The 53754-nt window shown below is 72.3% G+C and carries 72 protein-coding genes (1 of these 72 only partly in view); 68 read left to right on the top strand and 4 right to left on the bottom strand.

All coding sequences use genetic code 11. The features are described from left to right. From SZN_RS09445 to SZN_RS41305, 18 genes are all read left to right on the top strand, one after another. On the top strand, positions 1-130 hold the 3' portion of the coding sequence (locus tag SZN_RS09445; RefSeq protein ID WP_007493674.1) for a hypothetical protein. It extends 173 nt beyond the left edge of the window; 130 of the gene's 303 nt are visible here — the last part of the coding sequence; its start codon lies beyond the left edge, outside the window; the stop codon is at positions 128-130. Further along, positions 127-570: a hypothetical protein gene (locus SZN_RS40880; protein ID WP_007493672.1), complete on the top strand. Its 444-nt coding sequence runs from the start codon at positions 127-129 to the stop codon at positions 568-570. The genes SZN_RS09445 and SZN_RS40880 overlap by 4 nt, the downstream gene beginning before the upstream one ends. Then, the gene (locus SZN_RS40875) at positions 567-1409 is read left to right on the top strand and encodes a hypothetical protein (RefSeq protein WP_007493670.1); all 843 of its coding nucleotides are present in this window, start codon (positions 567-569) and stop codon (positions 1407-1409) included. Before SZN_RS40880 ends, SZN_RS40875 begins: the two co-directional genes overlap by 4 nt. Next, complete coding sequence (locus SZN_RS09430) at positions 1406-1639, top strand: hypothetical protein (protein WP_043729504.1); 234 nt, start codon at positions 1406-1408, stop codon at positions 1637-1639. Before SZN_RS40875 ends, SZN_RS09430 begins: the two co-directional genes overlap by 4 nt. After that, on the top strand, positions 1636-2133 hold the full coding sequence (locus SZN_RS09425) for a hypothetical protein (protein WP_007493668.1): 498 nt from the start codon (positions 1636-1638) through the stop codon (positions 2131-2133). Before SZN_RS09430 ends, SZN_RS09425 begins: the two co-directional genes overlap by 4 nt. A gap of 91 nt (positions 2134-2224) precedes the next feature. Further along, positions 2225-4054: a zinc finger domain-containing protein gene (locus tag SZN_RS09420; protein ID WP_007493666.1), complete on the top strand. Its 1830-nt coding sequence runs from the start codon at positions 2225-2227 to the stop codon at positions 4052-4054. A 3-nt stretch (positions 4055-4057) separates the two neighbouring features. After that, the gene (locus SZN_RS09415) at positions 4058-4411 is read left to right on the top strand and encodes a hypothetical protein (protein WP_007493664.1); all 354 of its coding nucleotides are present in this window, start codon (positions 4058-4060) and stop codon (positions 4409-4411) included. Then, positions 4408-4611 carry a hypothetical protein gene (locus SZN_RS09410; RefSeq protein ID WP_043729502.1) on the top strand — a complete coding sequence of 68 codons (204 nt, stop codon included), beginning with the start codon at positions 4408-4410 and terminating at the stop codon, positions 4609-4611. The genes SZN_RS09415 and SZN_RS09410 overlap by 4 nt, the downstream gene beginning before the upstream one ends. Beyond that, a complete protein-coding gene (locus SZN_RS43145; protein WP_007493660.1) occupies positions 4608-6122 on the top strand; it encodes a WhiB family transcriptional regulator in 1515 nt (504 codons plus the stop codon). The genes SZN_RS09410 and SZN_RS43145 overlap by 4 nt, the downstream gene beginning before the upstream one ends. A gap of 52 nt (positions 6123-6174) precedes the next feature. Further along, positions 6175-6381 (top strand): hypothetical protein, encoded by a 207-nt coding sequence (locus SZN_RS09395; RefSeq protein WP_208865776.1) that lies wholly within the window; start codon positions 6175-6177, stop codon positions 6379-6381. A 30-nt stretch (positions 6382-6411) separates the two neighbouring features. Further along, positions 6412-7389, top strand: a complete 978-nt coding sequence (locus tag SZN_RS09390) for a DNA-methyltransferase (protein WP_007493656.1) — start codon at positions 6412-6414, stop codon at positions 7387-7389. A gap of 87 nt (positions 7390-7476) precedes the next feature. Beyond that, positions 7477-8856, top strand: coding sequence for a hypothetical protein (locus SZN_RS09385; RefSeq protein WP_007493653.1), 1380 nt, complete (start codon positions 7477-7479; stop codon positions 8854-8856). Positions 8857-8947: 91 nt separating this feature from the next. After that, positions 8948-9148 (top strand): hypothetical protein, encoded by a 201-nt coding sequence (locus SZN_RS09380; RefSeq protein WP_007493650.1) that lies wholly within the window; start codon positions 8948-8950, stop codon positions 9146-9148. Continuing rightward, positions 9145-9498, top strand: coding sequence for a hypothetical protein (locus SZN_RS09375; protein WP_007493649.1), 354 nt, complete (start codon positions 9145-9147; stop codon positions 9496-9498). Before SZN_RS09380 ends, SZN_RS09375 begins: the two co-directional genes overlap by 4 nt. A 110-nt stretch (positions 9499-9608) precedes the next feature. Continuing rightward, positions 9609-10307, top strand: coding sequence for a hypothetical protein (locus tag SZN_RS09370; protein WP_007493648.1), 699 nt, complete (start codon positions 9609-9611; stop codon positions 10305-10307). A 105-nt stretch (positions 10308-10412) separates the two neighbouring features. After that, entirely contained in the window at positions 10413-10754 is a 342-nt protein-coding gene (locus tag SZN_RS09365) for a hypothetical protein (RefSeq protein ID WP_007493647.1), read from the top strand. 41 nt (positions 10755-10795) lie between these two features. Continuing rightward, positions 10796-11071: a hypothetical protein gene (locus tag SZN_RS09360; protein WP_007493646.1), complete on the top strand. Its 276-nt coding sequence runs from the start codon at positions 10796-10798 to the stop codon at positions 11069-11071. Positions 11072-11193: 122 nt separating this feature from the next. After that, positions 11194-11706, top strand: a complete 513-nt coding sequence (locus SZN_RS41305; RefSeq protein WP_167546297.1) for a hypothetical protein — start codon at positions 11194-11196, stop codon at positions 11704-11706. Positions 11707-11724: 18 nt separating this feature from the next. On the opposite strand, the gene SZN_RS09350 is transcribed toward SZN_RS41305, so the two are convergent. Further along, positions 11725-11940 carry a hypothetical protein gene (locus SZN_RS09350; RefSeq protein WP_007493644.1) on the bottom strand — a complete coding sequence of 72 codons (216 nt, stop codon included), beginning with the start codon at positions 11938-11940 and terminating at the stop codon, positions 11725-11727. Positions 11941-12156: 216 nt separating this feature from the next. Here SZN_RS09350 and SZN_RS09345 point away from each other — a divergent pair, with 216 nt between their 5' ends. The 4 genes from SZN_RS09345 to SZN_RS09330 are packed head-to-tail and all read left to right on the top strand — an operon-like array spanning position 12157 to position 14009. Next, a complete protein-coding gene (locus SZN_RS09345) occupies positions 12157-12714 on the top strand; it encodes a hypothetical protein (RefSeq protein WP_007493642.1) in 558 nt (185 codons plus the stop codon). Between the two features lie 17 nt (positions 12715-12731). Next, positions 12732-12914, top strand: coding sequence for a hypothetical protein (locus tag SZN_RS09340; protein WP_007493640.1), 183 nt, complete (start codon positions 12732-12734; stop codon positions 12912-12914). Continuing rightward, entirely contained in the window at positions 12914-13801 is an 888-nt protein-coding gene (locus SZN_RS09335; protein WP_007493638.1) for a hypothetical protein, read from the top strand. The genes SZN_RS09340 and SZN_RS09335 overlap by 1 nt, the downstream gene beginning before the upstream one ends. Next, on the top strand, positions 13794-14009 hold the full coding sequence (locus tag SZN_RS09330) for a hypothetical protein (RefSeq protein WP_043729492.1): 216 nt from the start codon (positions 13794-13796) through the stop codon (positions 14007-14009). The genes SZN_RS09335 and SZN_RS09330 overlap by 8 nt, the downstream gene beginning before the upstream one ends. A gap of 167 nt (positions 14010-14176) precedes the next feature. Here SZN_RS09330 and SZN_RS09325 read toward each other — a convergent pair whose 3' ends face one another. Then, complete coding sequence (locus tag SZN_RS09325) at positions 14177-14476, bottom strand: helix-turn-helix domain-containing protein (protein WP_007493633.1); 300 nt, start codon at positions 14474-14476, stop codon at positions 14177-14179. 175 nt (positions 14477-14651) lie between these two features. Between SZN_RS09325 and SZN_RS09320 the strand changes: the two genes are divergently transcribed. The 42 genes from SZN_RS09320 to SZN_RS09110 all read left to right on the top strand — a co-directional run bounded on the left by SZN_RS09320 (position 14652) and on the right by SZN_RS09110 (position 46422). Next, complete coding sequence (locus SZN_RS09320) at positions 14652-14960, top strand: hypothetical protein (protein WP_007493632.1); 309 nt, start codon at positions 14652-14654, stop codon at positions 14958-14960. Further along, positions 14957-15358 carry a hypothetical protein gene (locus SZN_RS09315; RefSeq protein WP_007493629.1) on the top strand — a complete coding sequence of 134 codons (402 nt, stop codon included), beginning with the start codon at positions 14957-14959 and terminating at the stop codon, positions 15356-15358. The genes SZN_RS09320 and SZN_RS09315 overlap by 4 nt, the downstream gene beginning before the upstream one ends. 188 nt (positions 15359-15546) lie before the next feature. Then, positions 15547-16413 (top strand): hypothetical protein, encoded by an 867-nt coding sequence (locus tag SZN_RS09310; RefSeq protein ID WP_007493627.1) that lies wholly within the window; start codon positions 15547-15549, stop codon positions 16411-16413. 40 nt (positions 16414-16453) lie between these two features. Further along, positions 16454-16744 carry a hypothetical protein gene (locus SZN_RS09305; protein WP_007493625.1) on the top strand — a complete coding sequence of 97 codons (291 nt, stop codon included), beginning with the start codon at positions 16454-16456 and terminating at the stop codon, positions 16742-16744. A gap of 161 nt (positions 16745-16905) precedes the next feature. Further along, positions 16906-17322 carry a hypothetical protein gene (locus SZN_RS09300; RefSeq protein WP_007493623.1) on the top strand — a complete coding sequence of 139 codons (417 nt, stop codon included), beginning with the start codon at positions 16906-16908 and terminating at the stop codon, positions 17320-17322. Continuing rightward, positions 17319-17900, top strand: coding sequence for a hypothetical protein (locus SZN_RS09295; RefSeq protein WP_007493620.1), 582 nt, complete (start codon positions 17319-17321; stop codon positions 17898-17900). Before SZN_RS09300 ends, SZN_RS09295 begins: the two co-directional genes overlap by 4 nt. Then, positions 17897-18688, top strand: coding sequence for a hypothetical protein (locus SZN_RS09290; protein WP_007493618.1), 792 nt, complete (start codon positions 17897-17899; stop codon positions 18686-18688). The genes SZN_RS09295 and SZN_RS09290 overlap by 4 nt, the downstream gene beginning before the upstream one ends. A gap of 309 nt (positions 18689-18997) precedes the next feature. Next, positions 18998-19414: a hypothetical protein gene (locus SZN_RS09285; protein ID WP_007493613.1), complete on the top strand. Its 417-nt coding sequence runs from the start codon at positions 18998-19000 to the stop codon at positions 19412-19414. 83 nt (positions 19415-19497) lie between these two features. Further along, positions 19498-19725 carry a MerR family transcriptional regulator gene (locus SZN_RS09280; protein WP_007493611.1) on the top strand — a complete coding sequence of 76 codons (228 nt, stop codon included), beginning with the start codon at positions 19498-19500 and terminating at the stop codon, positions 19723-19725. A 216-nt stretch (positions 19726-19941) separates the two neighbouring features. After that, a complete protein-coding gene (locus tag SZN_RS09275; RefSeq protein ID WP_007493609.1) occupies positions 19942-20319 on the top strand; it encodes a hypothetical protein in 378 nt (125 codons plus the stop codon). Continuing rightward, positions 20316-20612 carry an HNH endonuclease gene (locus SZN_RS09270; protein WP_007493607.1) on the top strand — a complete coding sequence of 99 codons (297 nt, stop codon included), beginning with the start codon at positions 20316-20318 and terminating at the stop codon, positions 20610-20612. The genes SZN_RS09275 and SZN_RS09270 overlap by 4 nt, the downstream gene beginning before the upstream one ends. Beyond that, positions 20612-21424 carry a DUF6221 family protein gene (locus tag SZN_RS09265; protein ID WP_007493605.1) on the top strand — a complete coding sequence of 271 codons (813 nt, stop codon included), beginning with the start codon at positions 20612-20614 and terminating at the stop codon, positions 21422-21424. The genes SZN_RS09270 and SZN_RS09265 overlap by 1 nt, the downstream gene beginning before the upstream one ends. A gap of 66 nt (positions 21425-21490) precedes the next feature. Continuing rightward, complete coding sequence (locus SZN_RS09260) at positions 21491-21706, top strand: hypothetical protein (protein ID WP_043729485.1); 216 nt, start codon at positions 21491-21493, stop codon at positions 21704-21706. Between the two features lie 6 nt (positions 21707-21712). After that, entirely contained in the window at positions 21713-22153 is a 441-nt protein-coding gene (locus SZN_RS09255) for an AAA family ATPase (protein WP_007493600.1), read from the top strand. 301 nt (positions 22154-22454) lie between these two features. Beyond that, positions 22455-22736, top strand: a complete 282-nt coding sequence (locus SZN_RS09250) for a hypothetical protein (RefSeq protein WP_007493599.1) — start codon at positions 22455-22457, stop codon at positions 22734-22736. Further along, positions 22699-24300, top strand: coding sequence for a hypothetical protein (locus SZN_RS09245; protein WP_007493596.1), 1602 nt, complete (start codon positions 22699-22701; stop codon positions 24298-24300). Before SZN_RS09250 ends, SZN_RS09245 begins: the two co-directional genes overlap by 38 nt. A 220-nt stretch (positions 24301-24520) precedes the next feature. Then, entirely contained in the window at positions 24521-25849 is a 1329-nt protein-coding gene (locus SZN_RS09235; RefSeq protein WP_007493594.1) for a phage portal protein, read from the top strand. Continuing rightward, a complete protein-coding gene (locus SZN_RS40870) occupies positions 25849-27117 on the top strand; it encodes an HK97 family phage prohead protease (RefSeq protein WP_007493593.1) in 1269 nt (422 codons plus the stop codon). The genes SZN_RS09235 and SZN_RS40870 overlap by 1 nt, the downstream gene beginning before the upstream one ends. Positions 27118-27186: 69 nt before the next feature. After that, positions 27187-28434: a phage major capsid protein gene (locus SZN_RS09225; protein WP_007493592.1), complete on the top strand. Its 1248-nt coding sequence runs from the start codon at positions 27187-27189 to the stop codon at positions 28432-28434. 67 nt (positions 28435-28501) lie between these two features. Further along, entirely contained in the window at positions 28502-28906 is a 405-nt protein-coding gene (locus SZN_RS09220) for a hypothetical protein (protein WP_007493591.1), read from the top strand. Continuing rightward, positions 28906-29544 (top strand): hypothetical protein, encoded by a 639-nt coding sequence (locus tag SZN_RS09215; RefSeq protein ID WP_007493590.1) that lies wholly within the window; start codon positions 28906-28908, stop codon positions 29542-29544. Before SZN_RS09220 ends, SZN_RS09215 begins: the two co-directional genes overlap by 1 nt. Positions 29545-29554: 10 nt before the next feature. Further along, positions 29555-30370, top strand: a complete 816-nt coding sequence (locus SZN_RS41300) for a hypothetical protein (RefSeq protein WP_007493589.1) — start codon at positions 29555-29557, stop codon at positions 30368-30370. After that, entirely contained in the window at positions 30370-30834 is a 465-nt protein-coding gene (locus SZN_RS09205) for a hypothetical protein (protein WP_007493587.1), read from the top strand. Before SZN_RS41300 ends, SZN_RS09205 begins: the two co-directional genes overlap by 1 nt. Before the next feature lie 13 nt (positions 30835-30847). Continuing rightward, entirely contained in the window at positions 30848-31072 is a 225-nt protein-coding gene (locus SZN_RS09200) for a hypothetical protein (RefSeq protein ID WP_007493585.1), read from the top strand. 3 nt (positions 31073-31075) lie between these two features. Beyond that, positions 31076-32062: a phage tail tube protein gene (locus SZN_RS09195; protein ID WP_007493583.1), complete on the top strand. Its 987-nt coding sequence runs from the start codon at positions 31076-31078 to the stop codon at positions 32060-32062. A gap of 9 nt (positions 32063-32071) precedes the next feature. Next, positions 32072-32584 (top strand): hypothetical protein, encoded by a 513-nt coding sequence (locus SZN_RS09190; protein ID WP_007493581.1) that lies wholly within the window; start codon positions 32072-32074, stop codon positions 32582-32584. Positions 32585-32592: 8 nt separating this feature from the next. Further along, a complete protein-coding gene (locus tag SZN_RS09185) occupies positions 32593-33150 on the top strand; it encodes a hypothetical protein (protein ID WP_007493580.1) in 558 nt (185 codons plus the stop codon). A gap of 76 nt (positions 33151-33226) precedes the next feature. Further along, a complete protein-coding gene (locus SZN_RS09180) occupies positions 33227-37276 on the top strand; it encodes a hypothetical protein (RefSeq protein ID WP_007493578.1) in 4050 nt (1349 codons plus the stop codon). A gap of 2 nt (positions 37277-37278) precedes the next feature. Continuing rightward, on the top strand, positions 37279-39726 hold the full coding sequence (locus tag SZN_RS09175) for a LamG domain-containing protein (RefSeq protein WP_007493576.1): 2448 nt from the start codon (positions 37279-37281) through the stop codon (positions 39724-39726). Between the two features lie 19 nt (positions 39727-39745). Beyond that, positions 39746-40183 (top strand): hypothetical protein, encoded by a 438-nt coding sequence (locus SZN_RS09170; RefSeq protein WP_007493574.1) that lies wholly within the window; start codon positions 39746-39748, stop codon positions 40181-40183. After that, positions 40180-40677, top strand: coding sequence for a hypothetical protein (locus SZN_RS09165; RefSeq protein WP_007493571.1), 498 nt, complete (start codon positions 40180-40182; stop codon positions 40675-40677). The genes SZN_RS09170 and SZN_RS09165 overlap by 4 nt, the downstream gene beginning before the upstream one ends. Positions 40678-40743: 66 nt before the next feature. Continuing rightward, positions 40744-41007, top strand: coding sequence for a hypothetical protein (locus tag SZN_RS09160; RefSeq protein WP_007493570.1), 264 nt, complete (start codon positions 40744-40746; stop codon positions 41005-41007). Between the two features lie 74 nt (positions 41008-41081). Further along, the gene (locus SZN_RS09155) at positions 41082-41339 is read left to right on the top strand and encodes a hypothetical protein (protein WP_007493569.1); all 258 of its coding nucleotides are present in this window, start codon (positions 41082-41084) and stop codon (positions 41337-41339) included. Continuing rightward, positions 41339-42262, top strand: coding sequence for an N-acetylmuramoyl-L-alanine amidase (locus SZN_RS09150; protein WP_007493568.1), 924 nt, complete (start codon positions 41339-41341; stop codon positions 42260-42262). The genes SZN_RS09155 and SZN_RS09150 overlap by 1 nt, the downstream gene beginning before the upstream one ends. A 16-nt stretch (positions 42263-42278) precedes the next feature. Continuing rightward, positions 42279-42647 (top strand): hypothetical protein, encoded by a 369-nt coding sequence (locus SZN_RS09145; RefSeq protein ID WP_007493567.1) that lies wholly within the window; start codon positions 42279-42281, stop codon positions 42645-42647. A 148-nt stretch (positions 42648-42795) separates the two neighbouring features. Then, positions 42796-42948: a hypothetical protein gene (locus tag SZN_RS42390; protein WP_244313324.1), complete on the top strand. Its 153-nt coding sequence runs from the start codon at positions 42796-42798 to the stop codon at positions 42946-42948. Further along, a complete protein-coding gene (locus SZN_RS43140; RefSeq protein ID WP_007493565.1) occupies positions 42945-43643 on the top strand; it encodes a collagen-like domain-containing protein in 699 nt (232 codons plus the stop codon). Before SZN_RS42390 ends, SZN_RS43140 begins: the two co-directional genes overlap by 4 nt. Positions 43644-43811: 168 nt before the next feature. Beyond that, a complete protein-coding gene (locus SZN_RS09130) occupies positions 43812-44552 on the top strand; it encodes a DUF6879 family protein (RefSeq protein WP_007493564.1) in 741 nt (246 codons plus the stop codon). Next, positions 44549-45394 (top strand): helix-turn-helix domain-containing protein, encoded by an 846-nt coding sequence (locus SZN_RS09125; protein WP_007493562.1) that lies wholly within the window; start codon positions 44549-44551, stop codon positions 45392-45394. The genes SZN_RS09130 and SZN_RS09125 overlap by 4 nt, the downstream gene beginning before the upstream one ends. An 88-nt stretch (positions 45395-45482) precedes the next feature. After that, entirely contained in the window at positions 45483-45935 is a 453-nt protein-coding gene (locus SZN_RS09120; RefSeq protein ID WP_007493561.1) for a hypothetical protein, read from the top strand. Further along, positions 45935-46120, top strand: a complete 186-nt coding sequence (locus SZN_RS09115; RefSeq protein ID WP_007493559.1) for a hypothetical protein — start codon at positions 45935-45937, stop codon at positions 46118-46120. Before SZN_RS09120 ends, SZN_RS09115 begins: the two co-directional genes overlap by 1 nt. A 14-nt stretch (positions 46121-46134) precedes the next feature. After that, positions 46135-46422, top strand: a complete 288-nt coding sequence (locus SZN_RS09110) for a hypothetical protein (RefSeq protein WP_139063541.1) — start codon at positions 46135-46137, stop codon at positions 46420-46422. A 183-nt stretch (positions 46423-46605) separates the two neighbouring features. On the opposite strand, the gene SZN_RS09105 is transcribed toward SZN_RS09110, so the two are convergent. Further along, complete coding sequence (locus SZN_RS09105; RefSeq protein ID WP_007493555.1) at positions 46606-46839, bottom strand: helix-turn-helix domain-containing protein; 234 nt, start codon at positions 46837-46839, stop codon at positions 46606-46608. Positions 46840-47419: 580 nt separating this feature from the next. Next, positions 47420-48475, bottom strand: coding sequence for a LacI family DNA-binding transcriptional regulator (locus SZN_RS09100; RefSeq protein WP_007493554.1), 1056 nt, complete (start codon positions 48473-48475; stop codon positions 47420-47422). Positions 48476-48852: 377 nt separating this feature from the next. Between SZN_RS09100 and SZN_RS09095 the strand changes: the two genes are divergently transcribed. The 4 genes from SZN_RS09095 to SZN_RS09080 all read left to right on the top strand — a co-directional run bounded on the left by SZN_RS09095 (position 48853) and on the right by SZN_RS09080 (position 53678). Continuing rightward, the gene (locus tag SZN_RS09095; protein WP_007493551.1) at positions 48853-50178 is read left to right on the top strand and encodes an ABC transporter substrate-binding protein; all 1326 of its coding nucleotides are present in this window, start codon (positions 48853-48855) and stop codon (positions 50176-50178) included. Beyond that, positions 50175-51197, top strand: coding sequence for a carbohydrate ABC transporter permease (locus SZN_RS09090; RefSeq protein ID WP_007493549.1), 1023 nt, complete (start codon positions 50175-50177; stop codon positions 51195-51197). The genes SZN_RS09095 and SZN_RS09090 overlap by 4 nt, the downstream gene beginning before the upstream one ends. Continuing rightward, complete coding sequence (locus SZN_RS09085; protein WP_007493546.1) at positions 51194-52102, top strand: carbohydrate ABC transporter permease; 909 nt, start codon at positions 51194-51196, stop codon at positions 52100-52102. Before SZN_RS09090 ends, SZN_RS09085 begins: the two co-directional genes overlap by 4 nt. Positions 52103-52247: 145 nt before the next feature. Further along, positions 52248-53678, top strand: a complete 1431-nt coding sequence (locus SZN_RS09080) for a GH1 family beta-glucosidase (RefSeq protein WP_043729471.1) — start codon at positions 52248-52250, stop codon at positions 53676-53678. Positions 53679-53754 lie beyond the last annotated feature (76 nt).

The raw sequence follows: 53754 nt of genomic DNA, 5'->3' as shown, positions 1-53754 counted from the left end.
ACTGGTCCAGGTCGCCGGGTCCGCCGACGGCGCGGCCGCGCACTGGTACTGCAACGGCCGCTGCGCGGCGATCGCCCGCGCCCGCGCCGAACTCCGCACCATCCCCACCCGCCCCGGCGGTGACCGGTGACCTCCCGCATCGACATCCTCACGGCCGCCCTGCGCCAGCCCGTGCTGCTGCGCCCGCTCCTCGGGCAGGAGCTGCGCGAGGCCCTGGTACAGGGGCTCGGCCCCGGCAGCAGCGAACCGCGCTGGACGGCCACCCTGCCGCAGCTGGCCGAGTCCCTCGACACCTCCCTGACCCGGGCCGAGGAGAAGGACACCCCCACCGGCAGCACCACCGCCGGGCCGGGGGCGACGTCCACTGCTCACGCCCTGGTCCTCGAGACCGACGCCTACGACTACCTGGCGGCCTGCTCCTGCGGCCACCCCATCGGCCGCACCCCGAAGGCCCGGTCGGTCGACGTCCTGGTCTGCCGGTGGGAGCAGCACGCCGCCCGCGCCGCGAACGACAGCGCCTGGTCGTACGCCGTCGCGTCCCTGCCCACCCCTTCGATCGGAGCATCATGACCGACACCACCACCGGCACGGCCCTGCCCGGGCCGACCCCGCAGGAGATCGAGGCCGCAGCCCGCATCCTCATGCGCGCATGGGCGCCCGGCCACCTGCTGCCCGGCGACCACCCGAAGGACATCGCGGCCGGCAGCCCGGACGACTACGACGACCAGGACCCGGACGAGTACTGCGGCTGCGCGGGCACTGACGACGACGGAGAGTCCCTCGGCTGCAACTGCGGCGGCGGCTGCGTGTGCGACGAGTGCAGCTACCAGGCGCACGCGCAGTACAAGCGGTGCTGGGTCAAGGGCTGCGGCAAGGCGCCCGCGTTCCGCGTGACCCGCTTCAGCCTGGTCGACCAGTACGTCCAGGAGCCGACGCGGCGGGGAGCCGTCTGCCCCCACCCGCAGGGCACCACGCACTGGTGCACGCCCAGCACCGTCTACGTCGAAGCCGGGCCGAGCGTGCAGGAGTTCGCCCACCAGCCCGCGTGCAGCATCGCCCATGCCGTCCAGCTCCGCGACGCCTGCCGGCAGTCCGGCCGCGACGGCCGCGACCTGTACCGCATCGAGACGTGGACGTACGCGCCGCACGACCGCGAGCTCCCCGCCCCGCTGCCCGCCCTGCGCGAGCGGACCAGCAGTGCCCGCGAGGCCACCGCCTCGGCGATCCGCCAGCACGCCGCCGGCCGGCGCGACGAGTACTGGCTGCCGTCGGCACGACGGCACCTCGCGGTCGCCGTGTGGAGCGCCCGGCTCGACCTCGCGCGGCCCGGAGAGGACCACGACGTCTGGGACGACCAGCCCAGCACGCCCGTGCAGGAGGAGCCCAGCGAGCCGGACCCCACCGGGTGACCGCGCGGCCTCCGGTGTGCACGTGGCTGACGCCGCCGCACGCCCTGACCCGCAGCCGCCTGTACGCCAGCGGCTGGTGGTGCGAGCTGCACTCGCCCCGCCGGCAGCGCGGCCTGCCCGACCTGCCTCCGTCACCGGGCTGGCCCAGCCGCCGCCAGCCCCCACCCGACACCACGGCGCCGGCCGCCCACGCGAGCGGCGCCCCGGACGAGGAGAGCCACACACCATGACCGCACCGGCCGGCCCCCGCACCCCCACCCCCGGCGACCTCTCCCGCCGCACCCCGCCCCCGCCCGCCCCGCCGCGGCCGGCGCGTGCTCCGCAGGCGCCGGCCGCCGACGCGGCCCTCGCCCCGGGCAAGCTGACCCGCGACGAGCACTTCCGCCGGTACTTCATGCTCGGGCTGCGCGCCAGCCGCATGCACGCCCACGCCCGGCTGGTCGGGCACGACCTGATGTGGCGGGCCAGCCACACCACCGGCCGTCTCAGCCCCGGCCAGCGGCCCACCACCGGCGACCTCGCGGCGGCCACCGGGCTCGCGCCCCGCCAGATCCAGGTCGCCCTGCAGAACCTCTACTCCCGCGGCTGGATCCGCACCGAACGACCCGCCACCGCCGGCGAGGCCGCCAGCTGTCCGGTCGTGGCCGCCCTCACCATCCCCGCCGCCGTCCTCCAGCAGATCCGCGCCACCACGGGCAAACCCCGCCGGCGGGCACCCCGCTGACCCGCACACCTCAGACCTGCCGGGCGGGCGATGACCACGCCTCGCCCGCCCGGCACACCACCAACCGGCCCGCCAACCCGAGGGAACCGTCATGTCCGCCGTCGCGCTCGCAGCCACCCCGGCTGCACCGCACACCCCGCCGCCCCGCGCGGCCGAGGGTGCGCGCCCGCGCGCCGGCGGCCTGACCGTCCTCGTCCCCCTGCGCCTGGTCGTGGGCGCTCAGTACCCCGATGCGGCCCTGAGCGTCTACGTCAAGATCGCAGCACTCGCCCTGCGGCCCGAGGGATGCCGCGCCCGCGTCGCCACCCTCGCCGCCTACCTCGGCATGTCCAAGTCCGCCGTCGAACGCGCCCTCAAGACCCTCACCCGGCCCGACCCCGTCGACGGCCTGGTCGAAGTCCCCACCACGCGGCGTACCGCCGCGGGCGGGACGGGCGAGTCCGCCCACCGCACCACCCGCCCCCTCACCGCAGGCGAACTGTGGGTGCGTATCCCCGTCCGCGCGGCCGAAGCACTCAGCCCGCGCGAGCTGCGCCTGTACGCCCTCCTCGCCTACGCCGACGCCCGCCGCATCCCGATGACCGCCGGCGAGCTCGGCGAGATGCTGCACCACCACACCGGCCGGCGCGCCGGCGAACACCTCGGCGAGCGCCAGGTGCGCCGCCTGACCGACAGCCTCGGCGAGACGGGCTGGGTCACGGTCCACCGCCGCGGCGGCGCCCAGGGCCGCCACGCCTACGAAACCCACCGCCACCCCCTGCACACCGTGCCCGCCACCACACCCGCGCCGCAGGCCGCGGCCCTCGAGGGCCAGGCGGCCGGGCAACTCCCGCTGTGGGAGACCGGGTCACCGGTCGTCTGTGACGGATCCGGTCCGGATCTTGGTGACGGTTCCCTCGCGTCTAGGGAAGACCACGTAACTGACCGACCCGACCAGACGAAGCCAGCGGGGGCTTCCCGCCGCAGGCGAGGTGACCGTAAGCGGGTCCCCGCCCCGGCGGCCGGCACGGTGCCGGGCACGTTCCGGCCGGGCACCTCTCGCGCTGCGCGCGGGAACCGCTCCGCCCCCGCCCCGACGCCCCCGTACGGCGGGCCGGAGCTGCGCTGGACGGCACGCATCCACACCAGCCTCGCCCCCGTCCGCCACCTGATCACCGGGCAGACCAGCCGGTTCATGCTGCGGCGGGTGGCCCGCGAGATCGGCCGCCAGCTCGACCAGGCCGCCGTCTCGCTGGTGACGCCCGAGCGGATGGCGGCCCGCATCGCAGCCCGCTACCGCGACGCCCGCGCCATCGAGGACCTCGGCGCGTGGCTCCTGGCGGTGGCGGTCGTCCCCCGCGGGTGCGGACTGCCGCTGTGCGAGGACGGCCGGACCTGGCCCACCGGCGCGCCGTGCGAGGCGTGCGCCCTCAACCGGCAGGTCAGCCGCGAGGAATGGCGCCGCGCGCGGAAGTGGGACGAGGACCTCGCCGTGCTCCGCGCGCAGGGCGCCCCGGCGAAGGCCACGTACCGGCAGCGGTCTGCGGCGTCCGACGAGGACGTCCTGGCACTGGCCGCCCGGCACGGGCCCGCTGCCGCGCTGCATCGGTACGGGGTGCTGCGCGCCGGCGAGCTGCTGCGCGCCGCGTACGGCGAACTCCCGCCCGCACCGCCCGTACGGCCGGAGCCGGTCGCTGTGCCTGCCGGGCCGTTCGCATCACCCGTCACCGAGGAGGCGCCCGTGCGCGACGACTACATGCCCGACGAGTTCCGCAGCGCGGTCGGCCGGGCCCCGGTGACCGGGGCGCTGGGCATCGCCTGCCCGGAGCAGGGCTGTGTCGCCGAGGAGGGCCAGCCCTGCACCACACCGCGCGGCCGCCGACGCCGCGAACCCCACACCGCCCGGGCCGCGGCCGCCGCCGCGCGCACAGAGGGGACCTGACCCATGCCGACGATCCCGCACCCCACGCTCGGCGTCACCAAGTGCGCCCGCTGCGGCGCACCGGTCCGCTGGGCGTCCGGCCCGGACCGCGGACAGCGCACGCCCCTGAACGCCCAGCCCAGCCCGGCCGGGAACCTGGCCGCGCGCGCCACCGGCCTCGGCGGCACCGTCGTGCGCCGGCTCGACGCGGAGGAGCCGGAGCCGGTGGACGCGCTGCTGGAGTGGAAGGCCATCGCGCACTGGAACTCCTGCACCGGCCAGCAGTCCCCGCCCCCGAGCTCGCGGCCCGCCCGCCGCAGACCCACCGTGCAGCCGCCGCTCTTCGGCCAGCAGCCTCAGGGCCGGTGGGCCCGGTGACCGCCTCCGCCGACGAGCAGCTGGTGCCGGCAGAGGACCACCCCACCGGCACCGCCTGGCGCAGCCCGGGCCCGCGCCCGGCTGCCGAACTCCCCCCGGGCTACAAGCCGTGCACCCGCGACGAGCAGGCCGCCCACATGGCGGCCCTGCTCGAGGGCATCGCCGGCGTCGTCATCGGACGCCCGGGCAGGTGTGCGTGAGCCCCGCCGACAGCGTGCGCTGGCACGAGCTCACCGCCTGCTCGACAGCCGTGAACCGCCCCCTGTTCCTGGTGAAGTCTCCCGGGGCCGAGGCGCGGGCGGTCTGCCAGAGCTGCCCGGTGCGCGCCGAGTGCCTGCACGACGCCCTCGTCCAGGACACCCCGAACGGCCTGTGGGGCGGGCTGACCCACGCGGAGCGCCGCGCTCTGCCCCCGCTCCCCGACGGCCGGGCAGCCGCACTCGCCGTCCTGCGGGAGCGCCTGGCGCCGGCGGCCGCCGTGCCCGCCCCCGAACCCGACGCTCCCCGGGCCAGGCCGGCCCGGGCCGCGACCCGACGAAGGACACCGACCGTGAAGGCGAAACCCAAGCCCAAGCCCGGCTCCCGGAACGCGGCGAAGGACACCGCGGCATCACAGCGTGAGGGCGTCGCCGCGATGCTGCGGGCCGGCGCCACGCACCGGCAGATCATGGACGAGCTCCACGTGACCAGCAGGACGATCACGGAGACCCGCACGGCGTACGCCATCCCCTACCGGCAGGGGCCCGGCTTCCGGTACTCGCCGCAGCAGCGCGCGCAGAACGAACAGCGCACCCTCGAGCTGCTGCGGGCGGGAGCCTCGTACAGCGAGATCACCGAGCAGGTCGGTATCAGCGCGCCGGCGATCCTCAAGATCCGCCGGGCGGCCGGTCTGAAGGCGCCCGCCCGCCGGCCGCCGCCGCCCCAGACCAGAGCGCAGGCGCTCGCCGCGCGCCTCGAGCCGTACGGCGACGGTCACGCGCGCTGGACCGGCACGTGGTCCGGCCGCATGCCGCAGCTGTACGCCGAGAAGGGCCGTTTCAACGCCCGCCACACCGCGTTCGAGCAGCACCACGGCCGGCCTCCTGCCGGCTACGTCCGCAGCGGCTGTACCGAAGGCGCCTGCATGGCCGGCGCGCACCTCACCGACGACCTGGTCCGCGCCATCCCGGTGGAGGAAGCCGTGACCGTTCACGCCCTGCGCGCCCTGCTCAGCGAGATCGACCAACAGGGCGGCCCGCAGGCCGCCCGCGACAACCTTCTCGACCTCACCCCCGCCTCGACACCCCGGGAGCCCGTCATGCCCACCGCCGACACCACGTCACACCCCTCGCACACTGCGCAGGCCCCCGCCGGCGCGCTGCCGCTGCCCGCCCTCCTGGCGTGGGGCGACAGCCACCCCGACAGCAGCGTCCAGGACCAGGCCGCCCGGGCGCGCGCCGCCGTCGAGGGACTGCGCGCCCGGCATGCCGCCGACCAGGAACTCACCGCGATCACCGACGAGGCCGCGCAGCTGGAGAAGCGGCTCGCCGAACTGCGTGCGCGGGAGGCGGAGCTCGCGCCGAAGAAGCCGCGGCGCAGCCCGCCGCCGCGTGACTACGACGCCCGCACCGTCCGGGCCTGGGCCGTCGGGCACGGCGTCGACTGCCCGGGCGTCGGCCAGATCCCCAAGCGCGTCCTCGACGCCTGGCGAGCCGCGGGCACCAGCGCATAAGCAGTCCCGGCGCCGCTGTCTCCGCTGCTGAAGAGACGGGCGAGTGAACCCCGTGACCGCGTATCCCCTCGGTGTGGAGGTGGCCTGCGACGGCCCCGACCACGAGACCGACTGCCCCGGCTCGGCCGCTGTCCGCGCCCGGTCCGCCTCGGTGACGGCCCGGCAGGTCCGCGCCGACGGCCGCGCCGACGGCTGGACCCGCCAGCGCCGCCCCGGCGGGCTGGCCGACCTCTGCCCCGCCTGCACCACCCGACCCTGACCAGCCCACCGACCATGGAAGGCACAGCGCATGAAGTCGCCCGCCGAGTACTACCGCGATGAACAGGTGACGCTCCTCCTCGGCGACGCCCTCACCACCCTGCGCACGCTGCCCGATGCATCCCTCGACTGCATCGTCACCTCACCCCCTTACTTTGGACTCCGCGACTACGGCACCCCCGGCCAGTACGGGCTGGAGCCGACGCCCGGGGCCTACGTCGAGCAGTTGCGCGCGGTGTTCGCCGAGGCGCGACGGGTCCTCGCCGACGACGGGACCCTGTGGCTCAACCTCGGCGACAGCTACGCCTACCCGCCCGGCTCTGCCGGCCGACAGGGCAAGGGGCAGCGCGGCGGCCGCGCGTTCACCGCGGAGTCCCGCCCTGGTACCCGTGCTGTCCCGCCGAAAAATCTGCTGATGATCCCGGCCCGCGTGGCCATCGCGCTGCAAGACGATGGATGGACGCTCCGCTCGGAGATCGTGTGGGCGAAGCGCAACCTGATGCCGGAGTCTGTCCGCGACCGGCCGACGCAGGCGCACGAGATGGTGTACCTGCTCACCAAAGGGCCGCGGTACTGGTATGACGCGGACGCGATCCGCGAGGCGTCTGCGAGTGCCGCGCAGGAGCCCCACAACCAGCGCTACGCCCGCCAGTACGAGGCGCACACCGCGCGCGCTGCTACGACAGGCCAGCCCGGCAACGTCAACAACATCGGCATTCACTCGCGGCCGGGCAAGAGCGGCCGGAACGCCCGCACGGTGTGGACGATCAGCCAAACCCCGAACCCGCAGGCGCATTTCGCGACTTTCCCGATCGAGCTCCCGATGCGCTGCATCAAGGCCGGCTGTCGCCCAGGCGGAACGGTGCTTGACCCGTTCTCCGGGTCCGGCACGACCGGCGCCGCAGCACGCCAGCTCGGCCGCCGTTACGTCGGGATCGACCTCAACCCCGCCTACCACGACCTCGCCCGGGAGCGTTTCGCGCAGGGCGTCATCAACCTCCCTGCGTGATCAGCGAGACCGGTCGGCCCTGGACCAAGCAGGGCCGACCGAACGCCCAGCCCCTGACCAGCCCCGACCCAGCCCCTTGGAGACGACATGACCCAGCCCGACCCGACCATCGACTTCGACGGCTGTAACCGCAGGTGCCGCCGCGCGGGGGCCCACACGCTCGTGTACGGCGAGTGCGAGCACGCGCCGGAGCCCGAGCCCACCGTGAGCCTGTTGCGCGTCTACAAGGCCGCTGACGGTTTCCCGGCGATCGGCTTCGACACGTACACCGTGCCGGAGTTGGGCGAGCTGATCACTGCTGCGCTGCGCGCCTCGGATCTACCGACGTCCGGCGGCGACCTTGTGGACATCGGCCTCGTGGCCGCACACGCGATCGTGCACCGCACCGACGAACCCGCCGTGCTGCCTGCCGACCAGGCCGCCTACGCGCGAGGCATCCGCGACGCCATCGAGACCGGCACCCGCCCGTGCGGCCACGACGACTACCACGACGGCCACCCCTGGCACGCCACGCCGGGCGTCTGGTGCCCCGGCATCAGCGACGCCGACGGGGAGCAGCCGCCCGCCGGGCAGGCGCCGCCCGCCACGACTTCCGCGCGGGCCGCGATCCTGCGGGAGGCCGCCGAGTTGGCTGGCGAGACACCGGCCGCATGCCCGGGATACGAGACCGCCCCGAACCGATGCGCCTGCCCATGCGAGGGCTGCACGCACAACTGCGGTGCGCACCAGGAGGGCGAGACACCGGCCACCACACCCGAGACGGCCGTCGCGCTCACCGACGGCCCGGTCCGCTGCCCTCTCTGCCCGACCCCCGTCACCCTCCACACCCCGAACGGAGCGCGCGCCCACTTCACCCACGTCCACCCGGAGCAGCGCATCACCGGCCGTGGCCTCGGCCCGTGGCCGCTGATCGTGACCGACGCCGACGAGGCGCAGCAGCAGGACGAGCTGCTCGCGCAGCCGCAGAGCTGCCGGTCAGACACCGGCATCGCGGTGGGTCTGGTGGACGCCCTGATCACCATCCTGCGCGTCCTCGCACCCCGGGACCTGAGCCCCGGGCCCGTCCAGGAGGCGCTGACGGACCTGACGCAGGACCCCGACCTGGACACAGTCCTACGGGCCCTGAGCCGGAGGCAGGACGCCGAGACGCAGCAGCAGGACGAGGCCCCGCCCGCCGCCGAGGCGGAGTCGGCAGATGTCTGGGTCGGCGCCACAGAAATCGTCCCCGACCGTGAGGTACAGCGCCTCGCTGCCACCGGCCTGGTCGGCTACCGGCAGGACGGCGGACGGCTCCTGCACTGCCTCGGCCACAAGCCCGCCCCCGCCGTCGGGCACGTCGACTTCCACGAGGTGACGGCTGGCGACCTGCCCGACGGCGGATTCTGTGTCCATCCGTCGTGCGGCGCCGACCTGCTGGCCGTGCAGCCCGCCGCCGGGGCGCGGCAGGACGGGGCGCAGACATCGTGAGCTGCATCCTCGCTGCCTCGTGGTTCACGGCCCTCACCGTCGTGACCAGCGGTATCCCCCTCGGCCATACCTACTGCCCGTGGAGGCGCACGTGACGAAGCTGAAGTGCCCTGCCTGCCCGCGGACCCGCGGGATCGGCCACTACCTCTGCCAGACCTGCTGGGCCCAGCTCGCGGGCGATACCCGAAGGCGCCTCAGCCTGCGCGACGGCAGGGCCCTGCGCCGTCTCCGCGAGCTCCACTCCGGCCTCGAACACGGCCGCCCGCTGCGGGAGATCAGGGTCAGCCGATGACCGGACCCGCCCGCCGGTACCAGCACGCCGCGATCGCCGGCGCGATCGTCCTCGCCGCGGCCGCCGCAGGCTCGGCCGCCCAGCACGCGCTCGTACCCGCCTGCCTGTTCGGGCTCGGCGTCCTGGTCCTCACCGAAGCCGCGCTGCGCGAGCACCGACGGCTCAAACGCCGCCGCCTCGAGGCCGACTGGACCCGAGCCCGCGCCCTCGGCCACACCCCGGCACCCCTCACCCCGTGCTGCCTCCTCAACGGCCACGCCGAGGACATCCACGACCAGAACTGCACCTCCGGCCACACCCTCGCAGCGTTCCTCGACCGCATCGAGCAGCAGCACCGGAGAGACGAATGAACGGCCGGGCTCTTCCCGGCACCTGCGGATCCCGCGCCCGCCGGCCAGCCCGGCCGCATCCCGCACACCTCCCCACCCCCGCCCGCACCACCAGCAGGAAGGCGGACCCCGTGATCTGCACCCTGTGCTCCACGCACCAGCTCGACCACGGCCGGCTGTGCCCCGACTGTGCCCGCACCACCCTCGGCCGCCTGGCCCAGCTCCCACGCCTGTGGGCGACTCTCGAGGCGTGGCTCTCGCCCGGAACCGCCGGGCCCGCAGGCCCGGCCCAGTACGGCGGACGCACCCGCATGGCCGAAGCGCCGATGCCGCTCAACCAGGAGGTCCTCGACCTGCGCGGCCCGGGCGGCATCATCGGCGTCCTCGAAGACTGGCGGGAGGCCATCCACAGCGAACGCCACCTGCCCGTCCCGGCCCGCACCGGCTCGCTCTGGTACCGGCTGACCCGCGCGTCCGCCGGCCTGCAGGACCAGGTCCACTTCATCGTCCTGTGGGAGCAGGGCGGACAACTCGCCCTCGAGGTGCGCCACCTGGTCGACCGTGTCCGCGCCGTCGTCCAGCCGGGCAGGGCCCTGGACGAACCGCCCGAGCCCACGTTCCTCGGCTACTGCATCGCCGTCGACGAGGGCGGCATCATCTGCGGCCGCCGGCTGTGGGCCGACCTGCGCCGCACGGTGCAGTGCGGCTGGTGCCTGTGCCAGTACCCGCCCGACACCTGGCTGGCCCTGCGCCGCTTCCAGCCCGGAAACCACCCCCCGCCCGGCGAGCAACCCGCCGACGGCCGCGCACCGGGCACCGCGGCGGCCTAGCAGCCCGGCTGGTCACCCGTGGGCATCAATCCAGGCGAACCGCCTGACAACACCCGTCACCGGCTGCACACTTCCTTCACACTGCAGCACACCTTGGGGGAATTCATGGCCACCAACCCGTACTTCAACGCCCCGCTCGCGCCCGCCCGGCCGAGAATGTTCGCCTCCACCTTCGCCAAGGTGGTCTGGACGATCGTGCCCGTCGTCACGCTCGGCATGTGCGCGGCGGTGCCGTTCGTCGTCGCCGCGGTGAAGGGCGTCGTCAAGCCCTGGCTCGCGATCACCTACGTCGTCGGCGAGATCGCCATCATCGGCGTGGCGATGGCCATGTCCCCGGACCCCAGCGACAGCAACCCCCTCGCCGGCTTCCTGCTGGTCATCCTGATCATCACGGCGGCCACCCACACCGCGCTCCTCGACAACGAGAAGATCAACATCGGCAAATAGCGCCGGCCCGCCCACCCGCACGACGACCACCGAGGAAGAGCATGAGCCTGAACTGGCGTACCGCCGAAGTCGAACTCGCCGAACAGCTGGTCCCCAACCCGAACGCCGAGCACCAGCTCCTCCAGCGGCTGCACAATGTCCGCGTCGCGATCGAGGCCGGCTTCCTTCACATCGACCCCCGCACGAAGGACTACGTGCCCCCGCCCGGCCAGGACACGTACACCGTGACCGTCGTACCGGCGCACCTCGTGCGCAGGGTCACCTACCAGGCCGAGACGCCGAAGAAGGCAGAGACCGTCGAGGTACGGGTGGGCTGACCTCGCACGCCGCTCCTGGACGACGAGGCCCTCCTCCGCCCCGGCGGGGAGGGCCTCGTCACAGATTGATGACCTCACGCAGAGGCGGTCCCTCCTGATGCCAAGGTGCTGGCATGAGATGTGTGAGAGCTGTGCTCGTCGCCGGACTGATCGTCATGACCGCTTCCGCCTGCGGGTCGGGTTCCGGGGGTGATCCGGCCGAGTCGGCGCCGGCGACACAGCCGGAGAGCACGCCGGCGCCGGCGAGCAGCGAGGCGTCCTCCCCGCCACCGTCCGACCCTTCGCCGTCCGACCCGCCAGCGAGCGAACCGGCCGCCAGCGAGCCGGCCTCACAGAGCCTGTTCCCGGGGCGGACGGTGCGCCAGAGCGAGGACAGCGTCATCGCCAGCCGGGCGTCGTACGGCAAGGGCTGGCCGTGGAAGACGTCCGATGTCGTGCTCGCCTGCAGCGACGCCGTCGGCGGCGGGGCGTACCTGAACGCGGCGAACGGCGAGAACTACCTGCTCACAGGCACGATCACCCGGCCCGGCTTCGTGAAGGGCAACGCGGGCACCGAGTTGTGGAACGGCAAGGACGGCGACGCGTACGCGCAGTGGCTGGACGCCGGGGAGACGCTGTGCCCGGACGCTGGCTGAGGCGGCCGCCGCCCCCGTTCACGGCGACCAGACATGGGGCCCGCCGCCGCGCCAGTCGATGAGGGTGCTGCGGACGACGTCCATCTCGTCGAAGGACGGGAGGCCGGCCGTCTGGATGAATGCGGCGACGTCCTGGACGCTGTAGGCCCGGCCGAGGATGGTGCCGTCGATGCGGACGCGGCGGCCGCCGTCCTCGTCGGGCGGGTAGATCACCACGGGCTGGTCGTCGGCCATGCCTCCAGCCTCACCCGCGGCCCGACCGGGCGCACGGTGGGCTACTCCGCCCGCCGGTTGGGCCCGGCCGCCCGATCACCCCGCCGTCGCTGGTCGGCGGCGTTCTGCCCCAGCCGAGGGTCGCTACGCAACCCGGTTCACATGGATGCAGCGCCTCCCGCTTCCATAACGCCTCACGGTGAGGTATTATGGAGTCATCGAACCGAGGGGGCCACGATGAACAGCACCGCCGCAGCCGTCCAGGCCGACGTCACCGTCGCCACCATCCGCACCTGGTGCCGCGCCGGCGCCGTCGCCGCCGTCAAGCAGGCCGGCCGCTGGATCATCGACGCCGCCTCCCTCGCCCGCCGCATCGCCATCGGCGCCATGAAGCGCCGCCCTGCCCGCACGGAGACGCCCATGATCGACCTGGCCGCCGGATACACCGTCACCCACTGGACCCCCGGCGAGCGCACCGAGACCATCACCCCGGTCGTGAAGCGCTCCCGCCGCCCCCGCCCCGTCTGCGGCCACACCATCACGGTCAGCGGCCTCGCCCCCCTCTTCGCCGACCGCTTCGACGCCATCCCCGAGAGCGACCGCGCGCACTTCCTCACCGTTTTCCGCTCCGCCCTCATCGTCATCACCGAACTCCCTGACGCCGACTGGGCCGGCGACCCGCAGGGCCGCGACGACGGCCTGCTCCGTACCACCTACCGGGGCGACGTCCCCGGCATCAGCATCGCCGACGTCCTCGACCTCGCCGCCCGGCTCCGCACCCAGCTCGCCGCCTGACCGAAAGGACCGCCCTCATGGCAGAGACCGCCACCCCGGACCAGATCCGGACCATCCTGGACCTCCTGCGCCGACAGGCCCGGGACGGGGAGGCCGGCACCGTCGGCTTCTTCAAGGGCCCCACCGACCGGGACGGCATCGCCACCCTCACCCGGACCGAGGCCGACCTCTACATCGACTCCCTGCGGGGCGAGTACTGATGACGACCGTCACGCTCCGGATCCGCGCGGGCAGCGCCCCGGAAACGGTCGACCTCGACACCCTCACCCCCAAGGCGCGTGCCCTCGCCGAGGCCATCCACATGTCCGTCGGCCACCAGCCCCTCGGCGTCCTGTGCGACACCGGCCTGACCAAGGGAGACAACCCCAACCACACCCTGCTGCACGGCAGCGGCCCCCGCGCCGACGAGATCGCCGGACAGCCCGACCACCGGTTCATGACGAACCTCGAACCGCTGCCCCGCCACGCCGTCACCGGCCCGCAGGAGTGGCTGGAGTACAACGCCCGGCAGATGCCCGTGTACGCGTGGCCGATCGCGGGTGCCCGCAGCCGGATCGAGGCGCTCACCGAACGGGTCCCGTCCGCGGACGCGGCCCGCGACGACCGCTGCATGACCCGCGACCAGGCGCTGCGGCACCTCGCCGACGGCGGCACCGCCCTCACCGGCGGCGCGTGGATCGCACTGCAGAAGGCCGGGAACGCCCCGCACCCCCGGCACTACGCGCTCGGCGGCCGGATGCCGCTGTGGCACGTCGATGACCTGGACGCCTACCGGGCACGCGACTACGAGCGCTGGACCATCAGCACGGTCGCCGCGTACCTCGGGTACACCGGGCCGTCCGCGAACGGCAGTGCACGCCGGCAGCTGTCCCGCTGGGGGCTGGGGCAGGTGGACCGCGCTCCCGGCCGGGGCGGCGAGGGGCGATTCGCCGCGGATCAGGTGACAGCCCTGCATACTGCGCGCCCGGGGCGCGGCCGGCACGGGGCGCAGCGCAGTGACGGCGGCAGGTTCACGGCCGAGGAGAGCGACCACGCCCCGAACGTGCAGCAGCCCTTCCCCTTGCCGAAAGGATCTGCTCATGAGTGAGCGAGTGAACGTCATCATCCTGCTGCTGTTCGGCGACCAGGCCGAGGTCGTCGCGGACGTACCCCCCGGTGAGCGCGCCGAGCCCGAGCGCTACCCGGCGTCCGAGATCGCCGGCGCCGTCGGCCTGCCCGTCGACCGGCTGGCCGGGAAGCGGCTGACGGCCGACGTCGGCGACGGCGACCGGCTGTCCGGCTGGCGACTGCGGTAGTCGCCTGCGCCGGTTCAGGTCCTCGCACCCGCCTGACCTCGCACCACCAGAACGCCCCGCCGACGCTGGTCGGCGGGGCGCCGTCATGCCCCGCGGGGCCTGCGCTGCGCCTCCCACGCCCGCAGCGTCGCCGGCGGCCCGGCAGAGCCCCCGACGGCTGCATGAACTCATCCCTCCGGCGCCCCCGTTGCGCGCGGCCGGTTCTTGCCGGATCCGGAGTAGCCGGCCTCGATGTCCTGCACGGTCCGCAGGGAGACGCCCAGCAGTGCCGCGATCTTCCGGTACGGCACGGGCGGCTGCTGCGCGCGCAGGTCCAGCACAACCTTCCGCCTGTCCTCACGCCACCGCTTCACCCGCTCGGCCTGATCGGCGAGAACCTCGCTGATCGCTCGTGCGCGCACCGCTGGATCCCCGACGGCCTCCACGGCATCCATGGCTTCGATCACCCGCTGGGCCTCCTCGGTCACACCCGGCCTCATCTCATCGGGCGGGCCGCTTGCCTAGAGTGTATGGGGTCCCATACATTCGAGGGAAGCAGCCCGCGCTGCTGCATAACGGCGAAACCCCTCGACCCATACGGAGCGGCTACTCCGGGCCGAGGGGTGGACCCGTCCCAGAAGCGATCAAAAGGAGAGGTCCGCCATGGAGCGTACCGAGCCCGACCCCGTGGACGTAGCCCTGCGTGTGCTCCTCACCGAGCCCAGCTACGCCGCCCAGATGCTGATCGTCACCGCCCGCATGCTCGAGATGGACCACACCAGCCCGATCACGGCACAGGCCCGCGAGCACGCCATGACCACCGCCGCCGACATCATCCTCACCGGACTCCCCGAGGCCGTCACCCACGAGAGCCTGCAGCGCGCCCACCGCGCCCTGCCGCCCCTCGCGCCCGCCGGCACCCGCGGCCAGCACGCCCTCCTCCTGCGCCAGGCCGCCCGGAGCCTGGGATGAACACCCCCAACAGCCGCGGACAGGCCCACATCAACGCCCAGGTCCGCGACATGCTCCAGCAGCTCGCCGACCGCCTGCAGACACGCCGCCCCGACGAGACACTCACCGCGACCGCCAGGATCGCCGCCATCCAGGCGACCACCATGGACCCGCCGCTCGCCCGCACCCTGCGCGAGCACTGCCCCGAGGTCACCGGCCCGATCACACGCTCCGCGTACGCGGCCCTCCTGCGCCAGGCCGCCGACCGGCTCAGCACCAGCCGGCCCGCCTCGCAGGCCGAACGGGTCGCCGCACTGCACGAGCAGTGCGACCGCGACTACGCCGACGGCCGCGCGCACCGCGACCTCAACGGCAACCGCGACGACGCCCACCTCATCGCCGACGCCACGCACGGCTGACCACCAGACCGCCCGGCCCGCGCGTACAGCCCCCAGCGCGCGGGCCGGGCCCCACCCGAAGGCAGTGGCTGCTCGGCCGGCGCCCTGCTGACCGCTCAGCCCGGCCCGTTCCTCGCCGCATCCGTCCTCGCCCTCTACGCCTGGCGCTGCGCCCCGCACCGCCGCTGACCGTTCCGGAGAAACCCGCCATGAAGACCCGCACGATCGAGCGGACCCGCCTCGTCCCCCACACCGTGGACGGCGAAACCGAGATGGTCCTGCACCGCGAGATGATCGAGGTCCCCGCGCCGCCCCGCGACTGGGACCAGCTGGTGCGCACCGCCGTCACCGCCGGCGCCGTCATCCTCGTCACCGCTTCCCTCGCCTGGACCACCGCCAGCATCGGCGACCTCCTGGCCACCGTCACCCTCCCCGCCGTCGCCTACGCCGCGGCCGTCGCCTTCGACGCCTCCTGGATCATGTGCATGGGAGTCGAGTGGCTCCTGCGCTACGACCCCGCCCGCGCCAAGGCGGCGCGCACCGCCGGATGGTGGGCGCTCGCCGTGTCCATGGCCGCCGTCGGCGCCCACGGCTACGTCGCCGGGCAGTGGGTCGTCGGCGCCGTCGGCGCCCTCGTCTCCGGCCTCGCCAAGGGCGGCTGGTCCATGGCCATGCGCGTCCACGCCCGGCCCCTCGACGACCGCACCCAGCAGTGGGTCAACGCCCGCCGCGCCCGGCTCGACGGCCGCCTCGCCATGATCCCGATCCACCGCGAGCTCCAGCGCGGCCAGGCCCTCGTCGACGCCGAACAGCGCGCCCTCGGAGTCCCGGAGGAAAACGGATCCGCGGATCCGGGATCCTCCGCCACCCCCGACGCTCTTCCGCAGTCTCCGGATTCCACGGTCAGCCCGATCCGCACGGGCCGCGTGACCACGCAGGAAGCCGTCCGCGCCGCCTGGGACTCCGGGATCCGCGACCCGGAGACCGTCCTGCGCACCGTCCGCACCGCGACCGGCAAGGACGTCCCGCAGTCCAGCGTCGACCGGTACCTGCGCGCCCTGCGCGTCGGCGCCTGACCACCCCGGCCGACAGCCCGCCCCTCACGAAAGGCCCCCTGTGATCCTCGCCCTCCTCCTGGCGGCCGCGCTGGTGCCCGGCGCCGCCACCGTGTGGCTGCTGCGCCACCACGGCTGGGCGCTGGCCTGCACGGCCGGGGCGGCCGTCACCCTCAGCCTGCCCGGTCTCGCCCTCCTCCTGGCGGTGCTCTTCCCGCCCCTCGGCATCGCCGCGGCGCTCGCCTCGACGACGGCCGCCCTGCGCGCCTACGACGACGGCCGCATCTGGGCCGGAACCGCCTGGGCAGGCACGGCCGGGCTCGCCCTCACCTGCGCGGCGGTGGCCCTGTGAGCGAGCGCCGCCCCATCATCCCGACCCGGGTCATCCCCGCCGCTGCCGTGCCCCGGCCAGCCCCGGCCTCTCCCCCGCCCCCACCGCCCCCGCCGCCTCCACCCGCTCTTCCGGATGTTCCGGATCCGCAGTGGTGGCGCGGAGCACCCTCCACCCCGCCAGTGCCCGTACCCGTCGACATCCGCATCACCGTGCACCTCGACCAGGGCGGAACTCCCGCCCTCCCGGATCCGCACCCCGTTCCCCGCTGGTGGTCGCGGATCCGGATCGGCTACAACCTCGCCCTCGCCGCGCTCTCCCTCACCCTCGCCGGACCGTGGGCCGCCCTCCTCACAGCCGTCCGCGACGAGGCATCCCTCGCCGGCGCCTGGGTCATGGCCCTGATCCCGCTGACCGTCCTCGCCGTCCTGGACAACGCCCGCCGCGCCGAACTGGCCGGCGCCCACCCCGACCTGTGGGCCCCCAAGTGGCTCGCCGCGCTCACCCGCCTCCTGCTGTGGGCCGCCGTCCTCGGCACGGTGCTCACCCTCCCGATCACCACGCTCGTCTACGCCCTGACCGGAGTGAAGCCCGCATGAACACCACCCTGGCCGCGGGCCAGTACACGACCACCACCATCTCGACCGCCGGCTTCGCCCTCGGTCTGGCCCTGCTCGGCACCGAGCTGTGGCGCTGGCACAAGGGCGGGGCCGGAGCGGGCAGGGGCGCCGGTCCCGCCGCCGGCGGGACCGCCCGCGACCCGAAAGCGCTGGTCCCGCTCGGCTTCGGCATCGTCTGCGGCATCCTCATGATCGCCTGCCCCGCCGGCCTCCTCGGCACCCTCGCCCAGTTCCTGCGCTGGGGCGGCAACAGCGTCGGCGACGTCACCATGAAATGGCTCACCGGCGCCCCGAGCCAGACCCTCGGCAGCGCCGCCACCCCCCGCATCGACGGCTACGGCGCCATCGTCGTCGCCGCCCTCGCCGTGTCCCTCTGGCTGCTGCGCAAATCGATCGCCAAGGCCGTGAAAGGCAAATGGTGGAAGGGCGTCCTCATCGGCGTTCTGCTGTGCGTGTCCACCGGCACCGCCGCCCTCATCGCCCAGCAGATCGTCGAGGGAGCGAACGGGCTCGGCGCCTGGGCCATCAACGGCATCGCCAAGGGCCGGATCGCATGAACGCACCCACCACCCAGCAGTGGCTGCGCACCGCCCTCCACCGCATCAGGACCGGCTCCGCACGCCGCACCCTGTACCTCGCCACATGGACGGTCCACCGCGGCCGCCGCGCCTGGCACCGCACCGCCGACTGGCTCGCGCAGGGCAGCGGCACCGGCTGGCTGCTGCGCCTGGCCGTCCTCCTGGCCGCGGCCGCCGTGCTGCGCAAGGCCGGCACCGCCCTCGCCTGCAGCCTGTACACGCGCATCGAGGGCGGGGGAGCACCGTGGATCCCGGCCGGCGCCGCCGCATGGTGGATCGTCTCCGCGTACCGCGCGGGCAGAGACGGATGGACACCGAAACGGCCCGCCATCCCCACACCCGCGGAAGCCGGCCCGCACCAGGAGCAGGAGCAGGACGCCGCCGCGCAGGAGCAGCCGGCCCCCGCCGCCGAGCAGCCGGCAGCCCCCGCCCTCCGGCCCGTCGCCCTGGTCGCCGCAGTCCGCGACATCGGCACCCCGCACGCCCAGCTGAAGCCCCTCGCCGAGCACCTCGGCGTGAGCACCGACGCGGTGCGCGACACGGCTGCCGCACTCGGCTGGCCCGTGAAGGACGTACGCCAGACCGGCCGCTCCGCGTCCGCCGGCCTGCGCTGGGACGAGTGCCCCTCCCCCGCCCTCGCCGATCCCTCACCGAGTGTCGTCGCCGCAGGTCAGCCCACCGACGACAACGACGACGACAGTGCATGGACCGCCGTCCCCGACGACCACAACCCCGTCCGCACCCACGTGCGATGGCACACCCCGTAACCCCCCGCCCCACGTCCCATCCCGACCACGCAAGACAGGAACCCACATGATCACCCGACTGCGCGCCACCGTCACCCGCTACACCCAGCCACCCCTGGACTACTGCACCCACTGCGCCGGCCACTTCCCGCCGAGCCACTTCCCCTGCACCTGACCACTGCCACACTGAAGACCAGGCCCCGCCGCGCAAACCCCCGACGCGGCGGGGCCTGCCGCCCGCCGCCTGACGTCACAACTCAGACACACCCCCTCCGCCGACTGCGCACACAGATGGATGATGCCGACAGACCGCACACCCTGGGGGAAACCATGCGCCGCACCACCATCCTGCTCACCGCCTGCCTGCTCCTCGCCGGGACCGCGGTCGGCTGCTCGAAGCCCTACGACGAGAAAGCCAAGGACTGCGCCACCGCGCTCACCGAGCAGACCGGGGGCAACCCCGCGGACAAGCCGACCGTCAGCGAGGCGAAGGAGCGCACCGACGCGCTCGACAAGACTCTCGCCGCCATGGTCCGCACGGGGTACGAGCGCATAGCCAAGGACGCGGCCGACACTGTGGAGAACAAGACCAAGGAGGCCGGGAAGACCCGGCCGGGGGCCTGCGAGCCACTCTCGGACGACGACTACACCGACCTGCTGATGGCCAAGACCATCGACGGCCTGGGATGGACCGGCGACGGCGGGCAGTTCGACAGGCTGAAGATGCTGGACGGCCTGCGGAACTAGCATCGCCGCCCGCTTGCGCCTCAACTCGGTTCGGCCAGCGCACCGTCCGGCCACCCCGAACACCGTGCGGCACCATAGGCCGCATGCGCTACACGTCCATCCCGCCCGGCTACCTCACCACCGAACTCGCCGCGCACGCCTGCGGCGTGAAGCCCGCGACCATCCGCGACTGGGTCCGCCGCGGCCTCCTCCACCGCACCGCCGGCAGCACCCGCCACCCCCTCTACCTCCTCGACGCCGTCACCACCGCCCACGCCGCCGCCAAGCCCACCCGACCAGGCCAGCGACGCCACCCGGCAAACCCCACTTGACGTGCAACGATCCATGCGCCACGATCTTCCCGCACAACCATGTCCAAAAACGGACACCCACAACGCACCACGCAGGCCCCGGAAACGGCGAGATCCGGGGCCTTCGTCGTGCCCGCGCCCGCCGCACAAGCCGCTCACACCGGCACTCACCTCCGGGGGGTTGGGGAGCGCCGGCACCGTGCGGCGGGCGCACCCACCCGCCACCAGGAGCCCACCGTGCCCGACACCTTCAACCGCACCACCGCCCTCCGCCTCGCCCAGCAGCACGCCTTCGAACACGCCCGCACCGCCCAGGAGCAGCACGACCAGGCCCTCACCGAAACCAAGTACGCCGACGAACGCGCCGACAACGACTACATGCGCACAGCCGTCGCCGAAGCCCGCCAGCGCGCACAACACCACAACACCCGCAGCAACCAAGCCGGCCGCCTCGCCGAGATGTGGGCCCGCGTCAGCACAGCCCTCGCCACCAGCCCCGACGGAACCGACACCGCCCCCACCGCGTACGACCTGACCGTCCAGCTCGACCCCAACGACGTCACCCAGACGCTCGCCCGCCGCGTACACACACAGCGCCAGCCAGGCACCCCATGAGCACACCACGCAACCCGCGCAACGGCCGCCCCTACCGCCGTCTCTGCGCCCAGCAACGCGCCCTGCTCCTGCCCTGCTGGTGGTGCGGCGGCGCGATCCGCTACGACATCACAGGCCCCGCCGCACAACGCCACCGCGACGCCTTCACCCTCGACCACGCCCAGCCTCTGTCGAAGGGCGGCGACCTCCTGGACAAGGCGAACGCCCGCTCCGCACACCGGCGTTGCAACTCACAGCGCGGCAACCGCACCGACGCCAAACGCCAGCCCATCCGCGCCTCACGGAGGTGGTGATGCTCCCCAGCCTCGTCGCCTCCCTTCAGACCCTCTCCGCCGCTGAGGCTGCACGCCATCAGGACCCACCTCAGCAGGGCACCACGACCGCCGAACAGTTCATCGCCAAAGCAGCAGCCCTGCTCAAAGACGGCCACGCCCCGGACTCCGTAGCCGCTGCGATCATCACCGGCAACCACACGCTGCTGCGCCCCGCCCGCAGCAACGTGGAGCGCGTGCTGCGCTTCCCGAACCGCCAGGAGCTCCGCGCCGGGTTCGCCCTCTTCGCCCGGGCCTACGAGGGCGATCGCTTCGTGGAGCGCGTGTCACGCGCCTACGGTGGCGAGCGGATCGACTTCCACAACGGCACGTCCGTCCTCTTCCACGTGGGCACAGGCTGCCTCTGGCCTCTCGCCTGCGACTACCCGGCGCCCTGCCCTGGCTGCCAGCTGCCCCCGGAGACGCTGATGCGCCCCAGCATCGTCACCTTCCTCGAAACCATCCTCACCGCCGAGGCCGAACGCCAGCGCCACCCGTTCACCCAGTGGCACACCAAGGACTGCGAAGCAGTCCCCGACGTGCTGTACCCAGACCGTGAGCCCGGCGCCTGCGGCGTACCCGAGCAGGTCCTCGCCGAGATCGAAGGGCGACGTGCGCTCCTCGACGAACACCAGGACGTCAACGACGGCGCCTGCGGCACCTGCGTAGACGGCCAGTGGGGCTACCCCACCCACGGCGGCAGCAACCCCCAGCCGTACCCATGCCGGACCCTCCGGCTGCTCGCCCTGCCGCACGCGGCCCGGGAGGGCTATCAAGAGGAGTGGCGGCCGTGACCTACGACCAGGACCGCACGACGTTCGAGAACCACCACGCTCCAACCCACCGCTGCCCTTGACCTGATGGAGGTGGTGACCATGGCCACCGGCCAGCTCAGCTGCCACACCCGCTGCCCGGACTGCGGCGAAGAGATCACCCTCGACGCCCACCTGCGCCTGGAGATGAAGCGCATGGTCGTCGGCATCAACATGGCACCCGTGCACGCACACCTCAGCGACCGGCACTCCCTGCCGCCCCAGCCCATCCACCCCGAGGACGGACCGGCCGACGGCCGGTGACCCACCATGCTCTACGTCGTCACCGGCCCGCCGGCCGCGGGCAAGTCCAGCTGGATCGAGGCCCGCGCCAAGGCGAACGACATCGTCATCGACCTCGACCTCATCGCACGCGCACTCACCGGCCCCGGCGCACCCCAGTGGAACCACGACGCCATCGCCAGCAAGATCGCGCTGCGCGCCCGCTACGCCGCCATCGACGAGGCGCTCAAGCACCTCGATGCCGTCGACGTCTACCTGACCCACACGATGCCCAGCGACACCTGGCGCGCCCGCTACCGGAGCGTCGGTGCGGAGATCATCACCGTCGACCCTGGCGAGCAAGTGGTGCGTGAGCGCGTGAGCGCGATGCGATCGAGCGCGATGAACCGTGTGGTCACCCGCTGGTACCGGCAGCACCGCGGCGGCCAGGCACAGCCGGTCACCGCCCAGTCCTCCCGGGACTGGTAGCCCTCCGTCACTACTGCGCCCTGGTCACACAGGGCGACGCCGAGCGATGCTGAGGCGGGCACGCGCGGCCCGTTCGTGATCGCTGGCGCGGTCGACGGGAGGGAGCGGATCGAAAGTTCAGAGGCGAGCGGGCGACCCAAAATCCCTTTGTCCCCCGGCTCTCTCCCCGAGCCGATCGCTAATCACCGCGAACCGAGTTCGGCCCATTTAGTGGACCATGATCACGACCGGCGGGTCGTTACTCTCCGTCATGACCGACTGTCGTCACCCTCGGTGACACCCCGCCGGGCCGGAGGTGATCATGGCCGAGTCCGGGCCCAAGCGTGTCCGTGCCGGAGCCGTCGCCAAGGCGACCAAGACCGAACTCGATGACCTCGGCGTATCCCCCGAGACGAACGCCTCGGCCGCCGCCGCCCTGCGACTCGCCAGGATCATGGACTCGGCCGTGGACCCCAAGGAGATCGCCGCAGCAGCCCGCGAGCTCCGCCAGGCCATGCACACAGTGCGAGCGCTGGCCCCTCCGAAGAACAGGGGGGACAAGATCGATGAACTCGCCGCTCGCCGCCCCCGCCACAGCGCGTAACCACGCTGACCCCATCGGCTGCCAGAGCCCGCGGATCATCTCCACCCCGCACTACCGGCGCATCGAGACCGGGCGTTGGAGCGGCGCCGAGGACCAGGCCGCGCTGGAGTTCCGCTCCCCGTCCGGCCAGGAGGCCGTCGAGCTCGCCGCCGACGCCGGGCTGCACCTCGATCCGTGGCAGCAGCTCGGCCTGCACCACTCGCTGGCCGAGGACCACGAGGGACGGTGGACCTCTTTCGAGGTCGTCCAGAACGTCACCAGGCAGAACGGCAAGGGCGGCTACCTCGAGGCCCGGCAGTTGGCCGGCGTCATGCTGTTCGGCGACAAGCTGGTTGTCCACACCGCCCATGAGTTCAAGACCGCCCGGGAATCCTTCCGCCGGCTGGACCAGCTGATCGAGGGCTCGTACGCCCTCAGCCGCCGTGTGAAGCGCGTGGTCCGCGCGCACGGCGAAGAGGGCTTCGAGTTCCACAACGGGGCGCGGATCCTCTTCCTGGCGCGTACCGGCAGCTCGGGGCGTGGCTTCTCTGGGGACCTGGTGGTGATGGACGAGGCGATGTCGCTGCGGGCGGCTCCGATCGGCGCACTGCTGCCGATCATGTCGGCCCGCCGGAACCCGCAGCTGGTGTACACGTGCTCGGCCGGTATCGGCGAGGAGAGCGAGCAGCTGGCGCTGCTGCGGGCGCGGGCGCTGGCGGATCGTCAGGAGCCGGACGAGTCCCTGACGTACCTGGAGTGGTCCGCCGAGCTGCACACGCGGGAGTGCCCGCGGGACGAGGACGGTCGGATTGTGTGTGCCGAGCATGACGACCGTGGCGAGGTGCGGACGTGGCAGCGGGTGAATCCGGCGCTGGGGATCCGGATCCGGGTGCAGGCGGTACGGCGTGAGCTGGCGACGATGCGGGCGGATCTGTTCAACCGTGAGCGGCTCGGCGTGGGCGACTATCCGGTGCAGGCCGAGGAGACGTGGCAGGTCATCGACGAGGCGGCCTGGCGGGCGCTGCGCGTGCGGCAGTCGGATCTCTCGGACCCGGTGGCGTTCTCCATCGACACGACGCCGGAGCGGTCGCACTCGGCGATCAGCGTGGCCGGCCGTGCCGGTGAGGACGGCCGGCACGTCGAGGTGGTGCAGCACCGCCCGGGCACGGACTGGGTGATCGACTGGGCGGCCGAGCGGGACGAGAAGTGGTCACCGTGTGTGTGGGTGATCGACGAGGGCGGCCCGGCAGGGTCGCTGGCCGCGGAGCTGCGCAAGCGTCTCAAGGCGCGGGGGCGGGATCACCTGGTCGTGGCGCCGAAGGTTCGTGAACTGACTCAGGCGTGCGGCCAGTTCTACGACCGCACCCAGTCCGGCACGCAGCCCGCCACTCTGCGGCACCTGGACCAGGCGCCGCTGGCGACGGCGCTGGCCGGTGCTACGAAGCGCCAGGTGGGCGATGCGTGGCTGTGGTCGCGGCGCGGTGACGGTGTGGATGTGTCTCCGCTGGTGGCGTCCACGTACGCGCTGTGGGGCTGGGAGCAGTACCACGATGTCGAGCCGGAAGGGGCGCCGAACCTGTGGTGACGAGGGAGCCGGCTGGGCCGGAGGGTCGTGGGGGCCGGTGGCTGCTGGTGGTTGAGGTGCTGTTCGTGCTGGTGGCCGTCGCCGGGCTGGCGCTTTGGAGTGTGCCGGGGGCGTTGCTGGCGGGCGGGGTGCTGGGGGTGCTGGCGTGTGAGCGTGCGTCGGCTGACAGGCGTGCCGCAGGGGTGCGGGCCGGTGGGGAAGCGGCGGGGGGTGAGCGGCAGTGAGCGGGCTGTTCGGGCTTTTCGGCGGGCGGACGCAGAGGGGGCTGGAGAGTCCGGCGCAGCCGCTCACTTCCGCCGCGCTGAGCGAGTTCCTCGGCGGGGTGCAGTCCGACACCGGGGTGCCGGTGTCGGAGACGACTGCGCTGCGTGCGTCGCCGGTGTGGCGGGCGGTGTCGCTGATCGCGGGGGTTTCCTCGGCGCTGCCGCTGCCCGTGTACCGCCGGGGCACGCGGGAGAAGGAGCAGTCGGGGCTGCTGGAGGATCCGCATCCGGACCTGACGCCGGTGGAGCTGTGGCGGTTCGCGTACACGTACCGGGTGCTGTGGGGGAACTCCTACATCCAGAAGGTGCGGTCCGGGGCGGGGCAGGTGAAGGAGTTGTGGCCGGTCTCCTCGGACCGTGTCCAGGTGGTGCGGGAGAAGCCGGACGACGCCAACCCGTCCGGCAAGTGGTTCTACGTGACGGATGACTGGGGTGTCCTGCACTTCCTGACTCCGCGCGACATCCTGCATATCCCCGGTCTCGGCTATGACGGGCTGACGGGCTGCTCGCCGGTGCGGCTGGCGTCTCAGGGGATCGGGCTGGCGCAGGCGGCGGAGAAGTCCGCGGCGCGGCTGTTCGGCAGCGGCAACATCGTCGGTGGTGTGTTGCAGACGGAGCAGCGCCTGGAGCCGGATCAGGCGGCCCGGCTGAAGGAGCGGTGGAAGGCCAAGCTGTCCGGGGTCAGTAACAGTCATGAGATCGCTGTCCTGGACAGCGGTGCCTCGTACACGCCCATCGCGATGCCCAACTCTGACGCGCAGTTCCTTGAGTCCCGGCAGTTCCAGGTGGTGGAGATCGCGCGTATGTTCGGCGTGCCGCCGTTCCTGCTGATGTCCACGGAGAAGTCCACCAGCTGGGGCACCGGGCTGGAGCAGCAGGCGCAGGGCTGGATCACTTTCGACCTGAACCCGACGTGGCTGGTGCCGACCGAGCAGCGGGTGACCAAGGAGCTCCTGCCGCCCTCGCTGTATGCGAACTATCAGATGGGCGGGCTGCTGCGGGGCGACTCGCAGGCGCGGGCGACGTTCTACCGGGCGATGCGCGATGTCGGCGCTTTCTCGGCCGACGATGTGCGGGCGCTCGAGGAGATGCCGCCGCTGCCCGAGGGCGCGGGAGGCGACGTCTATCTGCAGCCGATGTACATGGCTCCGCTGGGTTCCAACCCGCTGGCGCCGGAGGGTGACCAGCCGGCCGGGGCGAGTGCGAACAGGGCGCGGGCGGCCGCGCTGATGGCGGAGGCGCAGCGGCTGCTGGCGGGCCCGGACGAGATCGAGGAAGGCTTCTGATGAGGACTCTGACGAGGACGACGGCTGAGGAGCGCCGCCGCCTGCCTCTCTCGACGGCGGACGTGGTGATCCGCGCCGACGAGGGCGTGGTCGCGGGCGAGCGGTTCAAGGGCTATGCGGCGGTGTTCGACTCCCGTACGGCGATCGGGAATCCGCTGCGGTGGGGGTTCTACGAGGAGATCGCCCCGGGCGCGTTCACCAAGACGCTGTCCGAGGGCGATGCCCGGATGCTGATCGACCACGACTCGTACTACGTGGTCTCCCGGGTGTCGGCCGGCACGCTGTCGCTGGCGGAGGACGCCCGTGGTCTGGCCGTGGACTCTGCCCTGGACACCGGGCTGTCGTACGTGACGGACCTGAAGGCGAACGTCCGCAACGGCAACATCACCGGCATGTCCTTCGGGTTCTATGTGATGAAGGACCAGTGGTCGACCGAGACCATCGACACGTCCGAGGGGCCCGTCGACGTCGAGGTGCGGCGCATCCTCGAGGCCCGCCTGATCGAGGTCTCGGCGGTCACCTTCCCTGCGTACGAGGAGACGGAGGCGGAGCTCGCGTCCGTGGCGTCGGCGCTCGTGAGCCGTGGTGACGCGGCCGCGATCGAGAAGCGGGCGAAGTTCAGGCCGGAGCTGCGCGACCTGCTGCAGCTGGTCGGCGCTGGCGCGGCCGGCGACTCCTGCACGGCCCCGGCCGGCGAGGCGTCCGCAGCGGCCGAGGGCGACGCCCGTACGGCTGCGGTGGCGGAGGAGCGCGGGGCGCTGCCCGCGCATTCCACCGGGACCTCCGACTCGGCGTGGGACGGTCCGGCGAACTCGGCGGATCTCCCCGCCGAGGAGACGGCGCTGCGGATGGCGCACGCCTGGGTGGATCCGGTCGGTGCTGTCGACGCGAAGAGCAGCTACCGCTTCATCCACCATTTTGTCGACATGGACGGGAACGTGGGCGCGGCGTCGACAGTCGCGTGCACCACCGGTATCGGCGTCCTCAACGGCGACCGCGGCGGGACCACGATCCCCGAGGAGGACCGCCAGGCGGTCTACAAGCACCTGGCCCGGCACCTGAAGGATGCCGGGATCAAGGCGCCCGAACTGAATGCTGCGCACGGCGAGCCGGGTGAGTCCACTCGCGAGACCAGCACACCGCAGCCCGCGCCCGCGGACACGGACGGCAGCGAGCCGGCAGAGACCACTCGCAGCGGCCCGGACGCGCGCGTCCTGCGCATGAGGGGACTGGCCGCCCGCTACGGGCTGCCTACCGCCCGCTCGTAATCACGTACTCACCCCGGAAGGCCCCGAGCAGTTGCTTCGGGGCCTTCGGCATGCCTGGGAAGGACAGACATGGCCGCACAGCTCACCCGGCTCATCGAGGAGCAGAACACCGTCTGGCAGCGGATGCAGGACATCCAGCAGCTCGCCGAGCGCGAGAACCGGGACTGGACCGCGGAGGAGCGCGCCAACTGGGATGCCGCCGAGGCGCGACTGACCGAGGTGTCCGCCGACATCGACCGCCTGAACAAGATGGCCGCCCTCGACAAGATCGACCGGGGGCAGATCGTCACGACCACCGGCGAGCCCGACAACGACCGCCGCGGCAGCGACACCGAGGACAAGGCCAAGCGCTACAGCGACGCTTTCGGCCGCTACCTGCGCGGCGGCATGGACCGGCTCACCCCGGAACAGCGCAGTCTGATGATGGACAACGAGGTCGACCTGCGCGCCATGGGCGCGAACATCGACACGGCCGGCGGGTTCACCGTGCCGGACGAGTTCCGCAACATCATGACCGAGACGATGAAGGCTTTCGGTGGCCTGCTCGGTCTGGCCGAGGTGATCCCGACCGGTACCGGCGCGGACCTGAAGTGGCCGGTCAACGACGACACGGCCAACGAGGGCGAGATCCTCGGCGAGAACGACGAGGCCGGCGAGCAGGACATCCAGGTCGGCGGCCGGACCCTGAAGGCGTACATCTTCAGCTCCAAGCAGGTCAAGCTGTCGATGTCCCTGCTGCAGGACTCGGTGTTCCCGCTCGACTCGTGGGTGCCGAAGAAGCTCGGCGAGCGGATCGGACGGCGCGCGGCGCGCGCCTGGACCACTGGGACGGGCGTGGACCAGCCGGAGGGCCTGACGGCGGGGGCGGTGGTCGGCAAGACCGGCGCCAACGGCCAGACCACGTCGGTGATCTACGACGACCTGATCGACCTCGAGCACAGCGTCGACAGTGCGTACCGGCCCAACGGCCGGTACCTGATGCACGACAACACCCTCAAGGTGATCCGCAAGCTGAAGGACGGCCAGCAGCGCCCGCTGTGGGTGCCGATCCCCGCCCCGGGCTTCCCTTCCACCATCAACGGTTTCGAGTACACGCTGGACAACTCGATGCCCGTCCCGGCAGCCGGCGCCAAGTCCATCGCGTTCGGCGACTTCCGGGCGGGCTACGTCATCCGCCAGGTCCAGCAGGTGCAGACGCTGCGGCTGACCGAGCGCTACGCGGAGAAGCTGCAGGTCGCCTTCCTCGGGTTCTCCCGCATGGACGGCATGATCCAGGACTCGTCCGCGATCCGCATGTACCAGCACGCCGCCAGCTGACCAACCCCGCCAGCGGGCCCAGGACTTCGGCCCTGGGCCCGCTGGCATCCTCAGGAAGGAACACGTCATGAGGGACGCGTACTCGAACGTCACCGTCCGCCCCAGCCTGCCGATCGCCGCGCGCACCGCGGCGGCCAACGGCGCGAGCGTCGACCGGTACGCCGCCGGCGCCGCCTACCAGGACGCGATGATCGTCGTGCACACCGGGGCCATCACCGACGGCACCCACGCCATCGACGTGCAGGACTCGGACGACAACAGCTCCTGGGCCTCGGTGCCCGCCGCGCAGCTGCAGGGCGCGGAGCCGTCCATCGGATCGACCGACGACGACAAGGTGTACGTCATCGGCTACAAGGGCGCCAAGCGGTACCTGCGCGTCGCGGTCACCCCGTCGGGCACCACGTCCGGCGGCGTCTACGGGGCCAGCGTCATGCTCGCCAACCCGCGGGTCGCACCGGCGGTGCACAGCTGATGCCGCACATCAGGGTGCTCGAGGCGATCGCCGGGGCCGACTTCTCGTGGGTCCCCGGCGACGTCGTCGAGGTGAGCGAGGAGGAGGCCGCGTCGTGGGCGGACGGGCACCGCGCCGTCCTCGCCGACGACGGCGGCCCGGCCGGGGCGCAGCCCGCCATGGTCCACCAGGAGCCGGACGTCGTCGGTGAGGACGGCCGGCCCCTCGAGGTCCTGGCGGCCACGCTCGACGAGGTCGAGGCGCCGGACGGCGCCGGCGGTGCGCGCTGGGTGCGCTGGTCCGTGACCGTCCGGCTGCCGGCGGACGGTGACCGGCAGACGCCGGCGCCCGCGGACCCGGCCGCCGTCCAGGACCAGGAGCCCGGGGCGGTGAAGGCGTTCGATCCGCGTGAGCACACCAACCGGGAGGTGCTCGCCTACCTCGACGGCGTCGGAGAGCAGGAGGCGCTGCGCGTGCTCGGTGTCGAGGCCGGCGAGGGCGAGAACCGGGCCGGGATCGGCAAGTTGCGCGATCAGGTCCTGCAGGCCGCGCGTGAGCGGGACGCCGCCGAGGGCGCCGGCCAGGCCGGAGCGGAGAAGGCCGCGGACTACTCGCGCGGCGGAGGCGGCGCCCCGGCGCCCGAGACCCGCGACTGGTAGGAGGTGAGCGGTGCCGTACGACCTCGGCGCGACCGCGCGCCTGAACGCCGAGTGCCGGGACCCGGCCGGCGCCCTCGTCACGGCGGGCTCCGCCGTCGTGACGGTCACCCTGCCCGACGGCACGACCGTCACCCCGGACAGCGAACAGACTGCCACCGCGGGCCTCTACCAGGCCGACTACGTCACACAGGTCGCGGGCCGGCACACGGTGCGCTGGCTGTTCGCCGTCCCGGCGCACGCGTACACCGACAGCTTCGACGTCCGCGACGAGGCACCGCCCACCGTGCTGTCCCTGCAGGACGCCAAGACCCTGCTGAAGAAGCAGGACTCAAGGGACGACCCGCTCGTCCGGTTCTGGCTGGAGGCCAGCACCCGGGCGGTGGAGCACTTCGTGGGCCCGGTCGTCGTGCGCACGGTGACCGAGGACCACCAGGTCGGCCGGGTCACCTCCCTCGCCCTGCGCAAAGCCCCGGTGCTCTCCCTGCTGTCCGTGACGTCGCTGCACTCCGGAGGCGGCGGCTACGCCCCCGACACCCTGCACCTGGACCCGGTCACAGGTGCGGTGACCCGCAGGGACGGCGGGCAGCTCACCGGCCCGCTGCAGGTCGTCTACCGGGCGGGCCGGCCGGTCGTCCCGGCGAACATCCTCGCCGGCGCCCAGCTGATCCTTCAGCACCTGTGGCGCACCGCCGCAGGCCCGGGCCGGCCGCAGCGGGGCACGGACGACTTCGATGTGACCGAGCCCATCCCGGGCCTCGGCTACGCGATCCCCAACCGGGCGGTGCAGATGCTCAGCCCGGACGACGACGGACCAGGAATCGCCTGATGGCCACCTCTGCCGTACCCGGCGTGATCGCCGAACTCCTGAGCATCCTGCGCACCCCGGCGATCCCCGACGTGGACGTGATCGACGGCCCGCCCACGGACGACGTCAACACGCAGGACCTCATCTGCATCGGCTGGACTCCCGACGGGGACCAGGCCGCGGAGCTGCAGCAGAACTTCAACGCCGCCGGAGCGCGCACCCGCGACGAGACGATCGCGATCACCGGAACCGTGGACGTGTGGTCCGGGGACAGCGACTTCGCTGCCGCGCGCGGCCGCGTCTTCGCGCTGCTCGGTGAGATCGAGCAGCGGATCCGCGCGACCGGCCCCAATCCCGAGGCGCCCACGCTCAACGGGGCGGTGCTGTGGGCGCATCTGACGTCGGGCGCGCTGCGCCAGTCCTACACCGACCAGGGCGCACGGGCGGCCCTGAGCTTCACGGTGTCCTGTCACGCCCGGATCTGAGGAGGAGTGAGTCATGGCGCGTGTGCGCTACATCGGGCCGGGGGCGGTGACCGTGCCGGAGCTCGGTGGCCGGACGGTCGAGCCGGACGAGGTGGTGGAGGTGCCCGACCGGCGGTTCGACGGCTACGTCTGCCAGGTGTCGGTGTGGGAGGCCGTGGAGGAGCCGGCGCCGGACGGCGGCCCGAAGGCGGCCCCGGTGAAGAAGACCGCGGCCAGGCCGCAGACCAAGGAGGGCTGATCCATGGCGATCGGATCCGGGCTCGGCGCCCAGCTCGGCATCGCCGCCGAGTCCACCTACGGCACGGCCGTCGCGCCGTCCAAGTTCATCGAGTTCACCAAGGAATCGCTGGTCCTGAAGAAGACGACGGCGCAGTCCGCGGGGATCGCGGCGGGCCGGCTGCTGGCGCTGGGATCGCGGCGGGTGGTCACCCGCCGCGAGGCGTCGGGCAGCATCGACCTGGAGGTCGTGAACAGGGGCATGGGTCTGCTGCTGCAGGCCCTGATGGGCACGAGCGTCACCCCCGTGCAGCAGGGCGCGGGTACCGCCTACCTGCAGACGCACACCCTCGCGGACACCGCCGGCAAGAGCCTGACGATCCAGAAGGGCGTGCCCCTGACGACGGGCACCGTGACCGACAAGACTTTCGTCGGCTGCAAGATCACCTCGGGTGAGTTCTCCTGCGGCGTGGGTGAGATGCTGACGGGCGCGTTCGAGATCGACGGCCGCGACGTCGACGAGACCCAGACCCTCGCCGCCGCCAGCTACTCGCCGATGACACCGTTCCACTTCGGGCAGATGGCCGTGAAGACCGGCGCCTACGGCACGGAGACCGCGCTGAACGGCATCCGCAAGATGTCCTGCAAGATCGAACGCCCGCAGGACGCCGAGCGGTTCTACGCCAACCAGGCCGCGCTGAAGGCCGAGCCGATCTCCAACGACCAGGTCAAGATCAGCGGGGCGATCGAGGCGGACTACGTGGCCACGACCCTGGACGACCTGCACACCAGCGACGGCAAGACGTCGCTGGTCTGGGAGTTCAAGGGCGCGAACATCGCCACCACCTACGACGAGACGTTCCGGATCGTGCTGCCGGAGATCCGCCTCGACGAGGGCCCGCCCACCATCGACGGCTTCGGCGTCCTCAAGCCGACGTTCAACTACGTCGGCCTCTACGACGGAACCAACTCCGTCAAGATCGAGTACATGTCCACGGACGTCACGCTGTGAGGTGATCTCATGGTGCGCGACATCCGCGTGCTCGGCACCGGCCAGCTGCTAGACCTGCAGCGGCAGCTGCGCCGGGCCGGGAACGAGAACCTGCGCAGGTCGATGCAGCGCCGCGTCCGGCGGGCCGCCGAACCCCTGCGCAGCGACCTGCAGAACGTCATCCGCAACCTGCCCATCACCTCGCAGGCCCGCAAGGCCGGCAACCGCGGCGGGCCCTCCCCGACCACGCGCCCGCTGCGCGCGAGCATCGCCGCCGCGGTGCGGATCTCGGTGCGCACCACCGGCCGTCCGGGCGCGCGGGTGTGGCTCGACCGCAGCCTCCTGCCCCCCGACATCACCATGGGCATGATCAACCGCCTGGAAGAGGGCCGCCTGCGCCACCCCACTTTCGGCAACCGCAGTCGCTGGGTGCAGCAGACCACGACACCTCTGTGGTGGGCGACCACGGTGCGCGCCCACACCCCCCGTATGACCCGTGAGGTCGAGCGCATCGTCGACGACGTGCGCCGCTACCTGGAGTAGGAGCACCAGTGATCATCATCTACACGCCCGGGGACGGCGCGCGTGAGGAGCACGACGCGCGGTCGCTGCGTATCTCGGAGGCGTCCATCGCGCAGCGCACCGCCGGCATGAAGTGGGCGGACATCGAGGAGGGGCTGGGGACGGACGACCCGGAGGCGATGCGCGTCGTCGTCTGGGTGCTGAAGAAGCGGGCGGCGCCGTCGCTCCGGTACGGGGACTTCGATCCGCTGCTGGGGGAGCTCACCACCCGCATGGACCGCGGCGAGGTCGCCGACTACATCCGCAATGCGTTCGCGGTGGCGGACGCCGACCCCGGCGTGGACCGCGACCAGGTCGCCGTGCTGCTGCGGCAGATCATCCCCGTGGCCCTGGACCCGGAGCACGCCGAGCGGCTGATCGCCGAGACGCAGGCCGGCCCAAAAGACCCGGCCCCCGCGGCGCCCCAGCCGGAGGCGGAGCCGATGCCGGGTTCCAGCCCGACCCCGACATCGACATCTGCCGGGGAGAGTGGCTCGCCCTCTTCGCCCACCTCCTCCACATCCCCCCGGCCGGAGTCGACGACCTGACGCTCAGTGATTTCTACGGGCTGATCGCGTGGATGCACCGCCACCAGGCCCGACTAGCTGCGGAAGGCGGTGAGTGATGCCGACGCTGAACTTCGTCCTCCTGGGCGCGGACGGTCTGTCCCCCGTCCTGAACAACGCCGGCGACAACGCCGGCGACCTCGCCCGCCGCCTCGACGCCGCCGCCCGCAGCGGCGACACGTCCATGCTGCGCTTCACCCGCTCCGCCGACGGCCGGCTGCGCGACCTGCGCGGCCGGTACATCACCGTCGCCGACGCGCAGCGGCGCCTGGCGGACGGGCTGCCCGACCTCGCCCGCCGCCTCGACGCCGCCGCCCGCAGCGGCGACACGTCCGTGACCCGCTTCACGCGGTCCGCCGACGGCCGGCTGCGCGACCTGCGCGGCCGGTTCATCAGCGTCGCCGACGCGCAGCGGCTCCTGGCGGACGGCATGCCCGACGTCGCCGCGCGCGCCGACGACAGCGCGCAGTCCCTCGGCGGGCTGGTCGCTGTCACCCGGCTGCTGTGGCCGGCGGCGATCCCCGCCGCCGCGTCCCTGGTGCCGCTCGCCGCCGGCGCCGTCACGGTCGCCGTGGCCATGGGCGCCATGGGGCTGGCGCTCGGTCCGCAGGTCGCGGCGCTGGGCCGGGCGTCCCAGGCGCAGCAGGCGTATGAGGCGGCCGTCGCGAAGTCGGGGGCGCGCTCGCAGGAGGCGGTCCAGGCGCAGGTCGCCTACGCGAAAGCGGTGGCGGAGCTCCCGCCCGAGACGCGCAGGGCGGCTGCGGCGGTCGGGCTGCTGAAGGACGAGTACAAGGCGTGGTCGGACAGTCTGGCCGCCGACACCATGGGGCCGTTCACCAAGGGGGTCGCGCTCGCCGGTGCCCTGGTGCCGAAGACCACCGGCCTGGTCAAGGTGGCGAGCGCGGAGACGGACCGGTTCATCACCATCCTCGGCGGCACGATGGCCTCGCCGGGGCTCGACGCCGCGAACGCGAGGTTCGCGGCGTTCGGCCGGAAGACGCTCGCCGGTCTCAACGACGACCTGGTGCGGCTGCTGCGGACCGGCGGGCAGGGCGAGGTCGGGTCGAACGCCCGCCGGTTCATGGACTGGGCGCGGGCGCAGGGCCCGACCGTGGCGAGCGTGCTGAGCAGCGTGAGCACAGCACTGGTCAACGTGCTGCAGGCGGGCAGCGACGTCGGCGTGGGCCTGCTGCAGGTGATCGAGGTCCTGGCCCGGCTGGTCAGCGCCGTGCCTCCGGAGGCCATCGGTTGGTTCCTTCAGCTGGCGCTCGCCGTCAAGGCCGTGCAGCTGGCTGTCGCCGGGGCCGCGGCCACCGCCGGAGCCTCGGCGGCGTTCACCGCCGGGATCACCGCGATGCAGACGGCGGCCGCGGGCGCGACCGGTGTCCTGCCCAAGCTGACCGCGGCGATCGCCACGATGTCCCGCGCGACGAAGGTCGCGGTCGCGGGCACAGGGATCGGTCTGCTGCTGATCGCGCTCACCGAGCTGTCGCAGCGCGGCAGGCAGGCGCCTCCCGACGTCGACAAACTCACGTCGTCGCTGCGCCAGCTGGCGTCCACGGGCAAGGTCACCGGCGAGGCGTCCAAGGCGTTCGGCTCCGACCTGGACGGCATGTACGGCAAGGTCAAGTCGCTGACGGATCCCGGGACTCTGGACGGGATCCAGCAGTTCCTGGTCGGGTGGACCGGCTGGGACTCGACGCCGGTCAAGGAGGCGAAGGCCAACCTCGGCGCCGTCGATGAGGCGCTCGCCGGCCTGGTGCGGGGCGGGCAGTCGGACCTGGCGGCCGCGGCCCTGAAGCGGCTGACCGCCGAGTACGGCAAGGGCGGCCGCGACACCAGCGAGTTCACCAGCAAGCTGCAGGCGTACAAGGGCGCCGTCGCCGACGCCAAGTTCGAGCAGCAGCTCGCGGCGCAGTCGATGGGTCTGTTCGGGTCCCAGGCGCAGAAGGTGCAGGGCAAGCTCGACGCGCAGAAGCGGTCCGCGGACGGGCTGCGGCAGAGCCTGCAGGCCCTCAACGACGTCAACAGGGCCGGGCTCGGCGGGATGATCGGGTTCGAGGCGGCGATCGACAACGCGGCGAAGGCCGCGCGAGACAACGCCGGCGCCCTGGAGATGTCCGGCGGCCGGCTGAACCTGAACTCGGAGAAGGCCCGCACCGCCGCCACCGCGCTGCAGGACCTGGCGTCCAGGACCGACGAGGCGGCGGCGTCCGCGCGGGAGTCGGGGGCGTCGTGGGAGACCGTCACCGGGGTCTACACCCGCGGGCGTGCCGCCCTGGTCAGGACGGCTCAGGCGATGGGCCTGAACCGGGCCGAGGCCGGGCAGCTCGCGGACCAGATCCTGAAGATCCCGGACAAGAAGGTCCGGGTCGACATGAGCAAGGAGGACGCCCAGCGCGACCTGGAGGCTTTCAACGCAGCCGTGAAGCGCACTCCCGGCAGCAAGTCGGTCACCCTGAAGGCCCTGTCGAAGGGCGCCGAGCAGATCCTCGAGGGCTTCGGTCTGAAGGTGAAGCGGCTGCCCAACGGGTCGGTGACCGTCACCGCGCGGACGGGCGCGGCCCTGGCCGGGGTGCGCAATGTGAAGGGGGCCGTGGACTCGCTGCGGTCCCGGAGCATCACGATCACCGCGACGTACTACCGCCGCGGTGACGGCGCTTCTTTCATGGGCGCGTCGGGCCGGTACGCGTCCGGCGGCCCGGTCCGCGGCTACGCCTCCGGCGGGAGCATCCAGGCGTTCCCCGAGGGCGGCTACGTGGACGGGCCCGGCACGGGAGTGTCGGACTCGATCCTGGCGCTTTTCGGGTCCGGTGCGAGGGGCCGGGTCTCGAACACCGAGTACGTGATCCGCTCGGCGATGGTCCGAAAATTCGGCATCCCGTTCTTCGACGCGCTGAACGCGGGCCGGCTGCTGATGCCCCGGGGCATGGGCCGGTTCGCGGACGGCGGGGCGAGCGTGGCCGGTGCCGCGGTCGCGGGCGGCCTGGCCGCCGGGATGACCGGCAGCGCGGGGCAGGTCTCCTCGGCGGCGCGGGTGATGGCCGGGGCGGTCACCGCCGGGATCCGGGACGAGCTGCAGATCGCGTCGCCGTCGAAGAAGACGAAGGCGCTCGCGGCCGACGTGGGAAGAGGCTTCATCTCCGGCCTGACCGGATCCCGCGACAAGATCAAGTCGGTGGCGGCCGATCTCGCCAAGGACATCAAGACCGCGTTCACCGGCCGCAAGGAGTCGTCCCTGCTCAAGAGCATGGACCGGCAGACGAAGAAGCTGCTGGACTACGCGGCCCGGCGGGACGCCCTCGCCAAGAAGATCGCCGAGGCGAAGGCGTACGCCTCCGACGTCACGAAGACCGCCCGCGGCCAGGCGGGCCTGTCCTCCCTCGGTATGGACGCCGAGCAGGTCACCGCGGGCGGCATCAAGGGCGGGCTCGGCGCGAAGCTCGCGCAGATCAAGCAGTTCACCAAGTACGTCGGCATGCTGGCCAAGCGTGGCCTGGCCAAGGGCCTGATCAGGCAGATCCTCGACATGAGCCCGGAGTCCGGCTACGCCTACGCGTCCGCGCTGGCGGGCGCCTCGGCGTCGACGCTCTCCTCCATCAGCAAGACCCAGTCGGCCATCGACAGTGCGACGAAGTCGCTCGGCACCCAGGGCGCCGACATCCTCTACGACTCCGGCAAGAACGCCTCCGAGGGCTTCCTCAAGGGGCTGGAGTCGCAGGAGAAGGACATCGAGAAGCTGATGCTGAAGATCGCCAAGTCCATGCAGAAGAGCATCAAGAAGGCTCTTGGCATCCGCAGCCCCTCGGCCGTGATGGCGCAGCTCGGCGCGTACTCCACGCAGGGCCTGGCCCGCGGCCTCGTCGACTCGATGCCCGTCCTGGACCGCGCGCTGGGCGCCGTGTCCGGCCGCGTGTCCGGTATCCAGCCGGTCATGGGCCGGGCCGCGATGGCCGGCGCGGGCGGCGGGCCCGTCTTCAACGTGAGTGTGGTCGTCGAGCAGGCCATGGACCCGATCGCGGTCGGCCAGGAGATCCAGCGGATCATGCTGCAGCTCGGCCGCTCGCAGGGCGCGAAGGTCAGCCTGAACCTCGGCGGAAGGGGGTAGCGGTGGTGCTCCTGGTGGAGATGGGCTGGGGCGGTCTGGTGCAGTACCCGGCCACCATCACGTGGACGGACATCAGTACCCGCGTCGACCAGCAGCGGCGCGTCACGATCAGCCGGGGCGCATCCGACGAGCGCTCGGAGACCCAGCCGGGCAGCGCGACCCTGACCCTGGACAACTTGGACGGGGCGCTCACACCGGGCAACACGTCCTCGCCGTGGGCGCCGTTCGTGCGGAAGAACGCGCCGATCAGGATCGCGCAGGCCGTCGTCCCCGTGCGGTCCGGGACGGCGCCGTACCCGCTGGCCATGCTCGCCGACCCTTTCGACGACGGCCGGGTCGACACCGCCCGGTGGCCGACCAACACCGGGGGCGCGACCGAGACACCGGCCGCCCGCCTGCGGATCCCGCTCGCCCCCGGCGTCGACACCAACTTCGCCTCGGCCCGCGAGTGGAAGCTCACCGGCAGCAAGCTCACGGCCAAGCTGGCGAAGGTCCCCGCCCTGAACGGCAGCAGCAACTGCGCGGCGTCGATGTGGATCACGTCCACCACCGGCGGGACCCGGATCGGCTGGCGCTACGACGCCGGGCTCGGCGTCCTCGCCGCGCAGTCCCAGACCGGCTTCGCCGACGGTGCGTCGGTGAACCTCACCTACTCGGCGATCGACCACGCCTGGCTGCGGGTGCGGGAGGCGGCCGGCACCGTGTACTGGGAGACGTCCGGCGACGGCTACGCGTGGACCGTGCGCCGCACACTGGCCACCCCGGCCTGGGTCGGCGCGCAGACCCAGGCCGTCGACTTCCCCACGACCCGCACCGGCGGCAGCAGCGACCCCGTCGAATGGCGCCTGGTCGGCGCCGAGGTCCGGCCCCGCTTCTACGGCCTGGTCAACGAGTTCCCGGTCGACTGGTCCGGCCTGTCGAGCACGGTCACGATCTCCTGCACCGACCTCTTCAAGCGGTTGAACCGGCTGCCGAACCTGCGGTCCATGGCGGCCGAGGAGATCGCCGCGGCCGGGCCCGTGGCGTACTACCCGCTCACCGAGCCGGCCGACTCGGCCAGCACCGGCGACCAGGCGGGCGGCGGCGCGGGCGCGCTGACGATCCAGCAGGCCGGCGTCGGCGGGACCCTCGCGCTGGCGGGATCCCCCGGCCCGGCCGCGACCGACGACCAGGTCCCGCTGTTCACGCCGTCCTCGGCGACCGCGGGGAAATGGCTGTCGGGCGACATGGGGGCCTCCGTCCAGCAGCAGCTCACCCAGTACTGGCCGGTTTTCGAGGCGTGGTTCCAGACCTCGGCCGGCGGCCGGGCCATCCTCGGCCTGGCCTCCCCGGGCCTGAGCCACGTGCACGTGCTGTCCCTGTCCGCCGCGGGGCAGCTGCAGATCGAGTGGACGAACGACGGCCAGACCGCCCTCACCGTCGAACTCGTCGACGGCGCGACCGGTCTGGCCGACGGGGCCTGGCACCACGTCGTCTACGACCAGTACACCGGCACCGTGTGGGTCGACGGCACCCTGCGGGACTCCGCCCTCGCCCTCACCTACGGATACGAGCAGCGGATCCTGCACGTCGGCGGCTACCGCGGCACCCGCCTGTGGAACGGCAGCCTCGCGCACGTCGCGATGTACGCGGTCGCCGCCCCCGCGGGGGCGGCGCTGGCCGCGCACTACGCGGCAGGCGCCGACGGCTACACCGGCGAGGACGCCGACGTGCGGATCCAGCGGCTCGCCCGGTACGCCGGCATCACCTCGGTGACAATCGCCGGAACCACCCACGACCCCATCGCCTCCCAAGGGCCGGGCGGGGCCGGCCTGGTGGCCCGCATGCGCGACGTCGAAGCCACCGAGTCCGGGAAGCTTTACGCCGCGCGGGACACGTTCGGGCTCGTCTACCAGTCCCGTGACCTGCGCTACAACCCCGACCCGGCAGCCGAGGCGTTCACCGTCGACTACGCCGACCTCGAGCCCGGAACCGCCTTCGCGGACGACGACCAGAAGATGGTCAACTCGGTGACCGCGGCCAGGCCGGGCGGGGCGACGCAGCGCGTCGCCGCCCAGCAGGCGATCACCGTGTTCGGGGAGTACCCGCAGAGCCTCGACATCCTCAAGACCAACGACAACAGCGTGCTGGACGCCGCGTACTGGCTGGTGTCCCGCTACGCCAACCCCGCACCCGAACTGCGGGAGGTCACCGTCGAGGCAGCCACCCTGCCCGCCGCCTTCCTGAAGATCCTCAGCGCCGACATCAGCAGCTACTTCACCGTCTACAACCTGCCCGTCCAGGCGCCCGCTCCCAGCGTCCGCGTCACCGTCGAGGGCTACAGCGAGACCCTCAAGGAGCAGTCCCACCTGATCACTTTCCGCACCTCCGCCGCCGCCACCGACTCCGTGTGGGTCCTGGACGACGCGGCCTACTCCGTCCTGGACTCCACCACCCGGCTGGCCTACTGAAACCGAAAAGGACACACCCGTGCCGATCCCTGTCGTGCGCGCAGAGACGTTCTACCTGCCGCCGCCCACCCAGCCCCGCGACGCGTGGGCAGACGTCCCCGCCGCCGCACTCGTGTGGCGGTGGATCGAGTACCGCATGGGACGCCGCGCCGTCCCGCCCGAGGACACCGTCGACGAGGTCTGCTACGCGCGCATCAACCAGAACCGGTGGCTCGCCGACTGCAGCAGCTGCGGGTCGGCGCAGGTCGTCTCCCCGGCCGACCCGCGCTACGCCTGCACCGAATGCACGTGGGGCTGGTGCACGCTCGCCTTCCCCGCGGACGTGCCCGCCGTGGAGGCGGGCCTGCTCGGCCTCAAGCCGGGCCTGCGCAACTGGTGGCACCCGGACGACCCGCGCAACCCCGACCGGCCACTCCCCCCGGGACCCGACCCCGGCCCGCTGGGTGAGGACCTGTGACCTTCGCCCCGCGCACCTGGGTCGTCGGCGAGGTCGTGTCCGCCGCAGTCATGAACCAGGAGATCCGCGACCAGTTCAACAGCATGTTCGCGGCCTGGACCCCCTACACGCCCGCCTGGACGTCGACCGGCACCGCGCCCTCCCTCGGCAACGGCACCATCATCGGCCGGTACATGAAGATCGGCCGCACCGTCATCTGCCACATCAACATGACCACCGGCTCGACCTCGACCTACGGCAGCGGCGACTACAACTGGTCCCTTCCCGTGCAGGCCGCCAACGTCGGCACAGCCATCGTCGGCACCGCCCAGCTCCTCGGCACCGACCGGTGGGTCGGACAGATCGTCATCGGCCCCAACGCCTCCGGCTGCTCCGCCTTCATGCCGATCACCGCCACCAACACGCGCACCAACTTCCTGACGGCGACCCGTCCCGAGACCCTCGCCGCCGGCGCCCAGGTCCGGCTCACCTTCATGTACGAAGCCGCATCCTGACCCACCCCCGCCACCACCCGCCCCGCGCCGACCCGGCCCGGGGCCTCGTCATGCCCGGGAGGGCACATGGCAGAGCAGCAGCCGTCCGTCGGACGGATCGTCCACTACACCAGCCACGGCACGCCGGTCCGCGAGGACGGCAGCCAGGCGTTTCCCCCGCAGTGCCGCGCCGCGATCGTGACCGAGGTCGACGACGCCGAGCCGTACAAGGTCGGCCTGGCTGTCCTCAACCCGGGCGGCATGTTCTTCCACTCCCTCGCCTCGGGCGGCTGCATGGCCGACTTCTTCGAGGCGCAGGGCGGCACCTGGCACTGGCCGGAGCGTGTGTGACGCAGACGCCCGCCCACCCCCTCCCCCCTCCGACGCCGCCGCGGTGTCGGCCCACACCCCTGGAGACGATCACGATGACGACCCGAGCCAAGTTCCGCTGCGACACCGAGACCCTGCGACGGTGGGGACCGGACGACCAGCAGGTCACGCGCTCCTACGACTTCTCGGCCGTGTACGACTCCGAGACACCGGAGGACCAGCGGTTCGTGAAGGCCACCCCGACCGGCAGCCTCACGATCCAGGTCGACAACCCGGCCGTGCGCTTCGTGCCGGGCCAGGCGTACTACCTGGACATCACCCCCGCCGTCGTCGACGGCGCGGAGACCGGCTGATGGCCGCGCCCATGTCCGCGAGCCGGTTCCTGGAGCTGCTGGCCGCCGAGGGCCTGACCGTCGTCGAGGTCGGCAACTGGGAGAACCACAACCGCAACCAGATGGGTCCGTTCGGCCCCCTCCACGGGGTGATGATCCATCACACCGTCACCAAGGGCACCGCCAGCACGGTCGCGATCGTCCGCGACGGATACGAGGGACTGCCCGGCCCGCTGTGCCACGGCATGATCGCCAAGGACGGCCGCGTGCACCTGGTCGGCTGGGGCCGCGCCAACCACGCGGGCCTGGGCGACCCTGACGTCCTCGCCGCGGTCATCGCCGAGCGGCGCCCGCCCGCCGACGACGAGGCCACCGTCGACGGCAACCGGCACTTCTACGGCTTCGAGTGCGAGAACCTCGGCGACGGCTCAGACCCGTGGCCCGAGGCGCAGATCGAGGCCATCGTGCGGGTGATCGCCGCGCTGTGCCGTCACCACGGATGGTCCGCCCGCTCCGCGCTGCGCCACCTCGACTGGCAGCCCGGCAAGGTCGACCCGCGCGGGCCGGGCATGGACTGGGACGCCGTCCTCAACCGGGTCACCAAGCGCCTCAGCGGGAAGCCGCCCGCTCCGCTGCCCGCGCCGGCGAGGCCGGTGGTCGATCTGTCCAAGCTGGTGGCGGCCGCCCGGTCCAACCCGAAGGCAGCGGGCACACCCGTCACGTACGGCGGTGTCCGCACCGTGGAGGCCGCCCTGGTCGACGCGGGCCTGCTGGCCAAGTCGCTCCTGGACGGGCACTTCGGCACCGCCACCGTCACCGCGTACGCCAAGTGGCAGCGCTCGAAGGCCGGCGGCGGGTACACCGGCGCGGACGCCGACGGCATCCCCGGCTCGGACTCCCTCAAGAAGCTCGGCGCGAAGTACGGCTTCGACGTCGTCGCCTGAAAGGACCAACGACCTTATGAAGATCTTCGGCAGAGAACCGGTGTACCTCCTCGCCTTCGTGGCGATCGCCCTCAAGCTCGCCGCGGCCTACGGCCTCGACGTCTCCGCCGGGCAACAGGGCGCCATCATGGCCGTCCTGTCGCTCACCGTCGCCCTCGTCACCGCGGTCGTGCTCAAGACCGGCGCCGCGGCGGCGGCCGTCGTGAACTTCGCGCAGGGTGCGCTGGCCCTGTTCCTGGCGTTCGGCCTGGAACTGTCGGCGGATCAGCAGGCCCTGTGGATGGCAGGGGTGGAGGCCGCGGTCGCGCTCGTGCTCCGCAAGGAGGTCACCGCCCCGGTGGCCTCGTTGCGGGTGGAGCAGTCCAGCGTCGTCAAGGCGGCCTGACCCTGACCCTGTTCCTGCGCGTCTTGGAGGTGACATGGACGCCGCCATGGTTACGGCCCTCGCCGCTCTGGTCGCAGGGGTCGCGGCCGCGGCGGCTGCCATGTACGGAAGCCGAGGTGCGGCCAGGGCAGCCCGGGAGGGCACCGCCGTGACTGGACTCAACAACCTGGCGGACCAGCTGCAGGAGGAGCGGCAGGACCTGCGGGAGCAGCTGTCCACGCTGCGCACCGACCTGGCCGCCAGGGAGCTGGAGATCGCGCGGCTGCGGCTGCTGGTGCAGCAGATGGGAGGGACTCCGTGACGCGGGCCGAGAGCGCCCTGTACCGGGCCCGGCATCTGCTGTGGATCGTGGGTGCGCTGCTCGTCCTGGGCGGGGGCCTGGGGCTGGCGTTCATCCTGATCGACCGGGCGTCGCAGCGTGCTGATGTGGCGACGGTACGGGCGAACCGTGCGGTCGCCGAGGCGGATCTGCGGGGGGAGGCGGTGGCGACGCTGGCCGGTGATGTGCGTGCGCTGCGGCAGCAGGTGACGGCTGAGGGGGCGACGCCGGTGGCGCCGGATCCGACGTCCGCGGTGGATGATCTGCCGGCGCGGGCGGCGGTGCCGGTGCCGATTCCGGGGCCGCGGGGTGTGCGGGGGCCGGCGGGGCGGGATGCGCCGACGGTCACGCCGTCGCCGGGGCCTCGGGGTGAGCAGGGGGAGCCGGGCGCGGCGGTGACGGGGCCGCCCGGTCCGCAGGGTGATCCGGGGCAGTCGGTCACCGGTCCGGCCGGTCCGGCGGGACCTGCCGGACCGGCCGGGCCGCAGGGCGAGCAGGGGCCGCGTGGTGAGCGCGGGGAGCCGGGGCCGGGCTGTCCGGACGGCTACAGCCTGCAGGCGCCGTCGTGGGATCCGGATGCTCTGGTCTGCCGCAGGGACGGGGCGCCGATGCCGGAACCGTCCAGTGGCGGTGTGTTGTCCATGGGTCTTGATCCGTACCGTCGTCAGTATCCGTAGTCGTCGCGGCCCCGCCCTCCATGGAGGGCGGGGCCGCTTCGTCATGTCCGGCCGAGTGCGCGCAACCCTGGCGAGGCGGGGTGGATGCGCAATCCGCTGCAATCGGGCAGCGCGCGAGTGCACACACGCGCATTCTGTAGAGCCCCAACCAGTCGAAGAGAGGCCCACATGGCGCTCAGGTTCCTCGGCACGACCAGCGATGGCGGTGACTGCCCGACCCTCTATGAGGTGGACGGCACAGACGAGATCCTCGTACAGGGCGACGTGGTCACCGACCCGGAGCACCTCGCCCAGCTGCGGGACGTGAAGCCGAGCGAGACGTTCGTACGGGTGCCTCGTGAACTCCTCACACGATTCGCCCCGCGCAGCGAGCCTCCCCCGCTCGTCCCCTTCAGCGAGATCGGCCACGTCTTCGCAGACTTCCGGCACACCGCCTGGCGACTGGAGACCCGACGCGGCTACGCCACCGACCGGCGCAGCGAGGCATGGGCGCGCTGGAAGGCCGGCGAGGACGTCACCCGCGACGGGCCCACCGAATGGCGCCGCAACGTGGCCGAGCAGGTCGCGCAGGGCAAGACCTTCGGCCGCGTGCGGATCGTCGACCACCCCCTGACGGAGGGGCAGGAGTTCCTTCTGGCCCGGGCGCCGGGCAACGTGGCCGCCGGCGACGAGGTCCGCTACCTCTGGCGCGACCAGGCGGTGCAGCTCGGGCTCCCGGACTGCGACTTCTGGCTCATCGACTCCCGTACCCTGCTCCGCTTCGCCTTCGACGAGGACGACACCACCCTCGGCGTGTACGTCACCGAGGACCCCGCCGAGGTCCTCGCCGCCTGCCAGGCCCGCGACGCGGCCTGGCATCACGCTGTGGCTGCCGCCGATCTCGCCGAGCGGGTACGTTCCACCATGTGAGCAGCGACTACCAATCCGGGCGGGTCGCCCTCGGTGCGCGCATGCGGGAACTGCGCACCGAGGCCGGCCTCAACGGCAAGGACTTCGCCGAGCGCCTCGGCTGGCAGCGGTCGAAAGTCAGCCGTCTCGAGAACGGCAAGCAGACCCCGAGCCGCGACGACCTCGTAGCGTGGGCCCAGGCAGCCGGCCGGCCCGACGTGGCCGGCGAGCTGACGGGTCGGCTCATCGGGCTGGAGACCCGGTACCGGTCACTGCGCAAGCAGTACTCCAACGGCCACCGTGCCCGCCAGGAGCAGGGCATCGTGGAGACGGAGCAGACGACGCTGCTGCGGGCCGTCGAGGTGATCCGTATCCCCGGGCTCTTCCAGACTCCCGAGTACGCGCGAGCCGTGTTCAGCGCGAACGCCGCTTTCCGGGACGCCCCGACCGGGGACATCGAGGACGCAGTCCGCGCCCGCATGCGACGTCAGCAGGCCCTCTACGAGGCTGAGCGCAGCTTCCGGATCCTGCTGTGGGAGGGCGCCCTGTACGCGCTGAACGCGTCCCGTCCGGTCATGGCCGCACAGCTGGACCGCCTGCGGTCCATGGTCGGCATGGACACGGTGCAGCTCGGCATCATCCCCTTCGCTGCCGAGCTGCGCCGCAGCCCCTCCCACGGGTTCTGGATCTATGACCGCAGGCTGGTGATCGTCGAGACGCTCAGCACGGAGATGTGGCTGGACGACGAAGAGTCCGTCGCGCTGTACGAGCGGGCCTGGCAGTGGCTCGACGACTCCGCCGTCTACGACGCCACCGCGCACCGGCTGATCGGCCGCGCGAGCGCTGCTCTCAACCTGTCCTGAACAACCCGCGGCAACCTCGGGGGCCGCGCGCGCAATCCGGCGCAATCGGCGAGCGGCCGCGCAATTGCCCTGCGTACGGTCCTGACTCATGGCCCTACCGAGGTTCATTGCACGGTACGAGGCTGGCGACGCGTGGCTCGCTGGCTGCTCTGCCCGCCCGGACCTCGTTCGAGCTGCGTGGGACACGGAGTCGCTCGCCCCGATCGCGTCCGGCGCCCATTGGCTGGTCGCCGAGGGGCAGCTCGCCACCAGGTACGACGCTCTCGCGCGCATCCCCATCCAGCTGCGCGGCCCGGTCCTCGCCGATCCTGAGGCCGACCGGCTGTGGTGGCTGGTCCCGCTCACCGCGGTCGAGGAGCTCGCCGACGTCCGGCAGGTGGCGGTCCGGCCGCCGGGCTGGTGTCTGCGCTGTCCGCCGGCGGGGTGGCAGATCGGGGGCCGGATGTGGATCACGCGCCCGGACGGCTCGGGCCTGCTGACTGATCCTGCCGTACTGGCCGCCGCGTTCGGGCCGGGCGGATACCGAGTGGAGGCAATTTGATGACCACACAGGCTTCCCCGTCCCCTGCGTGGGCGGCTTACGGCTGGTGCGCCTGGCACGGCGGCTATGCCGAGGGCGTTCGGCTGATCACCGTGCACGAGCAGGGGTCCGGCCCCGGCGGCAGCCTGTTCGCCTGCGGTCCGTGTCGCGAGGAGAACCGCCTGATCCCTTTCGCCGACCAGTGATGCATCCGGGCTTCGTGACCGCGGTCGAGATGCTGACCATGCCCCCGGTCTGCGACCTCCCCGAGGACAGGCGTAGCGGGGACCGGTGCGCGTACTGCGGGGGTGTCCCGGATGTCGACCTCGGCATCCGGCTGAGTGTCCTCCGCGGGGAGGTGCAGGTGTGGCGGCCCAAGAGCTGCGAACCGTGCGCCCGCTCGCGCGCCCGGGAAGTCTTCCGCGGCCACGTCGACACCTGTGCGCGCTGCTGTGGCGCCGACTACTGCGTCGACGCTCGCGCCGTGCACGGCCTCGGCTGGCCATAGGCCCCCGTGCCCGGCGCGACGGCGTGCCGGGCACGGGCCGCGTGCCCGCTCTCGCCCCACGCTGTATGGATCATGGCGGATTGTCTTTGCCCAGCCGCGCAAATTTAATGATCTTGCAGGGAGGGGACCCGGAGGCAACCGCGCCTGCCGTCGTGCCGTCCCCTGCGGCGCGGCGGCAGGCGCCTATCGGAAGAGGTCCGACGGTGGGACCTCGAGGACCCAGGCGATACGTAGCAGAGTGCTGACCTTCATCTCGCGGCCGGCTTCCACGTTCTGCACGGTGCGGCGGTCGATGCGTGCGGCCTGCCATACCTGGTCCTGGGTCAGGCCCTGGCGGCGGCGCTCGGCGCGCACGCGCTCGCCGATGGCTCGCAGGCGGTCGGGGGTCCAGTCCTCTTCGTGGGGCAGGTCTCGCACCCGTCACACGCTGGAGTGATCACGATATGTTGTCTGCGGACTGCGATCCGCTTTTAGTGATCTTGTTTTCGGTGGTTCGTCGTCACGGCCCGCGCGGAAGGCGTGGGGCTCACGGGGGACGGGTGCCCGCTCCGCCCCATGCCTGTAGAACAAGTGTTTGAATATGGCGGGCTCGCCCGCCCCTCGAACGGCCATCGCCGGCTTCGCTTCCCAGGCCCGCTGGCGCACGGCCGCGCGGCACCCCCGGTGTAGACGGGGGTGCCGCTGTCGTCTGGTACGCGGTAGCAGCGCTTTGCACTCACCTCCCCGAGTCCTGTGGGGGTCTCGCGGGCCGTGTTCCCGTGGGAACATGGCCCATCATTCGGGGGGTATTGAGTGTCATCCAGCGTCATCGAAGGGGGTGGCTATGTCCGCTATCCCCGCATCTTCGCAGGTCAGGGCATGTAACAAAATGGGTTCGAGTCCCGTCACTCACCCTGCAGATCAGCCGGTGACCTCGTCCCAAAGGTCACCGGCTGATTCTTTTGCCTACCCTGATTCCGCCCGGCTACGCATGGGCGACCGGGCGCGGCGCCGCCGCTCAGGACGACGCCCGGGTCACCAGTTCCGTGGCGAGGACCGCCTGCGTCCGCTCCAGCCCGCGCGAGGCAGCCGGGCGCCGGTCCGCGACCTCCGCGAGAAGCAGGTCGATCATGCGCCGGCCCATCTCCTCGATCGGCTGGCGCACGCTGGTCAGGGGCGGGTCCATGTGGCGGGCTATGGCGGAGTCGTCGTAGCCGACCAGGGCGACGTCGTCGGGGATGCGGCGGCCCGCCCCGCGCAGCGCGTGGCGGGCGCCCGCCGCCGTCACGTCCGAGGCGGCGAAGACCGCGTCGAGGTCGGGGCGGCGCTCCAGCAGGGCGCGCATCGCCCGGGTGCCGCCCTCCTCGGTGAAGTCGCCCGCCTCGATCAGCCCCGGGTCCACCCCCGGCCCCAGGTCGCGCAGGGCGTCGCGGTAGCCGTCGGCGCGGCGCTGGGCGCCGTAGACGTCGAGCCGGCCGGTGATGTGGGCGACGCGGGAGCGGCCGCGGGAGAGCAGGTGTTCGACGGCGGAGCGGGCGCCGCCGTAGTTGTCGGAGTCCACCGAGGTCAGCGTCTCGGCCGCCGATCTGGGGCCGCTGATCACGGCGGGGATCTCCAGCTGGGCCAGGAGATCGGGCAGCGGGTCGTCGGCGTGCACCGAGACCAGCAGCACCCCGTCGACCCGGTGGGCGGCCAGGTACTGGGCGAGCCGGCGGCGCTCCTTGTCGCTGCCCGCGAAGATGAGCAGCAGCTGCATCTCGGTGTCGGACAGTTCGGCGCCCACACCGCGCAGCATGTCCGAGAAGTACGGTTCCGCGAAGAAGCGGGTCTCCGGCTCGGGCACGACCAGCGCGACGGCGTCGGTGCGGTTGGCGGCGAGGGCGCGGGCGGCGGTGTTGGGTACGTAGCCCAGCTCCGTGACCGCCGCCTCGACCGCGGCGCGGGTGGCGTCGCTGACCCGGGGCGAGCCGTTGATCACCCGGGAGACGGTGCCGCGGCCCACGCCGGCCCGCGCCGCCACCTCTTCGAGGGTGGGCCGACCGCCGCCGCGGCCCCGCGTTCCGTGGGTTGCCATGGACTCCGCCTCCCGTTGACCATTTCGTTGGCCTGGAATTTAACAGTCCCCCCGGTGGGGGGACCGTGGGCGGGGGCCGCGGACGGACGCCCCCGCACCGGCCGAGCACCGCCGATCTTGGCCGACTCCGCTCGCTCCGCACGCGCCGCGTGGGTTAGTTAACGGGCCGATAACTGAACACACAACTCGGTGTCCGGTCCCTTGACACCCCCGCTCGGAGCCGCGAACCTTCAACACATCACTTGTGGGAGCGCTCCCACAGCACCTGACACATACATGTCCCGCACGTTCCCCGCCCGAGCCGCAGCGTGAACAATGAACGGGCCCAACAGTGCAGTTGGCCGGGGGGTCGGCACGTCAGGCAACAGGAGGACGCAATGCGCACGAGTACCCGCGGGTCCCGCCGGCTGATGGCCTTCGCGGCCGCAGCCGCGCTGACGACGGGGCTGCTCGCCGGCTGCGCCGAGGACTCGGACAACGGCTCTTCGAACGAGGGCGCTGGCAACAGCGGCGGTGGCAAGACCACGCTCACCATCGGCACCTTCGGTGTCTTCGGCTACAAGCAGGCCGGCCTCTACGACGAGTACATGAAGCTCAACCCCGGCATCTCCATCAAGGAGAACGTCACCACCCGTACCGACGTCTACTGGCCGAAGACGCTGACCCGCCTCCAGGCGGGCTCCGGCACCGACGACATCCAGGCGATCGAGGTCGGCAACATCACCGAGGCGGTGCAGACGCAGGGCGACAAGTTCGTGGACCTCGGCAAGGAGGTCGACAAGTCCCAGTGGCTGGACTGGAAGAACTCCCAGGCCACCACCAAGGACGGCAAGCTGATCGGGCTCGGCACCGACATCGGTCCGATGGCGATCTGCTACCGCAAGGACCTGTTCCAGCAGGCCGGTCTGGAGACCGACCGCACCAAGCTCGCCGCGCAGTGGAAGGGCGACTGGAGCAAGTACGTCGCGGTCGGCAAGGACTACATGAAGAAGGCGCCGAGCGGCACCAAGTTCGTGGACTCCGCCTCCTCCGTCTACAACGCGGCCCTCGGCGGCGAGACCACCACGTACTACGACAAGGACGGCAACGTCGTCTGGGACAAGTCGTCGGGCGTGAAGAAGGCGTGGAGCGTCGCCATGGACGTGGCGACGAGCAACATGTCGGCGAAGCTGAAGCAGTTCGACAAGCCGTGGGACCAGGGCTACGCCAACGGCACTTTCGCCACCGTCGCCTGCCCGGCCTGGATGATCGGCTACATCCAGGAGAAGTCCGGTGACGCCGGCAAGGGCAAGTGGGACGTCGCGGCGGCGCCGACGGCCGCCAACTGGGGCGGCTCGTACATCGGTGTGCCGACGGCGGGCAAGAACCAGAAGGAAGCCATCAAGCTGGCGAAGTGGCTGACCGCGCCCGAGCAGCAGGCGAAGGTCTTCGCCAAGCAGGCCAGCTTCCCGTCGGCTCCCGGGGCGTACTCCAGCCTGAAGCCGGCCGCCGCCACCCAGGCGTACTTCTCCGAGGCCCCGCTCACGGAGATCTTCTCGGCCTCCGCGAAGACCATCCCGTCCCAGTTCCGCGGGGCGAAGGACCAGCCGATCGGCACCGCCATCACCGACATCGGCATCCTCCAGGTCGAGCAGAGGGGCAAGAGCCCGGCGCAGGGCTGGGAGGCCGCGACCAACGAGATCAAGGACGTGCTCGGCCAGTGAGCAGTCCCAAGCAGGCCCTCACGCATCCCGCGTCGAGCGCCGACGCCGCGCCCGGTGACCAGCCGGGCGCGGCCGGGCGCGGTCGCGGTACGCCGGCTCCCGGGGGCGACTCCTGGCGCAGCCGGCTGTACCGCTGGGACATGAAGGCGTCGCCGTACGTGTTCATCGCCCCCTTCTTCATCGTGTTCGGGGCGTTCTCGCTCGTCCCGCTGCTCTACACGGCCTGGTACTCGCTGCACAACGTGCAGCTGGCCGACCTCGACGGCCAGACCTGGGCCGGTCTGAAGAACTACGAGAACCTGCTCTCCTCGGAATTCTTCTGGAACGCGCTGGGGAACACCCTCACCATCGGTGTGATCTCCACGGTTCCGCAGCTGCTGATCGCGATCGGCATGGCGCATCTGCTCAACTACAAGCTGCGCGGCTCGACCGTGTGGCGGGTCGTGATGCTCACCCCGTACGCCACCTCGGTGGCGGCGGCGACGCTGGTCTTCGTGCTGCTGTACTCCTGGGACGGCGGCATGATCAACTGGCTGCTGGACTTCGTCGGGATCGACCCCGTCAACTGGCGCGAGTCCGACTGGGGTTCGCAGTTCGCGGTGTCCTCGATCGTGATCTGGCGCTGGACCGGCTACAACGCGCTGATCTATCTGGCCGCCATGCAGGCCATCCCAGCCGATCTGTACGAGTCGGCCGCCATCGACGGCGCCAACCGCTGGCAGCAGTTCATCCATGTGACGGTCCCGCAGCTGCGGCCGACGATCCTGTTCACGGTGGTCGTGTCGACGATCGGCGCGACCCAGCTCTTCGGCGAGCCCCTGCTGTTCGGCGGGGTGAGCGGTTCGAAGGGCGGTTCCGAGCACCAGTACCAGACGCTCGGCCTGTACATGTACGACCAGGGCTGGATCATCGGCAACCTCGGCAAGGCGTCCGCGATCGCCTGGTCGATGTTCCTGATCCTGCTGATCGTCGCCGTGATCCAGCTGCTGATCTCCCGACGGCTGAGGAAGTCCCAATGACCGCGACCGAACTGACGTCACCGCCGCAGTCCACGGAGCCCGCCGACAAGGGCCGGCGGGCGCGGCCCCGGGTGATGGGCGCGGGCAAGCAGCTGCACGCGGGCCCCCTCACCTACGTGGTGCTGTCCCTCTTCGCGCTGGTGTCGCTGGCCCCGCTGGTGTGGACGGCCATCGCGGCCTCGCGCACCAACCAGCGGCTCGCGGAGACCCCGCCGCCGCTGTGGTTCGGCGGGAACCTCTTCAAGAACATGGAGCGGGCGTGGGAGGAGGGCGGGCTCGGCACGGCCATGTTCAACACGATCTTCGTGGCGAGCATGATCACGATCAGCACCGTGCTCTTCTCCACGCTGGCGGGCTTCGCCTTCGCCAAGCTGCGCTTCCGCTTCTCCGGCGTGCTGCTGCTGCTGACGATCGGCACGATGATGATCCCGCCGCAGCTGGCGGTCGTACCGCTGTACCTGTGGATGGCGGACCTCGGCTGGTCCAACCAGCTCCAGACGGTGATCCTGCCGACGCTGTGCACGGCCTTCGGGACGTTCTTCATGCGGCAGTACCTGCTCCAGGCGCTGCCGAGCGAGCTGATCGAGGCGGCGCGGGTGGACGGCGCGAGCAGTCTGCGGGTCGTCTGGCACGTGGTCTTCCCCGCGGCGCGGCCCGCGATGGCCGTGCTCGGCCTGCTGACGTTCGTGTTCGCCTGGAACGACTTCCTGTGGCCGATCATCGCCCTCAACCAGGAGAACCCGACCGTGCAGGTCGCGCTGAACTCGCTCGGCACGGGGTACGTCCCCGACCAGGCGGTGATCATGGCGGGCGCGCTGCTGGGCACGCTGCCGCTGCTGATCGCCTTCCTGCTGTTCGGCAAGCAGATCGTGGGCGGCATCATGCAGGGCGCGGTCAAGGGCTGACGTCCCCCCGCGTCCGGTCCGTGCGGCTCCGGGGGCCGGGTCACCGCCGCCCCGGCCCTCGCTCCCCTCCCGTCCCCCGCCAGCCCACCGCCCTTCTTCCCCCTCGTACCCGTCGGTCTCCACGACCTCATATGGGAGCGCTTCCATGCCTGAGCCCATGTCTTCCCCGTCCTTCCCCTCCTCCTTCCTGTGGGGCGCCGCGACCTCGGCGTACCAGATCGAGGGAGCGGTGCGGGAGGGCGGCCGCACGCCCTCCATCTGGGACACCTTCAGCCACACACCGGGCCGCACGGCCGGCGGCGAGCACGGTGACATCGCTGTCGACCACTACCACCGCTTCCGCGACGACGTGGCGATGATGGCCGACCTCGGCCTGGACGCGTACCGCTTCTCCGTCTCCTGGTCCCGGGTCCAGCCGACGGGGCGCGGCCCCGCGGTGCAGGTGGGCCTGGACTTCTACCGCCGGCTGGTGGACGAGCTGCTGGCGCGCGGCATCAAGCCGGCGCTCACCCTCTACCACTGGGACCTTCCGCAGGAGCTGGAGGACGCGGGCGGCTGGCCGGAGCGCGAGACCGCGTACCGCTTCGCCGAGTACGCGCAGATCGTCGGCGAGGCGCTCGGCGACCGGGTGGAGAACTGGATCACGCTCAACGAGCCGTGGTGCAGCGCCTTCCTCGGCTACGCCTCGGGCGTGCACGCGCCGGGCCGCACCGAGCCGGAGGCGTCGCTGCGGGCGGCCCACCACCTCAACCTCGCGCACGGCCTGGGCACCACCGCCCTGCGCTCGGTGATGCCGGCCCGCAACACGGTGGCGCTCAGCCTCAACTCCTCCGTGGTACGGCCGCTTTCGCAGGACCCGGCCGACCTGGTCGCGGTCCGCACGATCGACGACCTGGCCAACGGGATCTTCCACGGCCCGATCCTGCACGGGGCCTACCCGCGCACGCTGTTCGACGCGACCGCGCGGCTGACGGACTGGTCCTTCGTCCAGGACGGCGACCTGGCGGCGATCCACCAGCCGCTGGACGCGCTGGGCCTGAACTACTACACCCCGGCCCTGGTCTCCGCCGCCGCCGAGCGGCCGAGCGGCCCGCGCGCCGACGGCCACGGGGCGAGCGAGCACTCGCCGTGGCCCGGCGCGGACGACGTGCTGTTCCACCAGTCGCCGGGCGAGCGCACCGAGATGGGCTGGTCCGTCGACCCGACCGGTCTGCACGAGCTGCTCATGCGCTACACCCGGGAAGCGCCGGGGCTGGCGCTCTACATCACGGAGAACGGCGCGGCCTACGACGACAAGCCCGACGCCGAGGGCCGGGTGCACGACCCGGAGCGCGTCGCCTATCTGCACGGCCACCTCTCCGCGGTGCGCCGCGCGATCGCCGACGGCGCGGACGTGCGGGGCTACTACCTGTGGTCCCTGATGGACAACTTCGAGTGGGCGTACGGCTACGAGAAGCGGTTCGGGGCGGTGTACGTCGACTACGGGACCCTGGCGCGGACCCCGAAGTCGAGCGCGCACTGGTACGCCAGGGCGGCCCGCACGGGCACGCTGCCCGCGGTGGACGAGGTGTTCTAGCCGCGGCACGGGGCCGGCGGGGCGGTGGCCGTCCGCGGCGGGGGGCCGCCTGCGGTGGGGGCCGCGGCGGGCGGTG

This window comes from Streptomyces zinciresistens K42 (assembly GCF_000225525.1).
GTDB lineage: Bacteria > Actinomycetota > Actinomycetes > Streptomycetales > Streptomycetaceae > Streptomyces > Streptomyces zinciresistens.
This window is presented reverse-complemented; position numbering and strand designations above follow the sequence as displayed.

Bases quoted from the DNA above. Each gene is read 5' to 3' on its own strand.
- SZN_RS40875 (WP_007493670.1), top strand. From the start codon at position 567: ATGACCGACACCACCACCGGCACGGCCCTGCCCGGGCCGACCCCGCAG.
- SZN_RS09425 (WP_007493668.1), top strand. From the start codon at position 1,636: ATGACCGCACCGGCCGGCCCCCGCACCCCCACCCCCGGCGACCTCTCC.
- SZN_RS09420 (WP_007493666.1), top strand. From the start codon at position 2,225: ATGTCCGCCGTCGCGCTCGCAGCCACCCCGGCTGCACCGCACACCCCG.
- SZN_RS09415 (WP_007493664.1), top strand. From the start codon at position 4,058: ATGCCGACGATCCCGCACCCCACGCTCGGCGTCACCAAGTGCGCCCGC.
- SZN_RS09390 (WP_007493656.1), top strand. From the start codon at position 6,412: ATGAAGTCGCCCGCCGAGTACTACCGCGATGAACAGGTGACGCTCCTC.
- SZN_RS09385 (WP_007493653.1), top strand. From the start codon at position 7,477: ATGACCCAGCCCGACCCGACCATCGACTTCGACGGCTGTAACCGCAGG.
- SZN_RS09375 (WP_007493649.1), top strand. From the start codon at position 9,145: ATGACCGGACCCGCCCGCCGGTACCAGCACGCCGCGATCGCCGGCGCG.
- SZN_RS09365 (WP_007493647.1), top strand. From the start codon at position 10,413: ATGGCCACCAACCCGTACTTCAACGCCCCGCTCGCGCCCGCCCGGCCG.
- SZN_RS09360 (WP_007493646.1), top strand. From the start codon at position 10,796: ATGAGCCTGAACTGGCGTACCGCCGAAGTCGAACTCGCCGAACAGCTG.
- SZN_RS09350 (WP_007493644.1), bottom strand. From the start codon at position 11,940: ATGGCCGACGACCAGCCCGTGGTGATCTACCCGCCCGACGAGGACGGC.
- SZN_RS09345 (WP_007493642.1), top strand. From the start codon at position 12,157: ATGAACAGCACCGCCGCAGCCGTCCAGGCCGACGTCACCGTCGCCACC.
- SZN_RS09340 (WP_007493640.1), top strand. From the start codon at position 12,732: ATGGCAGAGACCGCCACCCCGGACCAGATCCGGACCATCCTGGACCTC.
- SZN_RS09335 (WP_007493638.1), top strand. From the start codon at position 12,914: ATGACGACCGTCACGCTCCGGATCCGCGCGGGCAGCGCCCCGGAAACG.
- SZN_RS09330 (WP_043729492.1), top strand. From the start codon at position 13,794: ATGAGTGAGCGAGTGAACGTCATCATCCTGCTGCTGTTCGGCGACCAG.
- SZN_RS09320 (WP_007493632.1), top strand. From the start codon at position 14,652: ATGGAGCGTACCGAGCCCGACCCCGTGGACGTAGCCCTGCGTGTGCTC.
- SZN_RS09315 (WP_007493629.1), top strand. From the start codon at position 14,957: ATGAACACCCCCAACAGCCGCGGACAGGCCCACATCAACGCCCAGGTC.
- SZN_RS09310 (WP_007493627.1), top strand. From the start codon at position 15,547: ATGAAGACCCGCACGATCGAGCGGACCCGCCTCGTCCCCCACACCGTG.
- SZN_RS09295 (WP_007493620.1), top strand. From the start codon at position 17,319: ATGAACACCACCCTGGCCGCGGGCCAGTACACGACCACCACCATCTCG.
- SZN_RS09290 (WP_007493618.1), top strand. From the start codon at position 17,897: ATGAACGCACCCACCACCCAGCAGTGGCTGCGCACCGCCCTCCACCGC.
- SZN_RS09285 (WP_007493613.1), top strand. From the start codon at position 18,998: ATGCGCCGCACCACCATCCTGCTCACCGCCTGCCTGCTCCTCGCCGGG.
- SZN_RS09280 (WP_007493611.1), top strand. From the start codon at position 19,498: ATGCGCTACACGTCCATCCCGCCCGGCTACCTCACCACCGAACTCGCC.
- SZN_RS09270 (WP_007493607.1), top strand. From the start codon at position 20,316: ATGAGCACACCACGCAACCCGCGCAACGGCCGCCCCTACCGCCGTCTC.
- SZN_RS09265 (WP_007493605.1), top strand. From the start codon at position 20,612: ATGCTCCCCAGCCTCGTCGCCTCCCTTCAGACCCTCTCCGCCGCTGAG.
- SZN_RS09260 (WP_043729485.1), top strand. From the start codon at position 21,491: ATGGAGGTGGTGACCATGGCCACCGGCCAGCTCAGCTGCCACACCCGC.
- SZN_RS09255 (WP_007493600.1), top strand. From the start codon at position 21,713: ATGCTCTACGTCGTCACCGGCCCGCCGGCCGCGGGCAAGTCCAGCTGG.
- SZN_RS09250 (WP_007493599.1), top strand. From the start codon at position 22,455: ATGGCCGAGTCCGGGCCCAAGCGTGTCCGTGCCGGAGCCGTCGCCAAG.
- SZN_RS09245 (WP_007493596.1), top strand. From the start codon at position 22,699: ATGAACTCGCCGCTCGCCGCCCCCGCCACAGCGCGTAACCACGCTGAC.
- SZN_RS40870 (WP_007493593.1), top strand. From the start codon at position 25,849: ATGAGGACTCTGACGAGGACGACGGCTGAGGAGCGCCGCCGCCTGCCT.
- SZN_RS09225 (WP_007493592.1), top strand. From the start codon at position 27,187: ATGGCCGCACAGCTCACCCGGCTCATCGAGGAGCAGAACACCGTCTGG.
- SZN_RS09220 (WP_007493591.1), top strand. From the start codon at position 28,502: ATGAGGGACGCGTACTCGAACGTCACCGTCCGCCCCAGCCTGCCGATC.
- SZN_RS09215 (WP_007493590.1), top strand. From the start codon at position 28,906: ATGCCGCACATCAGGGTGCTCGAGGCGATCGCCGGGGCCGACTTCTCG.
- SZN_RS09205 (WP_007493587.1), top strand. From the start codon at position 30,370: ATGGCCACCTCTGCCGTACCCGGCGTGATCGCCGAACTCCTGAGCATC.
- SZN_RS09200 (WP_007493585.1), top strand. From the start codon at position 30,848: ATGGCGCGTGTGCGCTACATCGGGCCGGGGGCGGTGACCGTGCCGGAG.
- SZN_RS09195 (WP_007493583.1), top strand. From the start codon at position 31,076: ATGGCGATCGGATCCGGGCTCGGCGCCCAGCTCGGCATCGCCGCCGAG.
- SZN_RS09190 (WP_007493581.1), top strand. From the start codon at position 32,072: ATGGTGCGCGACATCCGCGTGCTCGGCACCGGCCAGCTGCTAGACCTG.
- SZN_RS09180 (WP_007493578.1), top strand. From the start codon at position 33,227: ATGCCGACGCTGAACTTCGTCCTCCTGGGCGCGGACGGTCTGTCCCCC.
- SZN_RS09160 (WP_007493570.1), top strand. From the start codon at position 40,744: ATGGCAGAGCAGCAGCCGTCCGTCGGACGGATCGTCCACTACACCAGC.
- SZN_RS09155 (WP_007493569.1), top strand. From the start codon at position 41,082: ATGACGACCCGAGCCAAGTTCCGCTGCGACACCGAGACCCTGCGACGG.
- SZN_RS09150 (WP_007493568.1), top strand. From the start codon at position 41,339: ATGGCCGCGCCCATGTCCGCGAGCCGGTTCCTGGAGCTGCTGGCCGCC.
- SZN_RS09145 (WP_007493567.1), top strand. From the start codon at position 42,279: ATGAAGATCTTCGGCAGAGAACCGGTGTACCTCCTCGCCTTCGTGGCG.
- SZN_RS09130 (WP_007493564.1), top strand. From the start codon at position 43,812: ATGGCGCTCAGGTTCCTCGGCACGACCAGCGATGGCGGTGACTGCCCG.
- SZN_RS09120 (WP_007493561.1), top strand. From the start codon at position 45,483: ATGGCCCTACCGAGGTTCATTGCACGGTACGAGGCTGGCGACGCGTGG.
- SZN_RS09115 (WP_007493559.1), top strand. From the start codon at position 45,935: ATGACCACACAGGCTTCCCCGTCCCCTGCGTGGGCGGCTTACGGCTGG.
- SZN_RS09100 (WP_007493554.1), bottom strand. From the start codon at position 48,475: ATGGCAACCCACGGAACGCGGGGCCGCGGCGGCGGTCGGCCCACCCTC.
- SZN_RS09095 (WP_007493551.1), top strand. From the start codon at position 48,853: ATGCGCACGAGTACCCGCGGGTCCCGCCGGCTGATGGCCTTCGCGGCC.
- SZN_RS09085 (WP_007493546.1), top strand. From the start codon at position 51,194: ATGACCGCGACCGAACTGACGTCACCGCCGCAGTCCACGGAGCCCGCC.
- SZN_RS09080 (WP_043729471.1), top strand. From the start codon at position 52,248: ATGCCTGAGCCCATGTCTTCCCCGTCCTTCCCCTCCTCCTTCCTGTGG.